Source organism: Serratia sp. BIGb0163 (genome assembly GCF_024809935.1).
GTDB classification, from domain to species: Bacteria; Pseudomonadota; Gammaproteobacteria; order Enterobacterales; family Enterobacteriaceae; genus Serratia; species Serratia quinivorans.
Genome location: NZ_JANUDZ010000005.1, coordinates 113,361 through 171,031 on the forward strand (window position 1 = coordinate 113,361; position 57,671 = coordinate 171,031).

Below are 57,671 nucleotides of genomic sequence, written 5' to 3' on the forward strand. Positions count from 1 at the left end.
TTCAACCATTTCCATCTTGACGTTGAACAGCAATATATCGGCGATGCCAACGCACTGCGCAAGGTGATCTCACTGCTGGTGCATTACGCCATTATCACTACTGCCTGTGGCAAGATTTCGCTGGTTGTCGATCATGAACCGGATCACCCCGATCGCCTGGTATTCCATATTAATGACACCGGTTCGGGCATTTCCAACGAAGAAATCAGCAACCTGAATTACCCGTTCCTCAGCCAAACGCTGGTGGACCGCTTTGATCATGGCTCCGGCCTCACCTTCTTCCTGTGTAATCGACTGTGCAAAAAGCTTAACGGCCAGTTGGATATCCGCAGCAAGATAGACATCGGTACTCGCTACACCATCCGCGTGCCTATGGAGATGGAGAAAAAAGAGGCGGAAGCGCAAGAAAAACTGCTCGACGGTGTGACCGCCTTACTGGACATTACTTCTGAGGAAATACGGAGCATTGTCACCCGCCTGCTGCATGCCTATGGCGCGAGCTGCATCGTTGCTGACGAACGTCAGATTAATCGCGACTACGACGTATTGTTGACCGATAACCCGCAAAGAGCTGATGATTATACCCTGCTGCTGACCAGCGATGAGGCCGGATGGCAACAGCTTGAAAAACGGTATATTCGGGTAAACTATAACCTGAGTGGTGCCATGATCGACGCCGTATTGATGCTGATTGAGCAGCAAATGGCCGCGTTGGAACAGCAGGAAAGTGCATTATCACTGACCGCAGATGACATCCAACTCTATGAAAAACAATTGAAATCAAGTGATTACTATGGCCTATTTATTGATACAGTACCCGACGATGTCAAAAAACTGTATACTGAGGCGGGCAGCAGTGATTTCAATGCTCTGTCACAGACAGCACACCGCCTGAAAGGCGTGTTTGCCATGTTAAATCTGCTTCCCGGCAAGCAACTGTGTGAATCGTTAGAACAGCACATCGCAGACGGTGATGCGCTCAAGATCGAGAATAACATCAGTCAGATTGATTTTTTCGTCAGTAGACTGCTGCAGCAAGGTAGCCAACAACATGAATAACCTGAACGTAATTATTGCTGATGACCATCCTATCGTACTGTTTGGCATCCGGAAGTCACTTGAGCAAATTGAATGGGTGAATGTCGTTGGGGAGTTTGAAGACTCAACAGCACTGATCAACAATCTGTCCAAACTGGATGCAAACGTCCTGATCACCGACCTTTCGATGCCGGGTGATAAGTATGGCGACGGCATTACGCTGATCAAATACATCAAACGCCATTATCCGCAGTTGTCGATCATCGTTCTGACCATGAACAACAACCCGGCCATTCTCAGCGCCGTGTTGGATCTGGATATCGAAGGCATAGTACTGAAACAGGGTGCGCCGACCGACCTGCCGAAAGCGCTGGCCGCATTGCAAAAAGGCAAGAAATTCACGCCGGAAAGCGTTTCCAAACTGTTGGAGAGGATCAGCGCCAGTGGTTACGGTGACAAGCGTCTGTCACCAAAAGAGAGCGAAGTACTGCGCCTGTTCGCCGAAGGTTTCCTGGTGACCGAGATCGCCAAGAAGCTCAATCGCAGCATCAAAACCATCAGTAGCCAGAAGAAATCGGCGATGATGAAGTTGGGTGTTGAGAACGATATTGCGCTGCTCAACTACCTCTCTTCCGTCAGCATGGCACCGCTGGACAAAGAATAAAATCCCCGGTAGTTAACAGAGGGCGCGGCATAATGCCGCGCCCTTTTGCTTTCAGGCATCTTCAGACTCGGCGCGCATGCGACGAACCTGTTGGCTGTAATACCCTAATGTCTGTTCCAGCGTTTCCAGGGTCACCGGCTTAGACAGGCAGTTATCCATCCCGGCCTCAATACAGCGCTGTTTCTCTTCCGCCAGGGCATTCGCCGTCACGCCGATTACCGGAGCAGTAAAGTGCAACTGGCGCAGGCGCTGGGTCAAACGGTAGCCATCCATATTAGGCATGTTGACGTCGGTCAGCACGATGTCGACGGTATTGCGATTCAACACGTCGAGCGCATCAACCCCATCATTGGCAGTCACTACCTGATAGCCCAGTGAGCCAAGCTGGTCGGACAGCAACCGGCGGTTAATCGGGTGGTCATCCACCACCAGCAAATGAATATCCCCGTTGTCTACCCTGTTGGCCTTGGCCGGCAACGGCAATTGCATCAAAGTATTGCCGCTTTCATCACGGGTACCAAACAAGCGGTTGAGCAGCGCCAGGGTTTCACGCGGCGTCGAAGTGCTGTGCATCCAATAGCCCGGCCGGGTTTCCTGCGACGGGCCGATATGCTCAATAGAGAACTGGATCTGCGCCAGCAGCGGTGTATTGATCATCAGCGGGTGATCGCTGAGCATCACATCCCCTGCCGCAGTCTCTTGCCCCTGATGACGCAGTACCGTCGCGCCATAGCCGCCAAGAACCTCCATCAGATAACTTTCCAACCGCTGGTTGCGGATAGCCAGCCACAGAGTTTTACCTTGCCAGGTATCGCTGGGCTGCGGGATCGGGAACTGAGCGTTAAACAGCGGAATGCGGATGGTGAACAGGCTGCCTAATCCCGGCTCAGACTCAACGGCAATGTCGCCATCCATCATGTTGATCAGTTTTTCGCATATCGCCAACCCCAGCCCGGTGCCCTGGAAATGGCGTTGCACGCCGCTACCCACCTGGAAGAACGGATCAAACAGGCGGGTAATTTCTTTCTCCGGGATGCCGACCCCGGTATCACGAACGCTAAACTCCAAATAGCTGCCGCGCGTACACACCTGCAGAATGATGCAGCCGGTATCGGTAAACTTAATCGCGTTGTTCAACAAGTTGGACAGCACCTGCTGCAGCCGTACCGGATCGCCGGAAATGCGCTCCGGGACGTTCTGTTCGATAAAGCAGTACAACCCCAACCGCTTCTTCACCACCAGCGGCAAATAGTTGCCGGCGATGTGGGTGATCACCTCCAGGCAGGAGAACTCGCGCGGTTCAATCTTCAGTTGCTCGGATTCGATTTTGGAGAAATCCAGTATGTCGCTGATGATCTTCAGCAATAGCCCGGACGAGTTGTTCATCGCATTGACCAGTCGGTCAACGCCCTGCGGTAACGCCTTGGTTTGCAACAAATCGAGGTTACCGATGATGCCGTACAGCGGCGTACGCAATTCGTGACTGACGGTCGCCAGGAACATCGACTTGGATTGGCTGGCCTGCTCTGCCGCCGCAGCCATCTCCTGCAGCGACTCTTCCATTTTCACGCGGGCGCTGACGTCCACCAGCACACAGATCGCCACATCCTCGTTACGGTAACGGGAATGAACAAAGCTGATTTGCAGGTTGTTGTTATTACTGGTCATCACATCCACAAAGTTCACCTGCTGTTCGCAGATGATGCGCGTAATGCGGTCACGGTCTTCGTGGGTCAGCAGGTTGATGTAGTTATGCGCCAATTCATTACTCAGAATGTTGGTGCCGTCACTGATACGCAAAATACAAATACCCACCGGTGCCGAGGCGACAATCTTGCGGTTGAACTGTTCATGCTCCTCCAGCCGGAAGGCGTTGTCTTCTGCCGGCAGGAACATTTTGCGCTCAAACAGCCAGGCCAGGCTGAACAACACAATGGCAGACAACATATTCAACAGCACCGCATTGAGGATTAGCATCCTGAAGCGTTCAACCACCGTCTTCACCGGCACAGAATAAACAATACTGAGCGATGACGGCGGCAGCGCTTTTTTCATGATCAGGTCGCGGTAATTATCTACATAGCCGAAGTAAGCCGGTTCATCCGGATAGCTGCTGGGAGCGTTCGCATCTCGCCCATCATCGGCCAGCCGCAGTATCGGTTGGTTATTCTCATCCAACAGGGTTACGCCGGTCGGCAAGCTGCCGGCGGAAACAAAGTCCTCCAGGCGAATGGTTTGCTCAATACCCAGCAACGCCTCCAGCTTGTTACCAATATAAATTGGCGTCAGTACATACAGATAACCGACATCCGGCCGTTGCTGGCTTGGGCTGATCCAGTACAGATTATTGTCTTTGTCCTGATTCTTGGCATTACGGTATTTAAGGATACGCTCATGCAGAGTTTTCAGCGCGTCGGCTCGATTGGCTACGCCGCTGCCGCTGCCGCCAAACTCCGCCATGCACAGCGTATCGCCGTCGATGAAAAACACCCGGTTGAGATCGTAGGCCGCAACGAAGTTCTCTTTCCAATACTGGATCAACCCACTCAGAGAATTGAGTGAGCTGCGGTAGGTGGTGTTAAGTGAACAACTGGACTCTGGATACAGCGGTACAAACTCCAGCGGACTGTTTTTGCCGGGAAAGATGCCGCTAAACATGTCCATGCTACTGACTGAACCGTTGAGACGGTTTTCCGCCATGTACTTGATATCACGCATGATATCGGCCGAATGGCGGATATAACCCTGAGCCTGATCGAAGTTCAGATTGTAGTCCTGCCGAATATCAGACTCTTTCTGATGCAGGATATTCAGGATATAGAAGGTGGTGAGCAACGCCCCCAACGACCACAACATGATCGCCAGCACCCGGAACAAATAGCGGGATATCTTTAACGTGGTGCGAAAAGAAGCTAAATATTTCAATCGGATACCATACGAATATCAGTGGCGACCAGCGCGTTCATATCAAAGCCGGGAGCTCAGGCTTGGGTCCGGCAATTAAACCATAGAACTGAAAAAGGGCCTAGCATCGCTGCCAGGCCCTTGTTACCTCAGTGCGATAGGGGCATGTGCCGGCCCCTATGGCTTAGGCGTTGTCTTCTTCCGCGTCGTCTGGCGCTTCAGAATCATCGCCTTCGTCCAGCGGTGCAGCATCTTCTTCTGCAACTTCCGCACCCGGTTCGAGGCTGTCCAGCTCTTCGTCTTCCACCGGCTCGGCTACACGCTGCAGACCGACGACGTTCTCGTCTTCCGCAGTACGGATCAGCGTAACACCCTGGGTATTACGACCCACCACGCTAACTTCCGATACGCGGGTACGCACCAGCGTGCCTGCATCGGTAATCATCATGATCTGATCGGTGGTATCCACCTGAACCGCACCCACTACCTGACCATTACGCTCGCTCACCTTAATGGAGATAACCCCTTGGGTAGCGCGTGACTTGGTCGGATATTCGGTGACTGCGGTACGTTTACCGTAGCCATTCTGGGTAACGGTCAGAATGTCGCCTTCACCGCGTGGCACAATCAGGGAAATAACGCTGTCGCCTTCGCCCAGATTGATACCGCGTACGCCGGTGGCAGTACGACCCATAGAACGCACCTGCGTTTCCGGGAAGCGCACCACTTTACCATTGGCGGAGAACAGCATGACTTCATTGCTGCCGTCAGTCAGGTCAACACCAATCAGCTCGTCACCCTCGTTGAGGTTAACGGCGATGATGCCGGCGCTGCGTGGGCGGCTGAAATCGGTCAATGCGGTTTTCTTCACGGTGCCGCTGGCGGTAGCCATAAACACGTGACGCCCTTCTTCATACTCGCGTACCGGCAGAATGGCGGTAATACGCTCATTGGCTTCCAGCGGCAGCAGGTTGACGATTGGACGACCGCGCGCGCCACGGCTGGCTTCAGGCAGTTGGTACACCTTCATCCAGTACAGACGGCCACGGCTGGAGAAGCACAGGATCGTGTCGTGGGTGTTGGCCACCAACAGACGATCGATAAAGTCTTCTTCTTTAATACGTGCCGCTGACTTGCCTTTACCACCGCGGCGTTGCGCTTCATAGTCGGTCAGAGGCTGATACTTCACATAGCCCTGGTGCGACAGCGTAACGACCACGTCTTCCTGGTTGATCAGGTCTTCGATATTGATATCTGAAGTATTGGCGGTGATCTCGGTGCGGCGGCCATCGTTGTACTGCTCTTTGATTGCCACCAGCTCTTCGCGGATCACTTCCATCAGACGGTCTGGGTTTTCCAGAATAAAGATCAGCGCGGCAATCGCCGTCAGCAGCTCTTTATACTCGTCCAGCAGCTTTTCATGCTCCAGGCCGGTCAGTTTCTGCAGGCGCAGATCCAGGATCGCCTGAGCCTGCTGCTCGGTCAGATGGTATTTACCGTCACGGATGCCGAACTCCGGCTCCAGCCACTCAGGGCGAGCGGCGTCGTCACCGGCGCGCTCCAGCATGGCTGCCACATTACCCAGATCCCACGCTTGAGCAACCAACGCGGCTTTCGCTTCCGCAGGGGTTGGCGCACGGCGGATCATCTCGATAATCGGATCGATGTTCGCCAGTGCGATGGCCAGCGCTTCCAGGATATGGGCGCGATCGCGGGCTTTACGCAGTTCGAAGATGGTACGGCGGGTCACCACTTCACGGCGGTGACGAACAAACGCCTGCAGAATGTCTTTCAGGTTCAGCAGTTTCGGCTGGCCCTGATGCAATGCCACCATGTTGATGCCGAAGGTGACCTGCAGTTGCGTCAGCGAATACAGGTTGTTCAGCACCACTTCGCCGACCGCGTCGCGTTTGATTTCAATTACGATGCGCATGCCGTCTTTGTCGGATTCGTCACGCAGCGCGCTGATGCCTTCCACGCGTTTTTCTTTGACCAGCTCGGCGATCTTCTCGATCAGACGCGCCTTGTTCACCTGATACGGGATCTCGTGAACAATGATGGTTTCGCGACCGGTTTTGGCATCGGCTTCTACTTCGGCGCGCGCGCGCAGGTAGATTTTGCCGCGCCCGGTGCGGTAAGCCTCTTCAATGCCGCGACGGCCATTGATGATCGCCGCAGTCGGGAAGTCCGGCCCCGGGATGTATTCCATCAGGCCTTCGATGCTGATGTTTTCATCATCGATATAGGCCAGGCAGCCGTTGATAACCTCTGACAGGTTATGCGGCGGAATGTTGGTGGCCATACCCACGGCGATGCCCGACGCGCCGTTTACCAGCAGGTTCGGGATCTTGGTTGGCATGACGGCCGGGATCTGCTCGGTGCCATCGTAGTTAGGCACGAAGTCGACGGTTTCTTTTTCCAGATCCGCCAGCAGTTCGTGAGCAATTTTGGACATGCGCACTTCGGTATAACGCATCGCCGCGGCGGAGTCGCCATCGACAGAACCGAAGTTACCCTGACCGTCCACCAGCATATAGCGCAGTGAAAACGGTTGGGCCATACGCACGATGGTGTCGTAAACCGCGCTGTCACCGTGTGGGTGATATTTACCGATTACGTCCCCAACGACACGGGCCGATTTCTTGTATGGTTTATTCCAGTCGTTACCCAATACACTCATCGCGAACAAAACGCGACGGTGCACCGGCTTCAGTCCATCACGAACATCTGGCAGCGCACGTCCGACAATTACGGACATCGCGTAGTCCAGATACGAGTTTTTCAACTCGTCTTCGATGTTTACCGGTGTGATTTCTCTGGCAAGGTCGCTCATGGAGCTGCTATCCCTCTACTAATGATTCATCTGCCCGCTGCCATAGTGGCAAAGGTGTAAAACTATATCACAAAGCACGCTTTACGGGAAAATAACCGCCGCTGTTTAACTTAAATTGTGCATATATGTGCAGTAAAAATGCATCGGCACAGACGGTGCTGCGCCGGAACATGTATAATCCGCGCAACGAGAACCAGGAGCCAAATACGCCCATGAATGCAGAATCATCCAGCCAAGCGCAAAACGTAGACCATCATGAAATCGCCAAGTTCGAGGCCGTGGCCTCACGCTGGTGGGATTTGGAAGGTGAATTCAAGCCGCTGCACCGTATCAACCCGCTGCGTCTGAACTACATCCTGCAGCGTGCCGGCGGCATTTTTGACAAAACCGTCCTCGACGTGGGCTGCGGCGGCGGCATTTTGGCGGAAAGCATGGCGCGCGAAGGCGCACAGGTCACCGGGCTGGACATGGGCGCCGAGCCGCTGCAGGTTGCCCGGTTGCACGCGCTGGAAAGCGGCGTGAATGTGGCTTACATCCAGGAAACGGTAGAAAGCCATGCACAGGCCAACCCACAGCGCTATGACGTAGTGACCTGCATGGAAATGCTGGAGCACGTTCCCGACCCGGCCTCGGTGGTACGCGCCTGCGCTCACCTGGTCAAACCGGGTGGCCACGTGTTTTTCTCCACCATTAACCGCAATACCAAAGCCTGGCTGATGGCAGTGGTCGGTGCGGAATATATTCTGAAGATGGTGCCACAGGGCACCCATGACCATAAGAAGTTCATCCGCCCTTCTGAATTGATTGGCTGGGTTGATGGCACGCCACTTCGCGAAAAGCATATGATTGGCCTGCATTACAACCCAATCACCGACCATTTCAAGCTTGGCCGCAACGTTGATGTGAACTATATGGTACATACTCAGCACGAAGGCTGAGGCTCTCCGAGTGCGCCGGGACTGGCCTGTCAGGCCCGGTGCGCCGATAACATTAAGATAAATACCTAATTCTTCCGCTTTCGATCAAAATCGTCGTTGTAAACAGTTTTTAAGAATATTAAATCAGATCAATATGCCGTTTTTTTCTAACGTTTAATAAAGCGGCAAACGATCACGTTTTTCTGATTCTAGGGAAATTCTTATCCCGCTTATTGACAAGCTTGTCGCGCCAGTCACAGCGCGCACTGCGAAAGACAAGTCACATTTCACCCCCAAGTTATCCACAAATTAGGCCACTTTTGTTCACTTGCAAACGCCCTGTTTTCTCACTATCTTGTTACCTCACCGACATACAACCCCTATATATAGTGTTTACATACTGAGCAGAGCTACTACACTTCTGCTTAGGGGCACCATACGGACAGGTAAAACACCACATGAACCAAAGTCTGCTTGTAACTAAACGCGATGGCCGTAAAGAGCGCATCAACCTCGACAAAATCCACCGTGTCATCGACTGGGCCGCGGAAGGGTTAAACAACGTCTCGGTTTCTCAAGTAGAGTTGCGTTCTCATATTCAGTTTTATGACGGCATCAAAACTGCTGATATTCATGAAACCATTATCAAAGCTGCAGCCGATCTGATCTCCCGCGACGCGCCGGACTACCAGTATCTGGCAGCACGCCTGGCCATCTTCCATCTGCGCAAAAAAGCTTACGGTCAATTCGAACCGCCGAAGCTGCTCGCTCACGTAACGCGCATGGTAGAAATGGGCAAGTACGATAAGCATCTGCTGGAAGACTACACCACTGAAGAGTTCGAGCAGATGGACTCCTTTATCGATCACTGGCGTGATATGAACTTCTCCTACGCAGCCGTTAAACAGCTGGAAGGGAAGTATCTGGTGCAGAACCGCGTGAGCGGCGAGATCTACGAGAGCGCTCAGTTCCTGTATATCCTGGTTGCCGCGTGCCTGTTCTCCAACTATCCGCGTGATACCCGTCTGGACTACGTTAAACGTTTCTACGACGCGATCTCCACCTTCAAGATTTCACTGCCTACGCCAATCATGTCCGGCGTGCGCACCCCAACCCGCCAGTTCAGCTCTTGCGTGCTGATCGAGTGCGGCGACAGCCTGGATTCAATTAACGCCACCTCCAGCGCCATTGTGAAATACGTTTCGCAACGTGCCGGTATCGGTATCAACGCCGGCCGCATCCGTGCGCTGGGCAGCCCGATCCGTGGCGGTGAAGCCTTCCATACCGGTTGTATCCCGTTCTACAAACATTTCCAGACCGCGGTGAAGTCCTGTTCCCAGGGCGGCGTGCGTGGCGGTGCGGCCACTCTGTTCTACCCAATGTGGCATCTGGAAGTTGAAAGCCTGCTGGTGCTGAAAAACAACCGCGGCGTTGAAGGCAACCGCGTACGTCACATGGACTACGGCGTGCAATTGAACCGCCTGATGTACCAGCGCCTGATCAAGGGCCAGGACATCACCCTGTTCAGCCCGTCTGACGTCCCAGGCCTGTATGACGCGTTCTTCGCCGATCAGGACGAATTCGAACGTCTGTACACCCAGTACGAACAAGACGACAGCATTCGCCAGAAACGCGTGAAAGCGGTTGAGCTGTTCTCGCTGATGATGCAGGAACGCGCCTCTACCGGCCGTATCTACATCCAGAACGTTGACCACTGCAACACTCACAGTCCGTTTGATCCGCAGATCGCGCCGGTACGTCAATCCAACCTGTGCCTGGAAATCGCCCTGCCGACCAAGCCACTCGATGACGTCAACGACGAAAACGGCGAAATCGCCCTGTGTACGCTGTCCGCCTTTAACCTGGGTGCCATCGAAAGCCTGGACGATCTGGAAGAGTTGGCTACCCTGGCGGTACGTGCATTGGATGCCCTGCTGGATTACCAGGACTACCCAATCAAAGCCGCTCATCGCGGCGCCATGGGCCGTCGCACCCTGGGTATCGGCGTGATCAACTACGCTTATTACCTGGCGAAGAACGGCGTACGCTACTCCGACGGCAGCGCTAATGCCCTGACCCACAAGACTTTCGAAGCCATTCAGTATTACCTGCTGAAAGCCTCGAACCGTCTGGCTCAGGAACAGGGTGCCTGCCCGTGGTTCAATGAAACCACTTATTCACAGGGCATTCTGCCGATCGACACCTACAAGAAAGATCTGGATGTCATCTGCCAGGAGCCTCTGCACTACGACTGGGAAACCCTGCGTAAAGAGATCAAGGAAACCGGTCTGCGCAACTCTACCCTGTCGGCGCTGATGCCTTCGGAAACCTCTTCGCAGATTTCCAATGCTACCAACGGCATTGAGCCACCACGTGGCCACATCAGTATCAAAGCGTCGAAAGACGGCATTCTGCGCCAGGTGGTGCCAGAGTATGAGCGTCTGAAAAACGACTACGAACTGCTGTGGGAAATGCCGAACAACGACGGCTACCTGCAACTGGTCGGTCTGATGCAGAAGTTTATCGACCAGTCGATCTCTGCCAACACCAACTATGACCCAACCCGTTTCCCGGGCGGCAAGGTGCCAATGAAGCAGCTGTTGAAAGACCTGCTGACTACCTACAAGTTTGGTGTCAAGACGCTGTACTATCAGAACACCCGCGACGGTGCCGATGATATTCAGGAAGATTTGCTGCCGGCAAAGGGCGGCGATGATGACTGCGAAAGCGGCGCCTGCAAGATCTAAAGTTTGACACAGCGGGCCGGAACTCTTCCGGCCCCTTCTAATTCAGCACGGCACTAATGGATTCAGGCTTATGGCTTACACCACATTTTCTCAGAATAAAAACAACCAGTTGCTGGAGCCGATGTTCTTCGGTCAGTCGGTTAACGTTGCGCGTTTCGATCAGCAAAAACATGAAATTTTCGAAAAGCTGATTGAGAAGCAACTGTCCTTTTTCTGGCGTCCGGAAGAAGTTGACGTTTCCCGCGACCGTATCGACTACCAGGCGCTGCCGGAACATGAAAAACACATTTTCATCAGCAACCTGAAATATCAGACGCTGCTCGATTCGATCCAGGGCCGTAGCCCGAACGTCGCGCTGCTGCCGCTGATCTCGATCCCGGAGCTGGAAACCTGGATAGAAACCTGGTCCTTCTCTGAGACCATCCACTCCCGTTCTTACACCCATATTATCCGTAACATCGTCAACGATCCGGCGATCGTGTTTGACGACATCGTCACTAACGAAGAGATCCTCAAGCGCGCGAAAGACATCTCCGGCTACTACGACGATCTGATCGAGATGACCGGCTACTATCATCTGTTGGGTGAAGGCACCCATCAGGTCAACGGCAAGACAGTAACCGTTACCCTGCGCGCCCTGAAGAAACAGCTCTATCTGTGCCTGATGAGCGTTAACGCACTGGAAGCCATCCGCTTCTACGTCAGCTTTGCCTGTTCATTTGCCTTCGCGGAACGTGAACTGATGGAAGGCAATGCCAAAATCATCAAGCTGATTGCCCGTGACGAAGCGCTGCACCTGACCGGTACCCAGCACATGCTGAACCTGATGCGTTCCGGCGCAGATGACCCGGAGATGGCGGAAATCGCCGTTGAGTGTCAGCAGCAGTGCTATGACCTGTTTGTACTGGCTGCCGAGCAGGAAAAAGAGTGGGCGGAATACCTGTTCCGTGACGGCTCAATGATCGGCCTGAACAAAGACATTCTGTGCCAGTATGTGGAATACATCACCAATATCCGCATGCAGGCGGTGGGTCTCGGCCTGCCGTTCGCCACCCGCTCTAACCCGATCCCGTGGATCAACGCCTGGTTAGTGTCAGACAACGTGCAGGTTGCACCGCAGGAAGTGGAAGTCAGCTCCTACCTGGTCGGCCAGATCGACTCGGAAGTGCATGCCGACGACCTGAGCGACTTCGAACTCTAAGCGATGGCATCATCAATCGTCACGCTGCGTGCCAGTGGTACGCAGCTATCCTGCCCCAAAAGTGAAAACTGTCTGCTCGACGTGCTGGAATTGCACGACGTTGAGGTGGAATACCAGTGCCGTTCCGGCTATTGCGGCGCCTGCCGCCTGAAGTTGGTGAAAGGTGATGTGGTTTACCGACAGCCGCCATTGGCATTTATCAACGACGGTGAAATCCTGCCCTGCTGCTGTATGCCACTGACCGATATCGAGCTGGAAATTTGAAGAGTTGGGTGCCTGAACCACGCCTGAAGACCAGAAGGCGGGGTTTCCCCCGCCCTATGATTACCGCTTCACATCACAAGCTAACCTGATCAATATAGTGATATTTTCCTGATAGATTGTCAGCTCACACAGTGAGTCTCTTATCATCCAAATGAATATCAAAATAGTAATACATACAACAGTTAACGAGTGAAACACATGCTTTAACCGCATGCTTGCCTCCTTGCTGTGAAGGGGCTACCATAACGGTGTCTAGGCGTTAGGGCAGCCCCATTCTGATTGATAGTCAGTTTGGGGCTTTCATCTATCCGCCTTTCCACACAATGCCCAAGACGAATAGTCTCAAGCACCCGCAGCGATTGTAACAGCCTATCTTCAACGCGATAACCCCTTATAATGTTATGATTAATAAGGGATATATCACTACCATCAAGCATTCTCTACTCGATAATCTCGACGATCTCCAGCCAGCCGTTTTTCCCACACACTGGCCCACCGTTCAGCCAGCGCCGCAGCATGTCCAATGCCAGCATTGCTACCGACTCTTGCCGTAGCCGTAAACCATGACGCGCTGCCCGGTAACGAACCGTCTGCCCGATACCGCCTTTCGGCGTGTGCAGCACCACGCTCACCTGGTCACCGCTCATGGCACTGACCGCCAGCGCCAGCTGTGCCCCGGTCAGTTCCGCCAGAGAACGAGCGCGGGCCAGCGTGGTTTCCAGTGTTTCCACACAGTGCGACGGTAGCAGCTCGCCACCGGCCAGCGGTGCGCCTTCGGTCTGCAACTGCAGATTGATCAATCCGGCGCTGAACTGTTCGCTCAGCGCCAGCTTCAACCCTTGCTGGTTCAAGCGTTGCGTCAGTGCTGCCGGCAGGCCAATAGTGCCCTCAAACAGAGTGTTGTCACCTGCCACCTGGCGTACCCGTTCCCAGGCCTGCTCCATCGCCGCACGCTGGCTGACCGGGCCGGTCAGCTTCAGCTCAATGATCGGGCTGGAAGAGCGGTAACCGAGCACCACTTCCGGCGGTAGCGGCATGCCATCGAGTTCGGCGGCCAGATCGCTCTCGGAGGTACCAAAGGTGGTTAAACGCAAACACAGCGGCGCTGCCGGCAAGGTAAAACGCTCGCGCAGGCGCGGGACGATTTGCTGCTCGACCATCACTTTAAATTCAGAAGGGACACCGGGGGTGAAAAACATCGTGCACCGGTTCAGCTTCAACGCAAAGCCACAGGCAGTACCCACCGGGTTATCGAGCATCTCGGCGTTTGCCGGGATCTGCGCCTGTTTACGGTTTGAAGCCGCCATCGGCCGACCACGTTCGGCAAAATAAGCCTCCATACGCGCCAACCATTCAGCATGTTCCACCAGCTCAACACCACAAGCGCTAGCCGCCGCCAGCGCGCTGAGATCGTCACTGGTCGGCCCCAGACCGCCGTTCACGATCAGCACATCGGCAATGTGGCTACGCTCCAGTAATGTTTCAATCAAAGAAGAGAGGCTGTCCCCCACCGTTTCACGGCCGCTCATCGGCATACCCTGCTGGAACAGATAATCAGCCAGCCAGGCGGCGTTGGTATCTATAATTTGCCCGTGCAGCACCTCATCACCGGTGCTGAGCATCTCCACCCTTAACATTGATCTCTCCCACATTTTCTGATCATTCCACTATAGAAGCCTGTAAATAAGTTTTCACTACGCATTGCCGGTTAATTTCTGTCGAAGGCACTTTTTTGCGACATCACGCGGCCCACCAATGCGTAAACTTAAGTTAACACAACCCGTAACGCCTGTTTGACACAAAATAATCCATCAACTATCCTGCCGCACTTAGAATGAGTTACCTATAATTTTCCAAAATCTTTGGCTGGTAGAGAAAAACGTGAAGAATCGCACGCTTGGCAGTGTTTTTATCGTGGCAGGAACCACCATTGGCGCAGGGATGTTGGCGATGCCACTGGCGGCGGCCGGTGTCGGCTTTGGCGTCACGCTGGGTCTGTTGGTCGGACTGTGGCTGTTGATGTGTTATACCGCGCTGCTGCTGGTCGAGGTTTATCAGCATGAACAGGCGGATACCGGCCTCGGGACTCTGGCAAAACGCTATCTTGGCGGCGGCGGCCAATGGCTGACCAGTTTCAGCATGATGTTCCTGATGTATGCCCTGACTGCGGCCTATATTAGCGGTGCCGGCGAATTACTGGCGGCCAGCATCAGCCAATGGACCTCGCAGGATTTCCCCACCACGCTCGGCGTGCTGCTGTTTACTCTGGTGGCCGGCGGCGTCGTCTGCATCGGCACCCATTCGGTCGATCTGTTTAACCGTATCCTGTTCAGCGCCAAAGTGGTGTTCCTGATTGTCATGCTGGGTCTGATGTTGCCAAATATCCATCAAACCAACCTGATGACCCTACCGCTGGAGCAAGGGCTGGCGCTATCGGCCATTCCGGTGATTTTCACTTCGTTCGGCTTCCACGGCAGTGTGCCCAGCATTGTTAACTACATGGGCGGCAATATCCGTAAACTGCGCTGGGTGTTCATTATCGGCAGCGCCATTCCACTGGTGGCCTATATTTTCTGGCAGTTGGCGACGCTAGGCAGCATCAGCTCCACCACTTTCGTCGGCATTCTGGCACAGCAAGCCGGTCTGAACGGCCTGTTGCAGGCGGTACGAGACGTCGTGGCGTCTCCCCATGTCGAACTGGCGGTACATCTGTTTGCCGATCTGGCGCTGGCTACCTCGTTCCTTGGTGTCGCGCTCGGGCTGTTTGATTTCCTGGCCGATCTGTTTAAACGCCAGGACAACGTGCGGGGTCGTCTGCAGACCGGTGCCATCACTTTCTTGCCGCCGTTGGCTTTCGCTCTGTTCTACCCACGTGGCTTTGTGTTAGCTCTGGGTTTTGCCGCCATTGCGCTGGCGGTGCTGGCGCTGTTGCTGCCATCATTATTGGTGTGGAAAACACGTCAGCAGCATCAGGCAAAATACCGCGTTTGGGGCGGCACACCGGCACTGGCACTGGTGTTTGTTTGCGGAATAACGGTGATTGCCATTCAGTTGGGCATTGCCAGCGGCATTCTGCCGGCAGTTGGGTAATAGATTGAACGATAAAACAAAGGGGCCGCTTGGCCCCTTTGTTATTTGCATCAGAAACTCAGACCGACACCAATATACGGGCCATCGGCCAGGGTGTTGTCACGACGTCCGTCCTTCCCTTCCATCTTCATGTAGCGATAACCCACATCCACGCTGAGCGGGCGGAAAATATTCCAACGCAGGCCGCCGCTGGCCTCGTTATACGCCTTCACGCCGCTGGTCAGCGAATCCGGGGCAAAATAACCTTCGCCATGCAGGCTGAAGTAACGGGAGATAGCCCAGTCCAGGCCGCCGCCCAACGCCAATGCTCCGCCGTCACTGCCGTCTTTCGGGCTTAGATACAACGCCTTGCCACCCACAGTGGCGGTCAACGGCCCCAGCGGCACACCGAAACTCAGCCCCAGGCTACCGACGTTGCCGTCATGATCGCTGCGCGCCCAGTTGCCGGTTATTCCCAAGCCGGAATTGCCGGTATCCTGGCCGAAACCAAGATTGGTGTAATGCTGCCCGGCCTCGCCCGACAGGCTGAGTGCGCTCGCCGCACCGGTCACAAACAGCATACTTGCTGCGCAGGCGACCAAAGTCTTTTTCATCATCTATCCCTCTTGCTGCTTCATCCATTACGAATGATATGAATTAACCCGTAATAATACCGTCACAAGTCTATACCAAAGCGCAATCGGTCTTTAAGGGATAAATCCCTAATTAATCAAAGAAATGTAAAGTTCTGCAAGCAAAGGTCTCATTCACTGAGGTAATGGCAACGATAACTCAGACCTATTTGCCGCAGCCGTTCAATAGGTCTACAACTAGTAGTGGCATTGACCCAAGTCAGGGTAACCACGCCCTGCCAGATTATGATGATGAACGCTTACGCCGCCAGAATCTTAACTCGATTGCACTACAATAAGGAGCAAGTGATGAGCAAGAAAGGACTGACCACCGCAGCCGGCGCCCCGGTTGTCGATAATAATAACGTGATCACCGCCGGCAAACGCGGCCCGATGTTGTTACAGGACGTGTGGTTTCTGGAAAAACTGGCCCATTTCGACCGTGAAGTGATCCCCGAGCGCCGCATGCACGCCAAAGGTTCCGGCGCCTACGGCACTTTCACCGTCACCCACGACATTAGCCAGTACACCCGCGCAAAAATCTTCTCTGAAATCGGCAAGCAAACTGACATGTTCATCCGCTTCTCCACCGTAGCCGGTGAGCGCGGGGCCGCCGACGCCGAGCGTGACATTCGTGGTTTCGCCATGAAGTTTTATACCGAGGAAGGCAATTGGGATTTGGTGGGTAACGATACGCCAATCTTCTATTTGCGCGATCCGCTGAAGTTCCCCGATCTAAACCACGTGGTCAAACGCGATCCGCGCACCAATCTGCGTAACCCAACTTACAAGTGGGATTTCTTCTCGCTGTCACCGGAAACTCTGCATCAGCTGACCATCGACTTCAGTGACCGCGGTATTCCTAAATCCTATCGCCATATGCATGGTTTCGGCAGCCATACCTTCAGTTTTATCAATGCCAACAATGAACGCTTCTGGGTGAAGTTCCACTTCCGTTGCGAACAGGGCATTGAAAACCTGATGGATGATGAAGCAGAAGCCATCATCGCCAAGGACCGTGAAAGCTCACAACGCGATCTGTATGAGGCCATCGAACGGGGTGATTTCCCACGCTGGAAGCTGCAAATCCAGATCATGCCGGAACACGAAGCCTCTCAGACGCCATACAACCCGTTCGATCTGACCAAGGTATGGCCGCATGGCGACTACCCGCTGATCGACGTGGGTTTCTTCGAGCTGCACCGCAACCCGGAAAACTACTTCTCAGAAGTGGAGCAGGTGGCGATGAACCCGGCCAACGTGGTACCCGGCGTCAGTTTCTCGCCGGACAAGATGCTGCAGGGGCGTCTGTTCTCCTACGGGGATACGCACCGTTATCGTCTGGGCGTAAATCACCATCAAATCCCGGTGAACAGCCCAAAATGCCCGTTCCACAACTATCATCGTGACGGTGCGATGCGCGTGGACGGTAACAGCGGCAACGGAGCCACCTACGAGCCAAACAGTTTCGGCCTGTTCCAGGAGCAACCGGACTTCAGCGAACCGCCGTTGAGCATTGAAGGTGCCGCTGACCACTGGAATCACCGTGAAGACGATGATTACTACAGCCAGCCGCGCGCGCTGTTCAACCTGCTGAGTGCCGAAGAACACCAACGCATGTTCACCCGCATCGCCGGAGAGCTGTCGCAGGTGCCGGAACAGATCCAGCGTCGTCAGGTTGAATTGTTTACCAAAGTGCACCCGAATTACGGTGCCGGCGTAGCCAAGGCGTTAGGTCTGAAATAACCCGCGTTACCCTCAAGGCCGCCTTCAGGCGGCCATTTTTATTGAGCCGAGATCTGCTCCGCCGCCCATTGCTGCAACTGACGGCGCGAAATCTTGATACCGCTGGCCTTCAGCTCATTCGGCATCGCCAACAGCGCCATTGGCCGCTGGAAGTTCACCAGCCGGTCTTGCGACCAGGCCAGCAGCTCGTCCAGCGACAGAGACTCCTCACTGTCGATCACCGCGACCGGCCGTTGACCAAACTCGGCGTCATCGACCGGCACCACCACCACCTGTGAAATTTGCGGATGGGCCGCCAATACGCGCTCAATATCCTCTGGCTGAACGCCTTCTCCGCCGCTGAAAAACAGGTTGTCCAACCGGCCGATAATTCGCAGCTCACCCTGCTCCATGACGCCACGATCGCGGGTATGGAACCAGCCCTGATCATCGACAATCGGCAGCAAGCGGCCCTGTAGCCAGTATCCCAGCGCCAGACTCCGCCCGCGGATCCACACTTCTTCATTCACCAGCTTAATTTCCCGACCGGCCAACGGCAGCCCAACGCCCGGCCGTGCATCGGCACGCTTGGCACACACCGTGGAAGCCAGTTCGGTCAGCCCATAGCCGCACCAGCAGCGGATACCCGCAGCCTCTGCCTGTTTGGTCAGTTCTACCGGGATCATCGCGCCCCCCAGCAGCACTTTTTTCAGCGTCATGGCTGCCAGCGGCTGTGCCAGCAGGCGCCAGAGCTGCGTAGGCACCAGGGATGCATGAGTACAGCCCGCCAGAGCATCGGCCAACGGATGCATATCACGGACCACCAGCGTGGCCCCTGCCAGCAACCAGCGCCAGACAATGCCTTGTCCGGAAACGTGAAATAAGGGTAACGACAGCAACCAGCGATCCTGCGCCTGGAAATCCATCAACTGCAGTACGCCTTCGGCACTGGCCAAATGGCCGGCGTAACTGTGTGCGGCCGCTTTCGGTCTGCCGCTGGAGCCGGAAGTCAGGGTCAGGGTCGCCAACCGCTGAGGATCCCAGCGCGGCGGATTCAGCCAGCGGGATTCGGTAGACGGGGGATTTAAACGGATGATCCTGGTCGGCAAGGCTGGCAGTTGATCCGGGCTGAAGGCAAAATCGATATCCAGCTCGGGCAACAGCGTCGCCAACAGAGAAACGGGTAACGTCGGATTCAGCGGCAGCAGCCGCGCACCGCACTGCAACAGCGCCAGATAGGCCAGCAACAAGGGATAACTGTTCTTGCCGAACAACGCCACGCCACAGCCTGGCTCCACCCCCTGGTGCTGAAAATCCGCCGCCAGCTTATCCACCTGACGGCGTAACACCAGCCAACTCACCGGCTGATGGCCGACAACCAGCGCCGCCGCCTGCGGACGCCGCTGCGCCCAATGTCGCCACGGCCAGTCATTCAACTGCGCCATAAACACTCCAACTCTTGCGTCTCCAATAACGGCAGCCGGCTATCCGGCCAGCGTCGCAGTAATTGCGCCTGCATCAAATCCAGCGTGTCTAGCCCAGGGACGGTCGTCGGCGTCAGCCAGTGCGCGATGCGCGCCAACTGCGTCAATCCCAGGCTGGACTCAATGCTGGAACTGATCACCGCCGTTAATCCCACCGCATGGGCCTGCTCCACCAACGAACGGCAACGGGCCAGGCTGCCGACCAGCGTCGGCTTAATCACTATCGCTGCCACGCCCGGCTCCGCCTGCACCACAAAATCCGCCTCGCGCACGCTTTCGTCCCAGGCAATGGCAATGCCGGTCGCCTGAGCGAAATCCCGTGATTCATCGCGGGTTTTGCAAGGCTCTTCAAGGAAAGCAATGCGATCGCGCACAGCCGGATTGACGTATTTGGCAAACCCATCCGCTTTGGCGCGTGTCCAACTGCGGTTAGCGTCCAGCCGCAGCCTGAGATCCGGCAGTGCCTCCAGCAGCACGTTGACAACCATGCCATCACGCACCGCTTCATACAGCCCAACCTTCACCTTGGCGACCTTCTCACCCGGCAAAGCAGTCAATACCTCGAACAGCTCATCAGGGTCGCCGGTGCACAACGGCGCTTTACGGTAATCAGCCTGCTGCGGCAGCCGCTGTTCCAGCTCCGCCACTGCGCAACTGGTACCGAATGCCACCGAGGGTAACGGGCTTTCGGGTGGCAATACCCTACTTTGCCAGCTCTGCAGCCAGTTCAGCGCGGCCTGTTCAGCCTGCGCCAACGTTTCCTGGCTGAATTCAGGCAACGGCGCAATCTCGCCCCAGCCTTCTTGCTCACCCTGCTGCAGATGGATCAGCAAACCATCTCGGGTTTTTAGCCGCTGATTGCGCAACACAACGCCCGCGTCCATTGGCAGGCTGTAACGGTAAAGGGCCGCGTTACGGGGGGTTGTGTTCATTACGGGTTACGCTTGAATTTGCTGAAGTCCGGCTGGCGCTTTTCGTTAAACGCGTTGCGCCCTTCCTGGCCTTCGTCAGTCATGTAGAACAGCATGGTGGCGTTACCCGCCAGCTCCTGCAGACCGGCTTGACCGTCACAGTCGGCATTCAGGGCCGCTTTCAGACAGCGTAGCGCCATCGGGCTGTTCTGCAGCATTTCGCGGCACCAGCGCACGGTTTCTTTCTCCAGATCGGCCAAAGGCACCACGGTATTGACCAGGCCCATGTCCAAAGCCGCAGCGGCGTCATACTGACGACACAGGAACCAGATTTCGCGAGCCTTCTTCTGACCCACGATGCGCGCCATGTAGGAAGCGCCCCAGCCGCCGTCGAAAGAGCCCACTTTCGGGCCAGTCTGGCCGAAAATAGCGTTGTCCGCCGCAATGGTCAGGTCACACATCATGTGCAGTACGTGGCCGCCACCGATTGAATAGCCTGCCACCATCGCCACTATCGGCTTTGGACAGGTACGGATCTGGCGCTGGAAGTCGAGCACGTTCAGGTGATGTACACCGCTGTCATCCTGATAGCCGCCGTAGTCGCCGCGGACTTTCTGATCGCCGCCGGAGCAGAAGGCTTTGTCACCGGCACCGGTGAGGATAATGGTGCCAATGCCGTCGTCGTAACGGGCATTGGACAGCGCTTCAATCATCTCCTTTACCGTGTGCGGGCGGAAGGCATTACGTACCTGTGGACGGTTGATAGTGATTTTAGCGATGCCGTCGCTGGACTTGTGATACAGAATATCTTCGAAATCGCCGGAGCAATCCTGCCATTCGATAGCGGCATACAGCTGTTCTTCATTTGGATAGAGCATGTTCGGTTCCTTTAACCAGGGTTAACGAGAAAATTGCGCAGCTCGGCGGCGAACGCCTGCGGATTGGCCAGGTGCGAGTTATGCCCGGCCTGCGGCACGATGCGCAACGGCAACCCGGCGTCGCGCGTCAGCTGCTGAAATTTGTGATCGTCGGCGCCGCATAACACCACCAGCGGCACCGCCAGTTGTTGCAGCTGCGGCGCCAGACAGGGCTGCCTGCCCAGCGAAGTGGCTTCGAGCATGTCCGCCACGGCCGCGCCAGCGTTGTCAGAGCGGGCATCGATCAGCGCATCACGGTGCACCGCACTGAGATTGGCGAACACCGGCTGTTGATACCAGTCCGCCAGCACCTGAGCGAGGGGTTCTCGGCGGAAACGCTCAGCCCAGGCCGTATCATGCGCCAAGCGCTGTTCGCGCTGTGCGGCATCGGCCAGCCCTGGATTGCCACCTTCGATAATCACGCCCTGCAGGCCCCGGGGTTCACCGTGACAGGCGTGATACATGGCAATACGTCCGCCCAGCGAATACCCCACCAGCCAATAGCGTTCGATGCCATGCATCTGCAAAGTAGCGCTGATCTGCGCGCTGATATCGTCAAAACTCGTGCAGACGACCGCAACGGAATCGCCGTGGCCGGGCAGATCTATGGCCAACGACGGCCATTCAGGACAACGCGAAGCGATCACTCGCCATTCATTATTATTGCCCAACAGGCCGTGTAACCAGATTAGCCATGGGCGATCGGCTTCGCCCTGTTGCAATACTTTTGTCGCCAGCATCATTGCTCCGTCATCTGTTGCACCAGATGCTGCAGCGTCTGCGCACCATCGCTCGGCGGCACCTGCAGCTCAATCAGCGTAGCGCCACCGTGACGCCAGCCCTGTTCCACCGCCTGCAGCAATTGCCCCCAGTTTTCCGGGCGGGCATAAGCCAGGTTGAACATCGCTGCCGCATGGCTGAACTCTACGTTCTGCGGCATGCAGTAGAACCGTTGCCGGTCTTCTTCCGGCGTTGGCAACAGTGAGAAAATCTGGCCGCCGTTATTATTAACCACAATCAGCACCGTCGGCGCAGAACATTGGCGCAGCAGCGCCAGCGCGTTCAGGTCATACAGTGCCGATAAATCTCCCACCACCGCCAGCGTCGGTTTGGCGGTGGCCCGCTGTACGCCTGCGGCAGTGGAGATCAGACCGTCGATGCCGCTGGCACCGCGGTTGCTGAATACCGGGTAACCGGCCGGCAAGCGGGTCAGCGCATCAATCAGACGAACGATCAGGCTGTTGCCGAGGAACAGTTGGCCGTTTTCCGGCAGCAGTTCCGGCAGGCGATGCGCCAACTGCGCCTCGCCAAAGCGGTTAACTAAATGGCCGGAGACGGCATCCAGCGCGTTGTCCGCCAACATCGTCAGCTCATCCGCCCACGGGGTTCGCGGCTGAGCCGGATGCAGTTCGAGCCACTGCGCCACGCTGGAACGGATCCTGCGCCCGCGATGGTGCGCCGGATCGAGACGCCCCGGTAAATCGTCGATCAGCCAATACTCTTGCGGCTGACACTGCTCTTGCCACTGCAGCAGGCGCTTGCCGGTCAGGCTGCTGCCGAACTGCACCACCAATTGTGCCTCGGCCAGCCGTTTTTGCGCCTGCGGCTGGGCCAGCCATAAATCGGCACAGGGCAGCGGCTGCCCGGTCTGGGACAGCACGTCGCCAATCAGCGGCCAGCCAAGCATCTCGGCCCACTGCGCCAGATGTTCGCCCTCTTCCGCGCTCATCCGCCCCGCCACTATCACGCCGCGCTTTTGCCGCCAGAAGAACCAGTCCGATTGCTTGAGCACCTGGTGCGGATCCATTTCACGCAGCCAGGGGTGGCTGCCTTGCCACCAGTCGCCGAGCGTCGCCGACCAGTCGGCATACTGTTGCTCATCACCGCCGTACAAGGGTTCGGCAAACGGGCAATTAATGTGTAAAGCGCCGTGCTGCAGGCGTGCCATCGCGCTGTCGACGGTGGACACCAACCAGCGAGCAGGGATGTCCGTCGTCGGCCGCGGCAGATCAATACTCAGCGCCGGATGGCTGGCATACAGGCCGTTTTGGCGGATCGCCTGATTGGCACCGCAGTTGATCAGTTCAGGCGGCCGGTCGGCGGTGAGAAACACCAGCCGTTCACCGGTCAGCCCGGCTTCGATCAAAGAGGGATAAAGGTTAGCGGCGGCGGTGCCGGAAGTGACGATCACCGCCACAGGTTCGCTCGACGCCTTCGCCAGGCCGAGCGCCAAATGGCCCAGCCCGCGCTCATCAAAATGGGTATGGCAGATAAAAGACTTGTTGGCCGCCGCGGCCAGCGTCAACGGCGTAGAGCGCGATCCCGGAGCGATACAGACATGTCGCACTCCATGGCGGGCCAGCGCTTCCAACAGCAACGCCGCCCACCGGCGATTAAAAACACTTGTCGACATAATTCGCTCACAAGTCGGTTAACAGAATCGTCCCCTGGCGCCCGCCAATCGACGGCATGCCAAAAATGATGTTCTGCATTATATGAGTAGTTATCTTTACGACTTTTGCGCCAGCGCAAAAACGCCGTATATCCCGGTGACTTTATGGTAGACAATTAATTGATTTAGAACAAAAAATAAACATAAAAATCACAAGCAGTTTACACTCACCGCGCCATTCGCTCAATAAATCCGGAGCATAAGCAGGGAAATTCAACGCAATGGCTCTGGCAGCAGTAAAGTCAGCAGCCCGGCGGCCTTGTTTTCGATTTCCTGCCACTCTGCCTCGGCGTCAGAACCGGCCACAATGCCGGCACCGGCATAGAGTCGTAATTCCTGGTCGTCAATTTGCGCGCAGCGCAGCGCTACGCAAAACTCACTGCGGGAGGAGGAAAGATAGCCGGCAGATCCGGCATACCAACCACGGGGGAAAGGCTCATGTTGCAAAATAAACTCGCGCGCAGCCTGACGCGGCAACCCGGCCACCGCCGCCGTGGGCTGTAACCGCTGCAGGCAATCGGCATCGTCGTTATCGTTGAGCCGGCCTTCAATACGCCGCCGCAAATGCTGCACCTTACGCAAGCGCACCACTTCGGGCGGCAACACATCCACCGCGTCGGCGCCGCCTTGCAGACGCTGGCAGATATCATCCACCACCAGCAGATTCTCATGCTGGTTCTTGCCGTCCCGCAGCAACCACTGCGCCAGCGCCTGGGCCTGCGGCCGATCGGGGTGATTGGCGACGGTGCCCGCCAGCGCTTCGGTCAGCAGATGGCGGCCGTTTCGCAGATACAGTCTTTCCGGGCTGGAGCCGAGAAATGCGGAATGTGCATCAAAGCGCAGCATAAAGTGGTAGCATCGGTGGTTCACGCTGCGGCTGGCATCCATCATCGCCGGTGCAGACAGCGGACAATCCAGCGTCAGTAACGTACTGCGCGCCAACACCACCTTCTCCATCTGTTGCCGGCCTATCGCTTTCAGCGCGTCTTGCAGCATGATTTCCCATCCAGCCCGTTCCGGTCGATGCTGCACCTTTGCCACCTGCGCCTTTAATGGCGTGATGGGCCTTGCAGCCGATACCTGCTCCAGCCAGCGGCCGGCAAACGCCGCATCTTCACGCAGCGAGCTTTCAGAAAACAGATTCAGCGTTAATTGTGTTTCACCGTCACGGCTCAGAATTTCCAGACGGGGCAAAAATAAATGCGCCACGCCGTCAAAAGCATTCAGTCCCCAGACTCGCGCTCCCTCATGCGTCCTGAGAAACGCCTGTGCCTGTCGTGGCTGGGTAAACTGACGCACAGAGCCGCAGACCGCCGCTTCCTCATGCCCGTCGCGATGACGCCAGTAAAACTGCGGGAATGCCGGTTGCACCGCCAGCCATTCCAGCAACCGGGTGGCCAACGGCGCCGGTACGGGCAGTGCAAGCTGCAGGAAACCGCCATCAGAAGGCAAATGTTGCTCAAGCTGCTGGCGTAACCGCCTCAGCAATCCCGAAAGTTGTTCCACGACCACCTCAATAACCAAGCTTAATGTAGGGAATTATACGGCAAATCAAGCCAGAACGGCGGAAAAATAGCGTTGGGAGTCAACGTCAGTAGCGGCCAATTGTTTATTAAAATTAAACAATTAGTTCAAAAAACGGCCAGCATGGGATTATGCAGCTATACTGAGAAAGCATGTTCCTGCCTGCTGTGAACCCAAGCCAGATCTACCCGGCGCAAAAAACAGGATATTCACGATCTCCCAGCGGTTTCACCGGCTGTCCTTTGGGTCAGATGTAAGGAGCTTTTGTGTGAAAGAAATACTAATCAATTGGTTAAAAAAGAAACGCAAAACAACCAAAGTAAATTCGTTGCCTGTCCGGCGTGCCAAAGGTGAGCCGGAACCGACAGGTGGCACCATCAAGGCCGAGCTGTTTTCTGTCGACCAAATGGAGCGTTATGGCCAGCGTCTGGCGCGCTCCCACAAGCTGGCGACACGCAAAACCCCCTACTATTTGCTGAAGCGGCTGGACGATAACGAACGCGTTCTGGCTGAAAGCTGTCACCAACTCAGCAACGGCAAGAAAGCCAGCATGACCCCGGCCGGCGAATGGCTGCTGGACAACTACTATCTGATCGAAGAACAAATCCGCGTTGTACGCCACCATCTGCCGAAAACCTTCGGCCGTGGCCTGCCCCAACTGGGCGCGCCGCATAACTGCCCGCGCATCTATGACATTGCTGCCGAAGCCATCGCACACGGAGATGGCCGCTGGGACGCCGAAAGCCTTACGCGCTATATCGCCGCCTATCAAAAAGAAGTTAATTTGACGCTGGGCGAGCTTTGGGCGCTGCCCGGCATGCTACGCCTGGCGTTGATCGAAAACCTGCGGCGCGTCAGCATTGAGGTGGCCCAGGCCCAGCAAGAACGTAACCTGGCCGACAGCTGGGTGACTAAAATGCTGGAGTCAGCGGAAAACGATCCGGCCAACCTGATCGTGGTGATTGCCGATATGGCGCGCTCCAATCCCCCACGCACCAGCGCCTTTGTCGCCGAGCTGGTTCGTCGCCTGCAAGGGCACGGCACCATGCTGGCGCTGCCGCTCACCTGGGTCGAGCAACGTCTGGCCGAGGTCAGCCTGACATCGGATGAATTAATCCACCGTTTTAACCAGCAGCTCGCCGTCAGCCAACTGTCGGTCAGCAACAGCATTTCCGGCCTGCGCCAGCTCAGCGAAATGGACTGGGCCGAATTTGTCGAAACCATGAGCCAGGTCGAGCAAACCCTGCGAGAGGATCCGGCCGGCGTTTACCCTTTGATGCACTTCAACACCCGCGACAATTATCGCCACGTGATTGAGATGCTGGCGCGGCACTGCCCGCACAATGAGGTGCAGGTCGCCCAACAGGTACTGAATATGGCGCGCGTGGCGTCAGAAATTCCGTCCAGCGATCCCCGTTGCAATCACATCGGTTACTACCTGATTGACGATGGCCGCCCGGAACTGGAGCAGCAGCTTGACGTACGCCTGGGCCGTATTACCCGGCTGCGCCATGCGTTAAATCAGGCACCCTTACTTTCCTGGCTCGGTAGCCTGAGCCTGATTACCACCGCTTGCTGCGCCGAACTGCTGCGCCACGCTTACAGTACCGGCATCAGTTGGGGGCTGGCGCTGTTGTTTTTCCCCATGGCGATCGTCATCAGTCAATTCGTACTCAACCTGCTCAGCGAGGTCACCACCCGCAGCCGCACGCCGCAGCCGTTGCCCAGGCTCGACTTCTCCTGCGGTATTCCCGCCGAATTCCGGACTCTGGTGGCCATACCGACGTTAATCGACAGCAAAAGCGGCATTGATAAGTTGATCAATGCCCTTGAGGTTTGTTACCTGGGCAACGCGATGAAACACCTGCACTTTGCCCTGCTTACCGACTTTATCGATGCGCCCCAGCAGCAGCATGCGGACGATGCCGAACTGCTGGCCTATGCCAGCCGACAGATGGAGGCGCTGAACGGGCGCTATCCTTGCGAAGGCCCCAGCCACTTTTTCCTGTTTCATCGCAACCGCGAATGGAACGAAAAACAGGGCGTGTGGATGGGGCTGGAGCGTAAACGCGGCAAACTGAACGCGCTGAACGACTGGCTGCGCAACCGCGGTAACGCCTTCTGTACCCAGATTGGCGACGGGCTGGAGGTGCTGAAAAACGTCAAATACGTCATCACCCTGGACAGCGATACCGTCCTGCCGCGTGAAAGCGCTCACCAGTTAATCGCCGCCATGGCGCATCCGCTCAACCAGCCGCAGTATGACGCCCGTCAGCAGCGGGTGGTGGAAGGTTACGCCATCCTGCAACCGCGCATGGCCGAAGAGATCCCGAGCTATGGGCAAGGCCGCTATGCCGCACTGTGCAGCAGCACGCCGGGCAATGACCCCTATACGCTAATGGCCTCGGATATCTATCAGGATCTGTTTGGCGAAGGCTCGTTTATTGGCAAGGGCATCTACGACGTGGATGTGTTCTCGCACAGTCTGAAGGGAACCTGCCCGCCGAACCTGGTACTGAGTCACGATCTGCTCGAAGGCTGTTATGCCCGTTCCGGCCTGTTGAGCGACGTGCTGCTGTACGAGCAGTATCCCAGCAACTATCTGGTGGACGTCGCGCGCCGTACCCGCTGGATCCGTGGCGACTGGCAACTACTCAACTGGCTGCTGCCACGGGTGAAAACAGAAGGCGGCACCCGCACCGCCAACCCACTGAGCACCCTGTCGCGCTGGAAACTGTTCGATAACCTGCGCCGCAGCCTGACGGCGTCCAGCCTGCTACTGTTGCTGTTTTGCGGTTTCGTCTGGCTACCGAATACCCGTTATTGGCTGGCAGTGTTCGCCATTATTCTGCTGCTCCCTACCCTGCTGGCGCTGGCTCAGGATATTGTGCATAAACCACCGCGCAGACCTTTCCTGCAGCACCTGCGGCTGGCGCTGAACGGCTCGCTGCACCGCCTGGCACAGGTTGGGCTGCGGTTGGCGACGCTACCGCATGAAACGCTTTACAGCCTGAAAGCGATTGCCGTCACCCTCTGGCGGCTGCTGATCACTCATCGCAATCTGCAGGAGTGGACCAGTTACGATCAATCCAAAAACCGCCAACAGGTCACGCTGGAAAACTTCTACCGCGCTATGTGGATTAACCCGGTGACGGGCCTGACGTTACTGTTTTTCACCGTACTGCATAACCCGATGGCGCTGCTTATCACACTGCCCTTCGCCGCCCTGTGGATCCTGGCCCCCTGGCTGCTGTGCTATCTCAGCCACGAACCGCAGCGCAGCAAGACTGCCATTAACGAAGAACAGCGGCGCTTCCTGCGCCATACCAGCCGCCAGACCTGGGATTTCTTCAATACCTTCGTCAACCAGCAGGAAAACTGGCTGCCGCCGGATAACTACCAGGAAATACCGGAGCCGGTCGTCGCGCACCGCACTTCACCGACCAATATCGGACTGTCGCTGCTGGCGAATCTCACTGCCTATGACTTCGGCTATCTGACGCTCAGTGAAGCACTGCGGCGTATCGAGTTGACGCTCAATACTCTGGACCGCATGGAACACTACCGCGGCCACCTGTACAACTGGTACAACACTCGCACGCTGGAGCCGCTGAACCCGCGTTATATCTCCAGCGTCGACAGCGGCAACCTGGCCGGTCATCTGCTGACGCTCAGCGCCGGCCTGCCGGCTCTGGCCCACCAGCCGGTCATTGATCCGCTACGGATACTGACCGGGCTGGGCGACAGCCTGCAACTGCTGGAGCAACACTGGGGTGACGCCGCACCGAAGAACCTGCCAAAACTACGCAACCATTTTGAGCAGGCGCACCACTGCCATCCCGCCGCCCTGCTGGCGGAGCTGAATGCCATGCGAAATTACAGCAATGGGCTGCAGGAACCGGCGCTGAATCACGATGAAGAAACCAAGCGCTGGGCCGGTGCGCTGCATCAACAGCTCAACGAGCTTTGTGCCGAATGGGCGCTGTGGTTCGGTTGGTTGAACGACGGCCTGTCCGAACTGGAACAGGTGCCCAGCCTGCACTGGCTGGCAAACCCACCGGAAACATTGAGGCTGTCGCCAGAGCAACAAAGCCCGTTCGACGAGGCTTGCGCCCTGGCACAGGAGCGACTGACCCAGTTGTACAGCCTGCAGCAGCGGCTGGAAAAAATGGCGCAGATGGACTTCAACTTCCTGTATGACGAATCGACCCATTTACTGACCGTCGGCTTTAACTGCGATCAAAACCGCATGGACGGCAGTAAGTACGATTTGCTGGCCTCGGAAATCCGTCTGACCAACTATGTCGCCATCGCCACTAACCAGGTACCCCAACGCAGTTGGTTTGCGCTTGGCCGCCTGTTCACCCTGATCGACCATAAAGCGGCATTGATGTCGTGGAGTGGGTCGATGTTTGAATACCTGATGCCCCAGTTGGTGATGCCCGCCTATCCTGACTCGCTGCTGGTGCAAATGTGCCGGGCGGCGGTGGAGCGACAGATTGCCTGGGGCAAGGAGCGCGGCGTGCCCTGGGGCATTTCCGAATCCGGCTATTTTGGCTTCGATGCCGATCAAAACTATCAATACCACGCCTTTGGCGTGCCAGGGCTGGGCCTGAGGCGCGGGCTGGGTGACGATATGGTGGTTGCGCCTTACGCTACGGTGATGGCGCTGATTGTTGACCCGGACGCCGCCTGCAATAACCTGGTCACGCTGGAACAAAATGGCGCCAAAGGCCGTTACGGTTTCTACGAAGCGCTGGATTACACCACCGCTCGCCTCAGCCGTGGCCAACTGTACGTGATTATCCGTTCTTATATGGCGCACCATCAGGGCATGAGCTTCCTGGCCCTGTCGCACCTGCTGCTGGATGCACCGATGGTGGCGCGCTTCGCCAACTATCCGGCATTCCAGTCGACGCGGCTGCTGTTGCAGGAACGGGTGCCGGATGCCGTTGAGCTTTACAGCACCCGCCGCCACTTCGAAACGCACGAAGGCACCATTACCCCGGCCAGCTTCGCCGCACGCGAATTTAACCGGGTGGACACGCCGATCCCGGAAGTGCAGTTGCTATCCAACGTCAATTATCACCTGATGCTGACCCAGGCAGGCGGCAGCTACAGCCGCTGGCAAAACCTGGCGCTGACCCGCTGGCGCGAAGATGCCACCTGCGATAACTGGGGCGCCTTCTGCTACCTGCGCGATCCGCAAACCGGCGAGGTATGGAGTAATACCTGGCAACCGATCGGCGGGGCTGCCAAGGGCTACAGCGCCGTGTTCAACGATGCCGGTGCCGAGTTCCAGCGCCAGCAGGGGTCGCTGTCGGTCAAAACGCAGATCGTGGTCTCGCCGGAAGACGATATCGAGCTACGCCGTGTGACGCTGGTAAACCGCGGGAAACAGCCGCGCACTATCGAAATCACCAGCTATGCGGAAGTGGTGCTGGCACCCGCCGGTAACGATCTGGCTCACCCGGCCTTCAGCAATCTGTTCGTACAGACCGAACTGCTGCCGGATCAGGAGGCTATTTTGTGCCACCGTCGCCCGCGCGAACCCCAGGAGAAATGCCCGTGGCTACTACACATGATGACGGTACAGGGCCGCACCAGCCAAACGTCGTTTGAAACCGACCGTGCCAAGTTTATCGGCCGTGGCCGTACCCCGGCCAACCCGCAGGCGCTGTATCAAAATGCGCCGCTGAGCAACAGCGCCGGTCCGGTCATTGACCCGATCATCGCTATTCGCCAGCGCGTGGTATTGGAACCGAACGTACCGCTAACGCTGGATATTTTCTATGGCGTCTGTGAAGACCGCGTCAGCAGCCTGGCAATGCTGGAGAAATACCGCGACCGTCATCTGGCGGATCGCGTGTTTGAACTGGCCTGGTCGCACAGCCAGGTAGTGCTGCGCCAACTGAACGCCAATGAGGAGGACGCCAATCTGTTCAACCGCCTGGCCAGCGCGGTGGTGTTCCCGGCGCAGGAAATGCGTGCCGCCAGCAACGAAATCATCCAGAACCGCCGCGGCCAGTCAGGGCTGTGGGGACATTCGATCTCCGGCGATCTGCCTATTGTCCTGCTGACCGTCACCGACGGTGAGAACATCGAACTGGTGCAGCAACTGATCCAGGCGCACAACTACTGGCGTCTGAAAGGCCTGCAGGTGGATCTGGTGATCCTCAACGAAGACGTCGGCGGCTACCGCCAGGAGCTGCAAAATCAGATCATGAGCCTGATCGCCGCCGGTATGGAGTCCACCCAGACCGATAAGCCCGGCGGTATCTTCGTACGCACCAGCGAGCATATGTCACCGGAAGATCACCGCCTGCTGCTCAGCGTGGCACGAATTTATCTCGACGATCGGCGCGGTGGCCTGACCGAACAGCTCAACCAGCGCCTGCAACTGCCGCAGGTCCTGCAGCAACCGCTGTCGCCGGTCACCGCCTCGTCGAAACTGGCAACGGTGGATAATCTGCCGCGCAACCTGCATTCACCGCAGCTGCCCGCCATCGACGCGCTGCAGTTCTATAACGGCCTCGGCGGTTTCTCGGAGGATGGTCGCGAATATGTCATTGCGATGAATGAAAGCAAGATCACCCCTGCGCCCTGGTCAAACGTGATCGCCAACCCGATGTTCGGCTCGGTGATCTCGGAAAGCGGCCAGGCCTACACCTGGTACGAAAACGCCCATGAATACCGCCTGACGCCGTGGGATAACGATCCTGTCTGTGACCGCAGCGGGGAAGCCTTCTATCTGCGTGACGAAGAGAACGGGCATTTCTGGTCACCGACACCGCTGCCTGCCCGCGGCCGCGGCCACTATCTGACCCGTCACGGTTTCGGCTATAGCGTGTTCGATCACCGCGAGAGCGGCATCGACAGCCAGCTCACCGTGCTGGTGGCCAAAGAGGCACCGGTAAAACTGTTCCTGCTGACGCTGACCAATACCTCCGGGCGTACCCGCAAGCTGTCGGCCACCGGCTACGTGGAATTTATCCTCGGCGATCTGCGGCAAAAATCGGCTATGCACATCGTTACCCAGGAGGCTACGCTCGATAGCGGCTGCGGCATCCTGGCCACCAACCATTACGGCGGCAGTGGTTCGGAACGAACGGCTTTCTTCGGCGTGACCGGTGCGCACTGTTCTGTCAGTGGCGATCGGCGTGAATTCGTTGGCCGCAACGGATCGCTGACCAGCCCGGCGGTGCTGAAGCTGCGGCGGCTGTCCGGCAAGACCGGCGCGGGCATGGATCCCTGCGGTGCGGTCCAGTCGGCCATCAGTCTGATCGATGGCGATCAGCGCAGCTTTGTCTTCGCTCTGGGCCTTGGACAAAACGCCGATGAGGCCGAAGCGCTGTTGCAAAAATACCTGCGGGAAGACAGCCTGCAGGATGAACTGCAGCAGGTCGCGGCACATTGGGACACTATTCTCAACAAGGTGCAAATAACCACGCCACAGCCGGCCGTCAACCTGCTGGCCAACGGCTGGTTGCTGTACCAGACCCTCTCGTGCCGCATTCAGGCACGCAGCGGTTACTATCAATCCGGCGGTGCCTTTGGCTTCCGCGATCAATTGCAGGATACGCTGGCGCTGACCCATGCCGCGCCTGAGCGCCTGCGGGAACAGATCCTGCTGTGCGCCTCACGCCAGTTTGTCGAAGGCGACGTACAGCACTGGTGGCATCCACCGCAGGGCAATGGCGTACGCACGCGCTGTTCGGATGACTATCTGTGGTTGCCGCTGGCGATTTGCCACTACCTGGACGCCACCGACGATCAAGCCATTCTGGAAGAACAAGTGGGCTATCTGGAGGCGCGCAAACTGGCGCCGGGCGAGGAATCCTCTTACGAACAACCGGCGCCTAGTGCGATACAAGAGACGCTGTACCAACATGGCGTGCGGGCGTTGAAGCACGGGCTGACCTTTGGTGAGCATGGCCTGCCGCTGATGGGGGCCGGTGACTGGAACGACGGTATGAATATGGTGGGTCTGGAGGGCCGCGGCGAGAGCGTGTGGCTCGGCTTCTTCCTGTTCCATATTTTGCAGCGCTACGGCGCACTGGCGCAGCGTCGTAACGACGCCGAACTGGCCGCGCAGTGCCGTCAACAAGCCGCCACTCTGCGCGATAACCTGCGCGATCACGCCTGGGATGGCGAATGGTATCGCCGGGGCTATTTTGACAGCGGGGAACCGCTGGGTTCCCATGAATCGACAGAGTGCCGTATCGATGCCATCGCCCAGAGTTGGTCGGTGCTGTCCGGAGCCGGTGATGAGCCACGCAGCCTGCAGGCGATGCAATCGCTGGATAAACATCTGGTCGACGACCAGGCCGGGCTGATCAAACTGCTGACGCCGCCGTTTGACGGCAACGGCCCGAATCCGGGCTATATCCGCGGCTATCTGCCCGGCGTGCGCGAGAACGGCGGCCAGTATACCCACGGCGCGGTATGGGCCGTGATGGCCTTTGCCGAAATGGGCAATATTGAACGCGCCTGGGAGTTGATGGCGCTGATCAACCCGATCAACCACAGCCTGGACAGCACCGCAGCCGAACGCTACAAGGTCGAGCCTTACGTGGTTACCGCCGATATTTATGCGGTAGCACCCCATGTTGGCCGCGGCGGCTGGAGTTGGTATACCGGATCCGCCGGCTGGATGTACCGGCTGATCGTCGAGTCACTGCTGGGGCTGAAACGCCATGGGGATCGGCTGACCGTCAACACCCGTCTGCCAGCGGACTGGCCGCAGGTGACGCTTAACTATCGGGAAGGCGGCAGCGAGTATCAATTGACCGTCCGTCAGGGTCAGGGGGCGGCACAGGTAACTGTCGACGGTGAAATACAGCCGGAGGCGGTGATAACGCTGGTAGACGATGGCAAAACCCATCAGGTAGAGGTGACGCTGGGGCAATAAACATCGGGGCGCGGCGGTGGCCGCGCCCAACTTCCAGGGAGCTTATTTACGTGACAGCAGCAAGCCCAGTACCAGACCGACCGTCGCACCAATACCCACGCTGTGCCATGGGTTTTCACGCACGTAACCGTCGGTGCGGCAAACCGCGTCCTTGGCTCGCGCATAGTAGGACTCGGTCGTATCAGCCAGTCGCGACTTAACCTCGCTCAATGCCTCTTCGGCATGTGACTTGATGTCGATATAGGCCTGATCGGCGCGATCGCCAGAGTATCTCAACACTTCTTCCAGCGTGTCGCTCAGCATTCTAAGATCGTCATCGAGCGTGGTTTGATCCCTATCCGTATTTCTCGCCATGTTAAGTTCTCCGTGATTAAAAATGATACGGTCCTTAACTATAGACAAGGATCGCCGCTCTTCGCCATCAGACTATTGGCTAAAATCAGAACACCAACTGTACTTTGGCCGCCTGACTCTTGTCACCGGCAAAGGCCAACGCCTGCGCCAGTTGCTGGTTATCAAACTCGGCAGACAGCAGCGGCAATGGATTGACTGTCCCCTCGGCCAACCAGGCCACCGCCAAATCAAACTCTTCAACAAAACGGAACGAACCCAGCAGGTTCAACTCTTTGGCGATCAGCAACATCAGCGGGAAATCCGGGAAGCTGCCCCCCATGCCCACCTGTACTACCGTGCCTTTGGCCCGGGTGACTTCCAGGCAGCGCTGCAATGACGACGGATGGCCAGAGACTTCAAAAGCGATATCAAAGTACCCCTTTTCCTGCTGGTAGAGGCTAAAGTCGTCATTGCCGGCATGCAGACAACGGGTTGCCCCCATTTTCTGGGCAATATCCAGGCAACGTGGGCTGAGATCGGCACAGACAATTTCGCTGGCGCCCAGCGCCTTCAATGCCGCCACCAGCAGGCAGCCAATTGGGCCAACGCCGGAAACAAACACCTTTTTCCCTGTCACTTCGCCGGGCTGCTTCGCCGCGTGTATCGCCACCGCCAGCGGTTCGGCAAATACCATCACCTTTTCATCACGATCGGCGTCAAAGGCAATACACTGCGCGCTATCGACCACCTTGTACTGGGTGAAGGCACCGTCAACATGCGGGAAATACATCGCGCTGCCGAAGAAACGCATCTGAGTACACTGGTTTTGCTGACTTGCCAGACAATACTTGCACTGGCCACAGGGTTTGCTGGGGTTTAACGCCACCTTCTGACCCACCGGCAGGCGGGCAGTATCACTGGCCACCACTTCACCGATCACCTCATGGCCGAGCACCATCGGCTGACGCACCTGGAAACTGCCGACTTTGCCTTCCTGGTAATAATGCAGGTCGGAACCGCAGATGCCGCCACGGGTGATTTTCACCAGCGTACCGATCCCCTGATAATCCACTTCCTGCTCCACCACCGCCACGTCATATTTGCCGTTTACCACGCAGGATTGGGTTTGAATTCTCATCATGATTTCTCCTGGGCAAGCGGCTATACCGCCGCGGACATGCCGCCATCGACAAACAGCAACTGGCCATTAACAAAATCGGAAGCCTGGGACGACAGGAACACCGCCGCACCAATCAGCTCTTGCGGGTCACCCCAGCGGGCGGCCGGGGTGCGCTTGGTCAGCCAGGCGGTAAACTCCGGGTTGTCCACCAGCACCTGAGTCATTTCGGTTTTGAAGTAGCCCGGCGCGATGCCATTAACCTGAATGTTGTAACGCGCCAGTTCAACACACATGCCCCGCGTCAGCATTTTTACCGCGCCCTTGGAGGCGGCATACGGGGTGATAGTGTCGCGGCCCAGTTCGCTCTGCATCGAGCCAATATTGATAATTTTGCCGCTTTGGCGTTGTACCATATGGCGAGCTACGGTTTGCGACACTATAAATACCGCCTTCTGGTTGACGGCGATAATGTCATCCCAGTCTTTTTCCGGGAACTCGGTAAAGGGATGACGCCGCTGGATCCCGGCGTTATTGATCAGCACGTCAATGCCGCCGCTTTCCGCTTCGATCTGCTCAATGGCGGCATGGATAGCCTGCGAGTCGGTGACGTCAAAAGCCGCAGCATCGGCGCGAAAACCTTCGCGTCGCAGTGTTTCAACGGCGCGCTGGGCGTTTTCCTGCGTGGTGGCATTAACCAGAATATGGGCGCCATACTGCGCCAGCCCACGAGCCAGCAAAAAACCAATGCCGCGAGAAGCGCCGGTAATCAGTATTTTTTTGTTATCCAGTGAAAATAAATTGTTCATAACGTTCCCCGGCGATGTCATTTGGATAGGATTGACGCCTATCTCAGCGGATCATCGCCGGTAAAAACGTGATAAAGATCACTTAAAATCGTGTTACTAAAAGCTGTTACCTTTAACGTGAAGCCACGCATTCCAGCGTGCCCGATAATTAATTCATTTCATTGAAAAATAGGGGTTTTATACTTTATAACGTCGATTGTTATCGCCAGATCGATTTGTTAACATGGCAGAATTCGCGATCTCTACGCCCCACGCTGTTAAGGCCCCTAAATGAAGAACCAACGCGTCACGCTGCAGGATATTGCACTGCTCGCCGGTGTGACCAAAATGACCGTCAGCCGCTATCTGCGCACGCCGGACAAGGTGGCTGCCGAAACGGCTGCGAAAATTGCCCAGGTGATGAAAGAAGTTAACTTCACCGACAGCGATGAGGCGCGATCGTCCCAAAAGCCGCGCATCGGCGTGCTGATCCCCTCCTTCAACAACCAGATCTTTGCCGATCTGTTGGCCGGCATCGAATCCATCACCCTCGAACACGGCTATCAAACTCTGGTGGTTAACTATGACTACAGCCGGCAGCGGGAAGAGGAACAGATTATCCAACTGCTGGCCTACCCCATCGCCGGGTTGATCCTCACCGATTCGGAGCACACTCTGCGGGCGGAAAAATATCTGGCGGCAACCAAAATCCCGGTGGCGCAGGTGATGAGTCTTGAAGGGCCAGAGGGGCGGATCGCCGTGGGGTTTGATAACTATCAGGCGGGTTTTGACATGACCGAAGCGCTGCTCGCCAGCGGGAAACGCCAGGTGGTTTACTTTGGCGCCATGTCCGACGCACGCGACACCAAGCGTTTCCAGGGCTATTGTCGGGCGATGGAAAATCAGGGACTGACGCCACGGCAAATCACGCCGCATCGGGTCTCGTCGGTCTCGGTCGGTTCTGACATGCTGGCCATGGCCCGCCAGCTCTACCCCAGTCTGGACGGCATTTTGTGCACCAATGACGATCTGGCGGTTGGCGTGTTGCAGGCGTGTCTGCGGCTCGGACTAAAGGTGCCACAGGACATTGCGCTGTCAGGTTTTCACGGTCTGGATATTGGCAAGGCCACCACGCCGGGCATCGCCAGCGTGATCACCCCAAGGTTTGATATGGGCAAAGTCGCCACAGAGATTTTACTCAAACGCATCAAAGGGGTGCCGTGCATCGAGCGCGTTGACCTGCACTACCGCATTTCACTCGGCGGCACCATTTAAATCAGCGGTTAACATGCTCGGTAACAGCGCCAGCTTGTTTGGGTTTCTCATTGCGTGCCGCCAGCCAAAGACCGCTGTTTTTCATCGCGTAGCCGAACACCAATCCCACCAGTAGGGAGAGGGTCACCAGCGACCAGTCGCCGCCACCGGCGAAGGTGGCACAGGCGCCAATAAAGGTGCCGGGCACAAACCCCAACCACTGCTGTTTTGCCTGGATACACATCAGGAAAGCCACGGCGCCGGTCAGCAGGTAGCCGAGGATGCTCAAGCCTGGGGCCAATTCGCTGCCGTGAATAATCACCATTGCCCAAAATACCCCGCTGCCACAGGTTAGCAAGCTTATCAACAACCCTTTCAGCCCACCCTGCGGGCAAGCAAAGTAGGCCGTGCAGCCGAGGAAACCGGCCCAGCTAATCAACCCCAGGCTGACGGCCACCCAGCCCCAAACGCCGGAGAGGATCCCGGTTGTCACAGCAATGGCAAAAATAACGTTCATAAACCGACCCGCAGCAGAGAAAGCGCGCAGTTTACTCGAAAATCGGCATTTTTATGTGATGTATTCCACATAAAATATGTAATAAGAAACAAGAGAATTACAGGCATGTGGAATTTGTCACAAAAAAAAACCAGCGTGGCAAGCACGCTGGAAATGACACACAACAACACCAGGGAAATCGGCTCGCCACATTGCGCAGCGAGAACATATTTATTTCAAGTTTCAGTCAGCAAGACTTCCGCTTAAAAGAACAAGAATGTTTCAACGCGGGAAGCCCGCACGGGTCACCATGAAGCTCAGAATCAAGCACACCACGGCACTGACCATAAATAACAGGTTGACCGCCAGATGCAGGCTGGCATGGTCAATCACTACCCCCAACAGAATCGGTACCCAGTTGGCGATATAAGCAATAACATAAAACAGCGAAATCAGTCTTGCATGGCTGGCCTTCGGCGAAATCAGGTTCACCAACGTGGCGCTGCCGACAAAAATTGCCCCGTAGGCGTAACCCGCAATCACCATACCGACACTGGCCAGGGCCAACGAGTGAATTTGAATCGCTTCGGCGAACACCACCACCGACAACGCCTGCGCCAGACAGCCAAACATCAGCGAGTGACGTGCATTAACACGACGGCTCAGGATCTGGCTGATACCGGCAATCACCAGGTAAACCGCGATCACGTAACCATAAATACCGCGGCTGTGCATGCCAAGCAGCTTTTCCGACACGCTCGGGCCAATCGCCAAAATGCTGGCAGCCACCGCCCAACAGATAAACAGTGCACCGGCACACAGGTAGAACTTGCCACCGGTCGCACGCAGGCCGTCAGCCAATGAGCTTTTTTCCGCTGCGCCATCAACCGCCGCCGCCCCGCTTAACGGCGCGACCACCACTTCAACCGGCCATTTCAGCATCACGCCCAGCGCGGCCACTGCCGCCACCGCCATAATGATAATGAATGGCAGCGAAGTGGTATGGAACCCGGTTTGCAGCGCCACACCGCTGAAAATCGGCCCCAACGCCAGGCCAGTGGTAAACGACAGTGTGGCAATCAGCGCCGCATTTTTACCGCCGTCTTTCGGCCCAAAACGCACCAGCGCAATATTGGCCGCACCGGTTAATGCCCCGGTGCCGATCCCGGCCAGCAAACGCGCCATAAACATCATCAAAAACGAATCGGCCATCGAGAACAGCAAAGCCCCGGCCAGCACCACCAGCAACGCCGGCACAATCATGCTGCGCAAGTCTTTGACCTTGCCGGCCATGTTGCCCACGCCGAACAGTGAGATCAGTACGCCAGCGGCATAGGCGCCATAAATGACCGTCAGGCTGACCGAGCTTAGCGCCAACTCATGTTGATAAAGCGGATAAAGCGGCGTCGGCGCACTGCTGTTGAGCAATGCAGACATTAATGCCAGCGCTAAAAACAGCAGAATGGCAAAATGCGACGTGCCCGAATTCGCTTTAGCCGCTTCATCAACAGCCACACCTTCAGACATTTTTCTCTCCCGAAACAATCTGGATAAACACCAAGCCCTGAAACCAAATTCATCAGGAAACGCGTTTATCATACCTTTCGGGTATAACCGTCAAAATAGCCAAGAATGCATCATAGTGATTCATTAATGCATTCTGTTGAATGCAAAATTACACGGCTTCAGCCTTGGTGACCTTCGCCGGGGCGCGTTTCAAAATAGCCAGCGCACCGGAAAGAATAATCAACGCCATGCCGCCCGCGGCAATATAAGACAGTTTCTCGCCAAACAGCAGATAACCGAGCAGCGTGGAGAAAATGATGGTGCTGTAGGACAGAATGCTGACTATCACCGCATTACCGCTGCCATAGGCACGGGTCATGGTGATTTGCCCCAGGCTGCCGAACACGCCGATAGCGCAGACGCACAGTATCATGCCGCTATCCAGCGTACTGAACCCCACCACCGTGGTCATCACGGCGCCCACTATCGTGCCCACCAGTGAGAAGTAAAACACCACCCGCAGCTCCGGCTCGCCCGTGCGCACCAGCTTGCCGACGTTAAAATAGGCCAGCGCCGTCAGCAGGCCGGAAAGCAGGCCAATCAGCGTGGCGGCATACTCACCATTCGGCGTATCGGGCCGCAGCAGCACCAGAATGCCAATAAACCCCAGCAGCACCGAGAACAGCAGTTTGCCGGTCAGCTGGCCTTTGGAGGTGACAAAGGCGATCGCCGACTGAAAGATCGGGTTGGTGTAGCCCAGCGTAGTGGCGGTGGCGATCGGCAAATGGATCAGCGAGTAGAAGCCACAGTACATTGCCGCATTGCCGATGGCGGCGCGTTTCATATGCAGACCCAGATGCCGGGTGCGAAAACCGAGGTTTTTAACCTGAATTAACGCGGCAACGATCAGCACGTTAATCACAGAGCGATAAAAAATGATGTCGAAAAAGCCGACTTTGGCCGAAGCCAGTTTGATGCTGGCCCCCATCAGCGCAAAGAACCCGCTGGCGACAACCATCCACAAAGCAACCATGATTTCCTCGGAGTGCCGCCCCAATGGGCGACAAAAATAAAACGGGGCGAACCTATTCGCCCCTACGGCAACAGCATCGCGGTGTGAAAGACGACGGCTATTATTCGGCGGCTTTCACCGTCAACGGCTTGTTATCGGCACAGGCGAAGAACACCAGCATTTCGGCCCCTTTATCGCCGGAAACGCCCTGATGCACGATATCTACCGTATCGGTAAAGGAGTCGCCCTGCTTAAAGGTGTGCTTCACACCGGTTTTCTTTACCGTCAGCGAAACGCTGCCGCCGGTCATATACACCGCGCTGATGCACGGATGGGTATGCCAGGCCAGCACCTTGTTCGGTTCCACGGTGACTTTCAGCATGGTGATCTGCGGAGCACCGGCCGGATAGTGCTGGTACGGCGAACCTTCCCACGAGGTCTCGGTTTTCAGCAGGGTTTCTTTGGTAATGCCTTCGCCGTGGTCGTCAGCGGCCTGTGCATAGCCCTGAAAGGCCATCATTAATGCCAGAAGTGTCAGTTTATACATCGTTATCGCTCCATGACTACTGTAAGTAAAATAGAATGGCGTGATACAAAGGACAATAATGACGACTCCCGCAATAACAGGGCTACGTCGTTACAAGCCTTTGATACGCTGCTCGTATTCTACGATGCTCTCGGCATAGTAGCGATTAGGTGCCACATGATTTCCAACCAACACTTCTATCAGGAACGGACCTTCGTGCTCAGCCGCCGCGACCAGTGCCTCATCCAGCTCTTCCAGCGTTGACGCCCTGGCAGAAGAAACCCCCAGACTGTTGGCGAAGGCCTTCCAGTCGTGGTTTGGCAACGCCGTGTAGTCCGCCGAGACGCCGCGGTTCTGCAAGGTGTCGATATGCATCGCCCCGTGGGCGCAGTTGTTCATCACCACAAAGGTCATTTTGACCTGATAACGGGCCGCGGTCTGGATCTCCATACCGTGCATCAACATGCATCCGTCGCCGGTGACCACCACGCAGTCGCGGTGCGGTGCCGCCAGCTTGATACCAATGCCGGCACAAATCGCCCAGCCCATCGGTGCCAGGGAACTTGAGGTATGGTAATCACCACGCCCGCTGGCCAGCCAATGGTGCGCCATAAAGATGCGGTGTGCGCCGGAGTCGACCACTACGTTGGTGTCCGGGCCCATCCGGCTGCGAATGCGTTTGATGGCGTCGCCGGGGTACATATTGGCTTCACCCAAGGCCAGGCGCGCCTGTAAATCGGGCTGCTGTTGCTCCAACGGCAGTTGGCGCACCTGTTCAAGCCAGCCATTGCGCAGGCTCTTGATGGCGACCAGATGCTGATCTTCATCGCTGACCGCATCCAGCAGGTGCCGCAGCGTATCGGTCAGGCTGGAGAAAATCTGCATGTCCGGCTGATAATGCGAGCTGACCTTGTCGAAATCTTCATCGATCACCACCAGCGTTTTGGTGCCATGCAGCCGTGAATTCCAGTTCAGGCTGTCGCGCTGGTTGAGATCGCAGCCCAGCACCAGCAGCACGTCGACCTCGTCGCCATTGATGGTTTCCACCGCCCGGGTATGACCGGCGAAACCATACAGCCCCAGCGCCAGCTCGTGCCCTTCGGGAAAAGCGCCCTTGCCGGACAGCGTAGTGGCAACCGGCAAGCGGTATTTCTCCGCCAGGCGCAGCAGCAGTGCGGCATCCAACGGATTATTCATGCGGTTACCCACCAGGCAGGCAACGTTCAGCCCGCGCAGCAGATAATCATCCAACACCTGCTCCAGCGCCTGTTGGTCGATCGCCGCTTCACGGCACTGTGGCGTACGCTGTGGGCTGGCTTCATAATTGCCGGCCACCGTTTTCTTTTGCATATCGACCGGCACGCTTAAATAAGCGCGGCCTTTACGCTGGGTGTTCAGGCAGGACAAACTGCGCCGCAGCTCGTGCTGCAACGTAAGATTATTTTTCACTTCTATCGCGGCGGAAAGCAGCGGTTTGACGATAGTCAGCTCATCAATGCCGCTATTGCTGCCGTCCTGGAAAGCGCCCTGCGCTTCATGATAAGTGGCGATACCGCCGGCCAGATACAGCACCGGGATTTTATCGGCCTGGGCCGCGGCCATCGCCGGCAGGAAATTCATGGTGCCGGGGCCGGAGATGCCCAAACAAACGCCAAACTTGCGGCTGGCGCGGGCGTAGCCGTCGGCCATAAAGCCGCAGGCGGTTTCATGAGCGCCGACGATGCCGCTAATGGCTGAATGTTCAATGGATTTAATCAGTGGGTACACCAGCTTGCCGGGTACCAGGAATATGTGCTGAATGCCGCGTGCTTCAAGACCCTGGATAATCACATCAGCGTTTGTTTGCTCCGCCGCTTTCGTGCCGGGCGTGGCAATAACCCTGACACCATCCGCAGTTGCCAGTGCTACGGGGGTGTATAACTTCTCTGCGTGAGACTCCATTTTTAATGTCCAGTCGTGGTTGGCCAACCTGATTCAGAGTCGATCCCACCAGGCTGTTAGCCAACAGAGACAGGCTCTCATGCGCATCTGCTTTCGCGTTTAGGGTAACATTGGCACAAAACGTGCGCCAGATCACAGCATAAACGTTGATAAGGATAAAGATTGTCGGGTAAAAATAAAGATGCAAAATCGCTTCACGTTAATGCATTTATTCATATCCTGAAACATAATAAATAATTATGATACCAGCCCTGACTTGTCGCCTAAACCCGTGCCCGTAAGGTTGCGCAAGAATGAACACCAACAAGGCCGATAAGCCAGTATAAAGGAAATGGCATGATGAATTGGGATGACGCACGCTTCTTCCTGGCAGTAGCCCGCTGCGGCACTTTACGAAAGGCCGCCAATGAACTACACGTCGACCAGGCCACCGTCGGACGGCGTATTACCGCTTTTGAAGAGAGCCTGGGATCCAAGCTGTTTATCCGCACGCCGAAATCATTCTCCCTCAGCCCTTTGGGTGAGGAAATGCTGGCAGACGTGATGAATATGGAAAATGCCGTGCAGGCGATTGGCCGCAAGGCCACCAGCGGCGACGACAGCCTGTGCGGTAACGTGCGCATCGCCACCACCGACACCATGGCCGAGGCCTTTGTCATTCCGGCCTTGAAAGCGCTGCGGGAGCAACATCCGTTAATCACCGTCACCCTGCTGACGGCGGTGAATATCTCTGATATTTCTTACCGAGGAGCGGATTTGGCGATCCGTGGCGCCCGGCCAGAGTCCGATGAACTGATTATCAAACGTATGGCAACCATCGAAATGGGGCTGTATGCCACTCAGGACTATCTCGACAAACACGGACTGCCGACCAAGGGCGACCACCTGAGTGGCCATGATCTGCTGATGTTTCCACGCGAGCTGGTGCCGCGCCACTGGAACGACTTTTGTGGCGAAGCGCTGATCGACCCCAATGTAGTTTTGCAGTGCAATTCACAGTTGCTGTTGCGCTCGGCAACGCGTAACGGATTGGGCATCGGCCTGCTGTCCTCCTTCCTGGCGGACAAGGATCCGGATCTGGTACGTATCTTCCCGGAGAATAAAGACTGGGTAGATATCTGGCTGGTACTGCACCCCGACCTGCAGCGTGCCGCGCGGGTACGTGCCGTAGTGCAGGCGTTGGAAGCCTCGTTTCAAAACAATCCCGGTTGATCGTTCCAGTACTGCATCACTTCCCCGTCCCCATAAAAAAAGGTCGCCGAAGCGACCTTTTTTACTGCCTTGATGCCAATCAGAACATCGGCTGTGCCATCTGCACCAGCGTAATCAGCGGCTGCGGATAAACCCCCAGCAGCAACACCAACGCGGCGGAGATCAACACCACCACACCGCCTGCGGTCAACGCCCAGTTGTTCGGGGTATCGCGCTGCAGCGCTTCCGGCGCGCTGAGGAACAGGCTGACGGTTACACGCAGGTAGTAGTACAAACCGATGGCACTACCCAGCACCACTGCACCGGTCAACCACCACAGGTGAGCACTGACACCCATCGCGATAACGAAGAACTTACCGATAAAGCCCAGAGTCATCGGGATACCGGCCAGTGACAGCATCATCACCGTCATTACCGCAGACAGAATTGGCTTATGCCAGAACAGACCACGGTAGGAGAACAGTGAATCGGCATCCGGGCCACGGTACGGGCTGGACATCAGGCTGACGACGCCAAACGCGCCCAGGCTGCTGAACAGGTAACCGGCCAGGTAAACCCCGGCGGTTTCCAACGACAGCTGATGGGTTTGCACCGCAATCAACGCCACCAGCAGATAACCCAGGTGGGCGATCGACGAGTAACCCAGCAGACGCTTGATATTGGTCTGGCTGATAGCCATCAGGTTGCCGAACAAAATGGAGCAGACGGCAATGATCGACAGCACCATGCGCAGCGCTTCGTTGTCGGCGGCCGGCGCATACAGGAACAAACGCATCACCACGGCGAAGATTGCAATCTTGCTGGCGGTCGCCAGGAAGGTTGAAACCGGCGCAGGCGCACCCTGATACACATCCGGCGTCCACAGTTGGAACGGCACCAGCGACAGCTTGAAGCCCAGACCGACAATCATCATGCCCATACCCGCCAGGACCAGCGGCTGGTGCATCATGTTTTCTTGCAGGCTTTTGCCCAGGCCGGCCAGTGACAGGTCGCCGGACTCGGCATACAGCAGCGCCATACCAAACAGCAGGAATGACGACGCGGCAGCGGACAGCAACATGTACTTGATGGCCGCTTCCAGCGGACGCTTCTGGCGGTAGGCATAACCCACCAGACCGAACAGCGGCAGCGAGATCAGTTCAATACCGAGGAACAGTGACGCCAGGTGGTTGGCACTCGCCAGCAGAATGCCACCCAGGGTAGCAATCAGCACCAGCAGGTAGAACTCTTCGCGGTTGTCCGGGTAACCGACCAGCCAAGGATAGGCAAAGGTACAGGTCGCCAGACTCGCCAGAATCACCAGCCCGGTATAGAACATCGAGTAGCCGTCAACCCGCAGCAGCGGGGTGACGTCCATTGGGCCTGCCTGGCCGACAAAGTACAGCGAAAGCAGCGCCAGGTTTAGGCCGATCACGGTCAGGGTGGCGTTGATAAAGTGGTCGCGTCGCCACGCAATGCCTAGCATCACAACCACCACCGTCAATCCGACGATCAACAGTGGTAGCAATGCGATCAGTTGTTGAGGAGTTATTGTCATGGCGAATTACGGCCTTGTTGTTGAAATTGCTGAAACTGACGAACCAAACCAGTGTTGCACGTTGCTCATCGCCGCATTGGAAGTATCCAGAATCGGCTGCGGGTAAACCCCCAGCAGAACCAGCAACACCACCAACAGCAGAATGATGAACAGCTCACGCGCGGTCATGCCCGGTAACGGTTGGTCAGACTTGGCTTTGCCGTAATAGGCACGCTGCATCATGATCAACGAGTAAACCGAAGCAAACACCAGACCGAAGGTAGAAATCACGGTGATCACCGGCACAACCTGATAGCTGCCGAACAGGATCATGAATTCACCGACGAAGTTACCGGTACCCGGCATCCCCAGGGTCGCCACTGCGAAGAACAGCGACAGCGCCGGGATGTATTTGATACGTCCCCACAGGCCGCCCATTTCACGCATGTCGCGGGTATGCAGACGTTCGTACAGCTGGCCACAGATGATGAACATACCGGCCGCAGACAGACCGTGCGCAATCATCTGGATCACCGCACCCTGGTAAGCCAGTTGGCTGCCGGTGTAGATGGCAATCAGCACGAAGCCCATATGGGAAACCGAGGTGTAAGCGATCAGACGCTTGATATCGGTCTGCGCAAATGCCATCCAGGCACCGTAGAAGATACCGACCACGCCCAGCCACATGGCGATTGGCGCAAACTCGTGCGACGCTTCCGGGAACAGCGGCAGGCTGAAACGCAACATGCCGTAGGCCGCCGTTTTCAGCAAGATCCCCGCCAGGTCAACAGAACCTGCGGTTGGTGCCTGGCTATGCGCATCAGGCAACCAGCCATGCAATGGCACCACCGGCATTTTCACCGCAAAGGCGATGAAGAAGCCCAGCATCAACAGGTATTGCACGTTATGGGACATTGGCGTCTGCAGCAGGTCTTCGTAATCGAAGGTCCACACGCCGGTCGCGTTATAGTGCACGAACACCAGGCCCATGATGGCAATCAACATCACCAGACCACTGGCCTGGGTATAGATGAAGAACTTGGTAGCCGCAGTGATACGGGTCTTCCCGTCCGACGCCTTGTGACCCCAGAGTGCAATCAGGAAGTACATCGGCACCAACATCATTTCCCAGAAGAAGAAGAACAGGAACATGTCGATGGCGAGGAACACGCCAATTACCCCACCCAGGATCCACAGCAGGTTCAGGTGGAAGAAGCCCTGGTATTTCTGGATTTCACGCCAGGAACAGAGAATGGCCAGCACGCCCAGCAGGCCGGTCAGCACCACCATCAGCAGTGACAGGCCGTCCAGCGCCAGGTGGATGGAAATACCAAAGCGTGGGATCCACGGCAGCAGGAATTCAGACTGCCACTGCGGAATGCCTTTCGGCGTAGTCAATGTGTAGCCACCCTGCATCCACAGATACAGAGAAAGCGCCAATGTCAGCCCCATTGCGATCAACGCAATCCAGCGCGGCACCTTAGTACCGAAGCGCTCAAACTGCCAGCACAGCAGACCGCCAATAAAGGGGATAAGAATTAGCCAAGGTAATAGCATGGCGTTTTGTGTCCCTTATACGAATAATTTCAAACTTTGTACGTAGCGCCTGCCCTGCAGGGCGCTACGCCCGAAAAATGCGTCTGTTTAAATTATTCAATTAAACCAGAATCAACAGAGCCAATACGACCACTGCACCCACACCCATAGACGCTATATACCAACGCACCTGACCGTTCTCGCTCACTGTCAGACCACGGTTCCCCCAACGGGAGAAGATGGCCGGCAGGTTCATCATCGAGTTCAGCGGATCACGCTGCAGCAACTTCGCAATACCCAGGTACGGCTTGACGAACACTTTGTCGTATAGCCAGTCGAAGCCCCAGGCATGGAACCACCAGGTCGAGAAGAAACGCCCCGGTGCGCTATTGGCAATGCGGGTAACCAGGCTACGTTTGCCCAGCCACAGCGCCGCCGCCAGCAGGATGCCGACAATAGCCACTACGCCGGAGGTAATCTCCAGTTGCAGCACGCTACCGTGCGCCAGCTCGGTGGTGTCTGGCAGTACGCCCTGCAATGGCGGAACGATCATCGCGCCAACGAAGGTGGACAGCACCAGCAGAACCAACAGCGGCAGGTGGTGAGTGATGCCTTTACCGGCATGCGCTTTGATTTTCTCTTCGCCATGGAACACGATGAAAATCATACGGAAGGTGTACAGCGAGGTCATGAACGCACCGACCAGACCGGCAATCATCAGGTTGATGTGACCGTTAGCCATCGCACCGGCCAGGATCTCATCCTTACTGAAGAAGCCTGCGGTGATCAGCGGCAGTGCCGACAGCGCAGCGCCACCCACCAGGAAGCAGACGTAAACCAGCGGAATGCTCTTGCGCAGGCCGCCCATCTTGAAGATGTTCTGCTCGTGGTGGCAGGCCAGGATCACCGAACCGGAGGAGAGGAACAGCAGCGCCTTGAAGAACGCATGGGTCATCAGGTGGAAGATAGCCGCATCCCACGCCTGCACGCCCAACGCCAGGAACATGTAGCCAATCTGGCTCATGGTGGAGTAGGCAAGCACGCGCTTGATATCGGTCTGCACCAGCGCGGCAAAGCCGGCCAGCACCAGGGTCACCGCCCCGATAATGCCCACCAGATGCAGCACTTCCGGCGCCATCAGGAACAGGCCGTGAGTACGGGCAATCAGGTAAACGCCCGCGGTCACCATGGTTGCTGCGTGGATCAGTGCAGAAACCGGGGTTGGACCCGCCATCGCGTCTGCCAGCCAGGTCTGCAACGGCAACTGCGCCGATTTACCGACCGCACCACCCAGCAACATCAACGTAGCCCAGGTGATCGCCGTATCGCCGACCGCCAGTTTTTGCGGTGCCAGGATCATCAGTTCGCGGATGTTCAGCGTGCCCAGCTCGTTGTAGAGGATGAACAGCGCAAATGCCAGGAACACGTCACCGACGCGGGTCACGATGAAGGCTTTCATTGCCGCCGCACCGTTGGCCGGATCCTTGTAATAGAAACCGATCAACAGGTAGCTGCACAGGCCCACGCCTTCCCAACCCAGGTACAGCAGCAACAGGTTGTCTGCCAGTACCAATACCACCATGCTGGCGATAAACAGGTTAGTGTACGCGAAGAAGCGTGAGTAGCCCTCTTCACCGCGCATGTACCAGGAAGCGAACATGTGGATGAAGAAGCCCACGCCGGTCACCACTGACAGCATGGTCAGCGACAGGCCGTCCAGCGTCAGGGTCACGCCGATATTGAAATTACCGACGCTCATCCAGTTCCACAGGTTTTGCTCAAACAGCTGCACACCCGTGGCTTTCTGGGCGAAGAAGTCCATACCCACGTGGACCGTGACCAGAGCAGCCAGGCCGATAGAGCCTACGCCGACGATTGCCGAGGTGTTCTCAGACCAGCGGCCTCGGGAGAAGGCCAACAGCAGGAACCCGATCAGCGGTAGCAGAATAGTTAAATATAATAGGTTCATCCGCGCATCTCACTGACAGTATCAATATTCAGGGTATGACGACGACGGTAAAGCTGCAGCAGCAATGCCAGACCAATACTGGCCTCGGCGGCTGCCAGGCTGATCGCCAGGATATACATCACCTGCCCGTCCGGTTGGCCCCAGTAGCTGCCCGCCACGATAAACGCCAGTGCCGCGGCGTTGATCATCACTTCCAGGCTGATCAGCATAAACAGCAGATTGCGACGCACCAGCAACCCGGTCAGACCCAGGACGAACAGAATTGCCGCCAGGATCAGGCCATGTTGAAGAGGGATCATGCTTGCTCCTCCGATTTTCTTCTCGCCATTTCGCTACCGGCCGGGGCGTTGCTCAACACCTCACCCGGTTTGTGCTCACGGCCAATGTGGAAGGCAACAACCAGACCTGCCAACAGCAGCATTGAAGCCAGCTCAACCGCCAGAACGTAAGGACCAAACAGGCTGATCCCCACCGCTTTAGCGTCAACCATCTCACCGCTGATGCCCTGATCGGACACGCTGCGGATAGCGACAATCAGCACCACCAACAGCGCCAGCGACAAGATGCCAGGGCCGATCCACACCGACGGTTTGAGCCAATCGCGCTCTTGTTGCTGCACCGCGTTGCCGAGGTTCAACATCATCACCACGAACACGAACAGCACCATGATGGCACCGGCGTAGACAATGATTTCCAGTGCCGCGGCGAAGTAAGCGCCGAGTGAGAAAAAGACTGCAGAGATCGCCAGTAACGAGACGATCAGATACAGCAACGCATGCACAGGATTGGTATGCGAGATCACGCGAATTGTCGCGATCACCGCAATAAAACCTGCCAGATAAAAGGCAATTTCCATGCTTGCTGGCTCCTTAAGGCAACAGACCTTTGACGTCGATCGGTTTGGCTTCGTTTTCGGCTTCGCCCTTGGCTTTGCCGTCAATCGCCATACCGGCCATCCGGTAGAAGTTATATTCCGGATATTTACCCGGCCCCGAGATCAACAGATCTTCTTTTTCGTACACCAGATCCTGGCGCTTGAACTCACCCATTTCGAAATCCGGCGTCAGCTGGATCGCGGTCGTTGGGCAAGCTTCTTCGCACAGGCCGCAGAAAATGCAGCGCGAGAAGTTGATGCGGAAGAACTCCGGGTACCAACGGCCATCTTTCTGTTCTGCTTTTTGCAGCGAGATACAGCCCACCGGGCAGGCAACCGCACACAGGTTACAAGCCACGCAGCGCTCTTCGCCGTCCGGATCGCGCGTCAGCACGATGCGGCCACGGTAGCGCGGCGGCAGGTAAACCGGTTCTTCCGGATACATCTGGGTTTCGCGCTTGGCGAAGGCGTGCAGGCCTATCATCCAAATGCTGCGCACCTGGGTGCCGAAACCAACCAATAACTCTTTCAATGTCATGGTTTATTCACCCCTTATTGAGCGTTGTACAAAATGACGGCGGCAGTCGCCAGCAGGTTCAGCAGCGTCAACGGCAGACACACTTTCCAGCCGAAGGACATCACCTGGTCATAGCGCGGACGTGGCAGAGCAGCACGAATCAGAATGAACATCATCATGAAGAAAGCCGTTTTCAGCGCGAACCAGACGAATGGCGGCAGGAATGGACCCTGCCAGCCACCGAAGAACAACGTCACAATCAGGGCAGAAACGGTGACGATACCTATGTATTCACCCACAAAGAACAGCCCGAACTTCATGCCGGAATATTCAATGTGGTAACCGTCAGCCAGTTCCTGCTCGGCTTCCGGTTGGTCAAACGGGTGACGGTGACACACCGCCACACCGGCAATCGCAAAGGTAATGAAACCAAAGAATTGCGGGATGACGTTCCACATATGCGCCTGAGATTCAACGATCGCCTGCATGTTGAAGGAGTCCGCCTGTGCCACCACGCCCATCAGCGACAGGCCGATGAACACTTCGTAGCTCAGGGTTTGCGCAGAAGCACGCATTGCCCCCAACAGCGAGTATTTGTTGTTGCTCGACCAGCCGGCGAACAGCACGGCGTATACCGCCAGGCCGGCCATCATCAGGAAGAACAAAATACCGATGTTGAGGTCGGACACCGCCCAGGTCGGGCTGACCGGGACGATGGCAAATGCCAGCAACAGGGAAGTAAAGGCGATCATCGGCGCCAGGGTAAAGATCACCCGGTCGGAGAATTTCGGTACCCAGTCTTCCTTGAAGAACATTTTGATCATGTCGGCGACCAGCTGCAGCGAGCCACCCCAGCCGACACGGTTTGGTCCATAACGGTTCTGGAACAGACCGAGCAAACGGCGTTCGCCGAAGCTCATGAATGCCCCACAGGTGACTACGACCAGCAGGATCACTACCGCTTTAACAATGGAGATCAGAATGTCGATCACCTCAGGGGTAAACCAGCTCATCGTGTCGCCTCCCGCAGATTTTCAACCGTTGCACCCACCAGTACCGGCGGGATCCCTGGCAAGCCGAGCGGTAAGCCCAGTTGGCCCTGGGTCAGAGTTTCACTCAGACGCACCGGCAGACGCAGGGTCTGGCCCGCACAGCTGAACTCCACCAGCGCACCGGCATTGACGCCCAGCGCAGCCGCATCGGTCGGATTGACCATCACATAGGCATCCGGCATGCGCTGCTGAATCACCCCGGAACGCTGTGACATTTCATCACTGCCGAACAGGTGGTAATAAGGCGCAACACGCCAGCCTTGCTGTTGACCAAACGCGGCAGGCACGCGGTCGAAGTAACCCAGTTTGCCCTCCCCCGCTTCGATCAAACGCACGCCCGGATCGCCATGACGCAGCTTGCCGCCCACTTCGGCCTGGAATTTGTTCCATGCTTGCGGTGAGTTCCAACCTGGTGCCCAGGCAAATGGGATCTGCTGGCGGTCGGCGAACGGACTGTTGTTCCCTTCCATTGAGAAGGCGAACATGGTGTCTTTATCCTGCGGCTGACGCGGTTCGTGCACGCTGATATTGGCGCGCATCGCCGTACGGCCACTGGAGCGAATCGGAGAACGTGCCAGTTTCTGACCGCGGATACGGAAACTCGCGTCCGGTGCAGCCTCGACAATGCCCTGCAACTGCGGCAACGCGGTAACACAGGCTTCGATCACATGATCAAGCTGCGTCCAATCCACGTGGCGGCTGGTATAGGTGGAATGCAGCGAGTGCATCCAACGCCAGCTTTCCAGCATCACGGTGTAAACGTCTTTCTTCGCGTCGTCGTAGTACGCCGGATCGTAAACCTGGAAGAAACGCTGAGCGCGGCCTTCCTGATTGACCAGAGTACCGTCGCTTTCCGCGAAGCTGGCCGCCGACAGGATCAGATTAGCTTTATCCATGATGGCGGTACGCTGATGATCGACCACGATCAGGTTACTGACCTTGGCCAGTGCAGCGTCCACTTTCGCCGCCGGCGCATGCCGGTAGAGATCGTTTTCCATCACGATGGCCGTGTCGGCTTCGCCGCTTTCCAACTGGATCAGCGCCTGATCGAGCGAACCGCCGCCGATCATCGACAAACCGATGCTGTTGGCGGCGCTGGCTACGAAGGTGATGCCGACGTCAGAACCGCGATCCTTCAGCGCCTTGGCGATGTTGGCCGCCGCTTCGATGATGGCTTCGCTACCAGCGTTGCTGCCGGTGACGATCAGCGGTTTACGCGCGTCGGTCAGCGCCTGCACGATGATATCGACTTTCTTGTTCAGGCCGTCAGCCAAATCGTTGACTGCCGGAGCCGCGTTGTCCAGCGCATGGGCGATGGCGAAGCCGAAGCGCGCCTGCTCATCCACCGGTGCACGGTAGTTCCATGCCGCGATATCGTCCAGACGGGTGTTATCCACGTTGGTAACGAACAGCGGGTGTTTGGCGTGCTGGCCAATGTTCTGCACCGCAGCAATCTGCCAGTCGGCAACGCGTTGGGCCGCAGCCATGGCGCGAGCCTTGCCCTTCACCGCCTGACGTACCGACAGGGCAATACGTGCGCCGGTCTGGGTCAAGTCTTCACCCAACACCAGCACTGCGTCATAGCCTTCGATTTCGCGCAGCGCAGGCGTGTGAACGCCGCTGTTTTGCAGCACGTTCAGCATCAGGTCCAGACGGCCCTGTTCGGCCTGCGAGATACCGGTATAGAAGTTCTCGGCACCCACCAAATCACGCAGTGCGAAGTTACTTTCCAGGCTGGCGCGTGGTGAGCCAATGCCGATGGTTTTCTTCGCCTGACGCAGAATATCCGCCGCGCCCTGCATCGCCTGCTCGGCGTTCAGGGTGATCCAGTCGTCGCCACGCAGTTGCTGTGGCTGACGTGGACGATCTTTCTGGTTCACGTAGCCATAACCGAAGCGGCCGCGGTCACACAGGAAGTAGTGGTTCACGCTGCCGTTATAACGGTTTTCGATACGGCGCAGTTCGCCATAGCGCTCGCCCGGGCTGGTGTTACAGCCGATGCTGCACTGCTGGCAGATGCTCGGTGCAAACTGCATGTCCCACTTACGGTTATAGCGCTCGGAGTGGGTTTTGTCGGTGAACACGCCGGTCGGGCACACTTCCACCAGGTTACCGGAGAACTCACTTTCCAGCGTGCCGCTCTCGACGCGTCCGAAGTAGACGTTGTCGTGCGCGCCGTACACACCGAAGTCGGTGCCGTCCGCATAATCCTTGTAGTAGCGCACGCAACGGTAACAGGCGATACAGCGGTTCATCTCATGCGAGATAAACGGCCCCAGCTCCTGGTTGTTGTGAGTACGCTTACTGAAACGGTATTTACGGAAGCTGTGGCCGGTCATTACTGTCATATCCTGCAGGTGACAGTTACCGCCTTCTTCACATACCGGACAGTCGTGCGGGTGGTTGGTCATCAACCACTCAACCACGCTTTCGCGGAACTGTTTGGCTTCGCCATCGTCGATGGAAATAAAGGTTCCATCGGATGCCGGTGTCATACAAGACATCACCAAACGGCCACGCGTATCTTCCGCGTTTTGGTATTGCTTTACCGCACATTGGCGGCAAGCGCCGACGCTTCCCAGCGCCGGATGCCAGCAAAAGTAAGGAATATCGAGCCCGAGGGAGAGACAAGCCTGCAGCAGGTTGTCGGCCCCATCTACGTCGTATTCTTTGCCGTCTACATGAATCGTAGCCATAGTCAGCATGCTTCCAAGTGGCCTGCCTTGCGGCAGGCGTTAATCAAAAATTCTGGCCGTGTCGTCGGGGCGAGTCGGCTTACCAGCGTTGCTTCAGCAGATTATTGGCCTGAATACCGCCAATCGCATGCGCGTTGCTGAAGTGCTTCACTTTGATGCCCGCTTCGAACTCTTCACGGAAATATTTAATTGCGCTTTGCAGTGGCTCTACGGCACCTGGCGCGTGGGCGCAGAAGGTTTTGCCCGGGCCGAGAGAACGGCACAGTTGCTCAAGGGTTTCGATATCCCCCGGCTGCCCTTCGCCGTTTTCCAGCGCACGCAGGATCTTCACGCTCCACGGCAGACCGTCACGGCATGGCGTACACCAGCCGCAGGACTCGCGAGAGAAAAACTCTTCCAGGTTGCGCACCAGCGGAACCATGCCAATCTCGTGGTCTACTGCCATCGCCAGTGCAGTACCGAGACGGCTGCCGGCTTTACCGATGCTCTCGAAGTCCATCGGCAGATCGAGGTGATCGGCGGTCAGGAAGTCGGTGCCCGCGCCGCCTGGCTGCCAGGCTTTGAAACGCAGACCGTCACGCATACCACCGGCGTAATCTTCCAGAATTTCACGTGCGGTGGTACCAAACGGCAGCTCCCAAACGCCTGGGTTTTTCACCCGGCCGGAGAAGCCCATCAGTTTGGTACCGGCATCGTTACTCTTGCCGGCGGAGATCCCCTTGTACCACTCAACGCCGTTCGCCAGGATCGCCGGAACGTTACACAGGGTTTCTACGTTATTGACGCAGGTCGGTTTGCCCCAAACGCCGGAGGAAGCCGGGAAAGGTGGCTTGGAACGCGGGTTGGCACGGCGGCCTTCCAGCGAGTTGATCAGGGCGGTTTCTTCGCCACAGATGTAACGACCGGCACCGGTATGAACAATCAGCTCGAAGTCGAAGCCGCTGCCCATGATGTTCTTGCCCAAATAACCGGCTTCGGTGGCTTCGGCGATCGCACGGCGCAAATGCACCGCAGCTTCGATGTACTCACCGCGCAGGAAGATGTAGCCGCGATAAGCCTTCAGCGCGAACGCCGAGATCAGCATGCCTTCCACCAACAGGTGCGGCAGTTGCTCCATCAGCAAGCGGTCTTTATAGGTGCCCGGCTCCATTTCATCGGCGTTACACAGCAGGTAACGGATGTTCATGGATTCGTCTTTCGGCATCAGGCTCCACTTCAGACCGGTGGAGAAACCTGCACCGCCGCGACCTTTCAGCCCGGCGTCTTTCACCAGGGTGACGATCTCGTCCGGAGCCAGGCCTTTAATCGCCTTTTCAGCACCGGCATAGCCGTTCTTGCTGCGATATTCATCCAGCCAAACCGGCTGTTTGTCATCGCGCAGCCGCCAGGTCAGCGGGTGCATTTCGGGAGTGCGTACAATGTCTTTAATCATTGATACTGCTCCAGTAGCGTCTCGATATCTTCAGGCTTCAGCTGACTGTGAGTGTCCTCATCAATCATCATGGTTGGCCCTTTATCGCAGTTGCCCAGGCAGCAGGTTGGCAGCAGAGTGAAACGGCCATCAAAGGTGGTTTGACCCGGTTTGATGCTCAGCTTCTTCTCAATGGCGGCCTGAATGCCCTGATAACCGGTGATGTGACAAACAACGCTGTCACAATAACGGATCACGTGGCGCCCTACTGGCTGACGGAAAATCTGGCTGTAGAACGTGGCCACGCCTTCTACGTCGCTGGCAGGAATGCCCAGCAGCTCCGCGATGGCATGAATCGCCCCATCCGGAACCCAGCCACGCTGCTTCTGCACAATTTTCAGTGCTTCAATGGAGGCAGCGCGTGGATCCTCGTAATGGTGCTTTTCGTGCTCGATCGCATCACGTTCTTCCGCACTCAGCTCAAATGCATCAACGCCGCTCTGGGGAGCGGCCGCATTGATAGGTTCAAGCGCTTGGTTATTCGCGTGATTGTCTTTTTGATCATGCATAGTTAGCGGTCCACATCTGACATTACAAAATCGATACTACCCAGATAGACGATCAGGTCGGAGACCAGGCTGCCACGGATTACCGCTGGGATTTGCTGCAGGTGCGCAAAGCTTGGCGTACGTACCCGGGTGCGGTAGCTCATAGTGCTGCCGTCGCTGGTCAGGTAGTAGCTGTTGATCCCTTTTGTGGCTTCAATCATCTGGAATGATTCGTTGGCTGGCATCACCGGGCCCCAGGAAACCTGCAGGAAGTGGGTGATCAGCGTTTCAATGTGCTGCAGCGTGCGCTCTTTCGGCGGCGGCGTGGTCAGCGGGTGATCGGCCTTGAACGGGCCTTCCGGCATGTTGTTCAGGCACTGTTCGAGAATGCGCAGGCTCTGACGCAGCTCTTCCACCTTCAGCATTACGCGGGTGTAGCAGTCGCTGTTGCCGTCACCGACCGGAACTTCGAAGTCGAAATTCTCATAGCCGGAATACGGACGCCATTTACGCACATCGAACTCGATACCGGTGGCGCGCAGTCCTGCGCCAGTGACGCCCCATTCCAACGCTTCTTTAGCATTGTAGGATGCCACGCCGACGGAACGGCCCTTCAGGATGCTGTTCTTCAACGCAGCCTTGACGTAGGAATCCAGACGTTTTGGCATCCACTCAAGGAACTCGCGCAACAGACGGTCCCAACCGCGCGGCAGGTCGTGTGCGACACCGCCAATACGGAACCAGGCCGGGTGCATACGGAAACCGGTAATCGCTTCAACCAGATCGTAGATTTTCTGACGGTCGGTAAAGGCGAAGAACACCGGGGTCATGGCGCCGACGTCCTGAATGAACGTACTGATGTACAGCAGGTGGCTGTTGATACGGAACAGTTCGGACAGCATCACGCGGATGGTATCAACGCGATCCGGCACCTTGATACCGGCCAGTTTCTCAACCGCCAGCACGTAAGGCATTTCGTTCACGCAGCCGCCGAGGTACTCGATACGGTCGGTGTACGGAATGTAGCTGTGCCAGGACTGACGCTCGCCCATCTTCTCAGCGCCACGGTGGTGGTAACCGATATCCGGTACGCAGTCGACAATCTCTTCGCCATCCAACTGCAGAATGATACGGAATGCACCGTGCGCAGACGGGTGGTTCGGGCCGAGGTTAA

Annotated in this window: 41 protein-coding genes (2 of these 41 cut by a window edge); 11 read left to right on the top strand and 30 right to left on the bottom strand. The window is 56.7% G+C overall.

Annotated elements, in window-relative coordinates:
- Positions 1 to 1,059, top strand: partial view of a phosphotransferase RcsD gene (gene rcsD, locus M2406_RS17780; protein ID WP_259190891.1) — the 3' end only. The gene continues 1,644 nt to the left of window position 1, outside the view; only the last 1,059 of its 2,703 coding nucleotides appear in the window; the start codon falls outside the window, past its left edge; the stop codon is at positions 1,057 to 1,059.
- Complete coding sequence (gene rcsB / locus M2406_RS17785; protein ID WP_004947156.1) at positions 1,052 to 1,702, top strand: response regulator transcription factor RcsB; 651 nt, start codon at positions 1,052 to 1,054, stop codon at positions 1,700 to 1,702. Before rcsD ends, rcsB begins: the two co-directional genes overlap by 8 nt.
- 51 nt (positions 1,703 to 1,753) lie before the next feature.
- Here the strand turns inward: rcsB and rcsC are convergent, their stop codons facing one another.
- Together rcsC and gyrA are read right to left on the bottom strand one after the other, a co-directional pair.
- Positions 1,754 to 4,627: a two-component system sensor histidine kinase RcsC gene (gene rcsC, locus M2406_RS17790; RefSeq protein WP_012145983.1), complete on the bottom strand. Its 2,874-nt coding sequence runs from the start codon at positions 4,625 to 4,627 to the stop codon at positions 1,754 to 1,756.
- 163 nt (positions 4,628 to 4,790) lie between these two features.
- The gene (gyrA, locus tag M2406_RS17795; RefSeq protein WP_012145984.1) at positions 4,791 to 7,439 is read right to left on the bottom strand and encodes a DNA topoisomerase (ATP-hydrolyzing) subunit A; all 2,649 of its coding nucleotides are present in this window, start codon (positions 7,437 to 7,439) and stop codon (positions 4,791 to 4,793) included.
- Positions 7,440 to 7,651: 212 nt separating this feature from the next.
- On the opposite strand from gyrA, the gene ubiG reads away from it, so the two are divergent.
- The 4 genes from ubiG to yfaE all read left to right on the top strand — a co-directional run bounded on the left by ubiG (position 7,652) and on the right by yfaE (position 12,568).
- Positions 7,652 to 8,377, top strand: a complete 726-nt coding sequence (gene ubiG, locus M2406_RS17800) for a bifunctional 2-polyprenyl-6-hydroxyphenol methylase/3-demethylubiquinol 3-O-methyltransferase UbiG (RefSeq protein ID WP_012145985.1) — start codon at positions 7,652 to 7,654, stop codon at positions 8,375 to 8,377.
- Positions 8,378 to 8,814: 437 nt separating this feature from the next.
- Positions 8,815 to 11,103, top strand: a complete 2,289-nt coding sequence (nrdA, locus tag M2406_RS17805) for a class 1a ribonucleoside-diphosphate reductase subunit alpha (RefSeq protein ID WP_012145986.1) — start codon at positions 8,815 to 8,817, stop codon at positions 11,101 to 11,103.
- 70 nt (positions 11,104 to 11,173) lie between these two features.
- Positions 11,174 to 12,304 (top strand): class Ia ribonucleoside-diphosphate reductase subunit beta, encoded by a 1,131-nt coding sequence (gene nrdB, locus M2406_RS17810; RefSeq protein WP_012145987.1) that lies wholly within the window; start codon positions 11,174 to 11,176, stop codon positions 12,302 to 12,304.
- 3 nt (positions 12,305 to 12,307) lie between these two features.
- The gene (yfaE, locus tag M2406_RS17815) at positions 12,308 to 12,568 is read left to right on the top strand and encodes a class I ribonucleotide reductase maintenance protein YfaE (protein WP_012145988.1); all 261 of its coding nucleotides are present in this window, start codon (positions 12,308 to 12,310) and stop codon (positions 12,566 to 12,568) included.
- A gap of 60 nt (positions 12,569 to 12,628) precedes the next feature.
- Here the strand turns inward: yfaE and M2406_RS17820 are convergent, their stop codons facing one another.
- Positions 12,629 to 12,781 carry a Hok/Gef family protein gene (locus M2406_RS17820; protein ID WP_012145989.1) on the bottom strand — a complete coding sequence of 51 codons (153 nt, stop codon included), beginning with the start codon at positions 12,779 to 12,781 and terminating at the stop codon, positions 12,629 to 12,631.
- A gap of 227 nt (positions 12,782 to 13,008) precedes the next feature.
- The gene (locus M2406_RS17825; RefSeq protein ID WP_218216827.1) at positions 13,009 to 14,205 is read right to left on the bottom strand and encodes a nicotinamide mononucleotide deamidase-related protein YfaY; all 1,197 of its coding nucleotides are present in this window, start codon (positions 14,203 to 14,205) and stop codon (positions 13,009 to 13,011) included.
- A gap of 244 nt (positions 14,206 to 14,449) precedes the next feature.
- Between M2406_RS17825 and tyrP the strand changes: the two genes are divergently transcribed.
- Positions 14,450 to 15,658, top strand: a complete 1,209-nt coding sequence (tyrP, locus tag M2406_RS17830) for a tyrosine transporter TyrP (protein ID WP_012145991.1) — start codon at positions 14,450 to 14,452, stop codon at positions 15,656 to 15,658.
- 50 nt (positions 15,659 to 15,708) lie between these two features.
- Here the strand turns inward: tyrP and M2406_RS17835 are convergent, their stop codons facing one another.
- Entirely contained in the window at positions 15,709 to 16,251 is a 543-nt protein-coding gene (locus M2406_RS17835) for a YfaZ family outer membrane protein (protein ID WP_012145992.1), read from the bottom strand.
- A gap of 327 nt (positions 16,252 to 16,578) precedes the next feature.
- Between M2406_RS17835 and katA the strand changes: the two genes are divergently transcribed.
- Positions 16,579 to 18,015: a catalase KatA gene (katA, locus tag M2406_RS17840; protein WP_259190911.1), complete on the top strand. Its 1,437-nt coding sequence runs from the start codon at positions 16,579 to 16,581 to the stop codon at positions 18,013 to 18,015.
- Positions 18,016 to 18,053: 38 nt separating this feature from the next.
- On the opposite strand, the gene menE is transcribed toward katA, so the two are convergent.
- The 6 genes from menE to menF all read right to left on the bottom strand — a co-directional run bounded on the left by menE (position 18,054) and on the right by menF (position 25,264).
- Positions 18,054 to 19,439, bottom strand: coding sequence for an o-succinylbenzoate--CoA ligase (gene menE / locus M2406_RS17845; protein WP_259190913.1), 1,386 nt, complete (start codon positions 19,437 to 19,439; stop codon positions 18,054 to 18,056).
- Positions 19,427 to 20,410 (bottom strand): o-succinylbenzoate synthase, encoded by a 984-nt coding sequence (menC, locus tag M2406_RS17850; RefSeq protein WP_135345128.1) that lies wholly within the window; start codon positions 20,408 to 20,410, stop codon positions 19,427 to 19,429. The genes menE and menC overlap by 13 nt, the downstream gene beginning before the upstream one ends.
- Positions 20,410 to 21,267, bottom strand: a complete 858-nt coding sequence (gene menB / locus M2406_RS17855) for a 1,4-dihydroxy-2-naphthoyl-CoA synthase (RefSeq protein ID WP_012145996.1) — start codon at positions 21,265 to 21,267, stop codon at positions 20,410 to 20,412. The genes menC and menB overlap by 1 nt, the downstream gene beginning before the upstream one ends.
- 11 nt (positions 21,268 to 21,278) lie before the next feature.
- Complete coding sequence (gene menH / locus M2406_RS17860; RefSeq protein WP_126501786.1) at positions 21,279 to 22,049, bottom strand: 2-succinyl-6-hydroxy-2,4-cyclohexadiene-1-carboxylate synthase; 771 nt, start codon at positions 22,047 to 22,049, stop codon at positions 21,279 to 21,281.
- The gene (menD, locus tag M2406_RS17865) at positions 22,046 to 23,719 is read right to left on the bottom strand and encodes a 2-succinyl-5-enolpyruvyl-6-hydroxy-3-cyclohexene-1-carboxylic-acid synthase (RefSeq protein WP_259190917.1); all 1,674 of its coding nucleotides are present in this window, start codon (positions 23,717 to 23,719) and stop codon (positions 22,046 to 22,048) included. The genes menH and menD overlap by 4 nt, the downstream gene beginning before the upstream one ends.
- A gap of 252 nt (positions 23,720 to 23,971) precedes the next feature.
- The gene (menF, locus tag M2406_RS17870) at positions 23,972 to 25,264 is read right to left on the bottom strand and encodes an isochorismate synthase MenF (RefSeq protein ID WP_259190919.1); all 1,293 of its coding nucleotides are present in this window, start codon (positions 25,262 to 25,264) and stop codon (positions 23,972 to 23,974) included.
- 286 nt (positions 25,265 to 25,550) lie between these two features.
- Between menF and M2406_RS17875 the strand changes: the two genes are divergently transcribed.
- A complete protein-coding gene (locus M2406_RS17875) occupies positions 25,551 to 34,193 on the top strand; it encodes a GH36-type glycosyl hydrolase domain-containing protein (protein WP_259190921.1) in 8,643 nt (2,880 codons plus the stop codon).
- A gap of 42 nt (positions 34,194 to 34,235) precedes the next feature.
- Here the strand turns inward: M2406_RS17875 and elaB are convergent, their stop codons facing one another.
- The 3 genes from elaB to idnO form a co-directional block, all read right to left on the bottom strand.
- Entirely contained in the window at positions 34,236 to 34,547 is a 312-nt protein-coding gene (elaB, locus tag M2406_RS17880) for a stress response protein ElaB (RefSeq protein WP_012146001.1), read from the bottom strand.
- An 85-nt stretch (positions 34,548 to 34,632) separates the two neighbouring features.
- Complete coding sequence (idnD, locus tag M2406_RS17885; RefSeq protein WP_189636465.1) at positions 34,633 to 35,664, bottom strand: L-idonate 5-dehydrogenase; 1,032 nt, start codon at positions 35,662 to 35,664, stop codon at positions 34,633 to 34,635.
- 23 nt (positions 35,665 to 35,687) lie between these two features.
- Complete coding sequence (gene idnO / locus M2406_RS17890; protein ID WP_017893482.1) at positions 35,688 to 36,452, bottom strand: gluconate 5-dehydrogenase; 765 nt, start codon at positions 36,450 to 36,452, stop codon at positions 35,688 to 35,690.
- Between the two features lie 270 nt (positions 36,453 to 36,722).
- Between idnO and M2406_RS17895 the strand changes: the two genes are divergently transcribed.
- Positions 36,723 to 37,706 carry a substrate-binding domain-containing protein gene (locus tag M2406_RS17895; RefSeq protein ID WP_012146004.1) on the top strand — a complete coding sequence of 328 codons (984 nt, stop codon included), beginning with the start codon at positions 36,723 to 36,725 and terminating at the stop codon, positions 37,704 to 37,706.
- A 1-nt stretch (position 37,707) separates the two neighbouring features.
- On the opposite strand, the gene M2406_RS17900 is transcribed toward M2406_RS17895, so the two are convergent.
- The 5 genes from M2406_RS17900 to M2406_RS17920 all read right to left on the bottom strand — a co-directional run bounded on the left by M2406_RS17900 (position 37,708) and on the right by M2406_RS17920 (position 43,166).
- The gene (locus tag M2406_RS17900; protein WP_259190927.1) at positions 37,708 to 38,202 is read right to left on the bottom strand and encodes a DUF1097 domain-containing protein; all 495 of its coding nucleotides are present in this window, start codon (positions 38,200 to 38,202) and stop codon (positions 37,708 to 37,710) included.
- A gap of 261 nt (positions 38,203 to 38,463) precedes the next feature.
- Positions 38,464 to 39,708, bottom strand: a complete 1,245-nt coding sequence (locus tag M2406_RS17905) for an MFS transporter (RefSeq protein WP_017893485.1) — start codon at positions 39,706 to 39,708, stop codon at positions 38,464 to 38,466.
- 148 nt (positions 39,709 to 39,856) lie between these two features.
- Positions 39,857 to 40,720 (bottom strand): DMT family transporter, encoded by an 864-nt coding sequence (locus tag M2406_RS17910; protein ID WP_115184162.1) that lies wholly within the window; start codon positions 40,718 to 40,720, stop codon positions 39,857 to 39,859.
- 100 nt (positions 40,721 to 40,820) lie between these two features.
- Positions 40,821 to 41,246, bottom strand: coding sequence for a cupin domain-containing protein (locus tag M2406_RS17915; protein ID WP_017893486.1), 426 nt, complete (start codon positions 41,244 to 41,246; stop codon positions 40,821 to 40,823).
- Positions 41,247 to 41,336: 90 nt separating this feature from the next.
- Entirely contained in the window at positions 41,337 to 43,166 is a 1,830-nt protein-coding gene (locus M2406_RS17920; RefSeq protein ID WP_259190931.1) for a thiamine pyrophosphate-binding protein, read from the bottom strand.
- A gap of 336 nt (positions 43,167 to 43,502) precedes the next feature.
- On the opposite strand from M2406_RS17920, the gene M2406_RS17925 reads away from it, so the two are divergent.
- Positions 43,503 to 44,378, top strand: coding sequence for a LysR family transcriptional regulator (locus M2406_RS17925; RefSeq protein WP_259190932.1), 876 nt, complete (start codon positions 43,503 to 43,505; stop codon positions 44,376 to 44,378).
- Positions 44,379 to 44,457: 79 nt separating this feature from the next.
- Here the strand turns inward: M2406_RS17925 and nuoN are convergent, their stop codons facing one another.
- From nuoN to nuoC, 11 genes are all read right to left on the bottom strand, one after another.
- The gene (gene nuoN, locus M2406_RS17930; RefSeq protein ID WP_012146011.1) at positions 44,458 to 45,915 is read right to left on the bottom strand and encodes an NADH-quinone oxidoreductase subunit NuoN; all 1,458 of its coding nucleotides are present in this window, start codon (positions 45,913 to 45,915) and stop codon (positions 44,458 to 44,460) included.
- Positions 45,916 to 45,921: 6 nt separating this feature from the next.
- Positions 45,922 to 47,451 carry an NADH-quinone oxidoreductase subunit M gene (gene nuoM / locus M2406_RS17935; protein WP_012146012.1) on the bottom strand — a complete coding sequence of 510 codons (1,530 nt, stop codon included), beginning with the start codon at positions 47,449 to 47,451 and terminating at the stop codon, positions 45,922 to 45,924.
- 100 nt (positions 47,452 to 47,551) lie between these two features.
- Positions 47,552 to 49,399, bottom strand: coding sequence for an NADH-quinone oxidoreductase subunit L (gene nuoL / locus M2406_RS17940; protein WP_012146013.1), 1,848 nt, complete (start codon positions 49,397 to 49,399; stop codon positions 47,552 to 47,554).
- Positions 49,396 to 49,698, bottom strand: a complete 303-nt coding sequence (gene nuoK, locus M2406_RS17945) for an NADH-quinone oxidoreductase subunit NuoK (protein ID WP_012146014.1) — start codon at positions 49,696 to 49,698, stop codon at positions 49,396 to 49,398. Before nuoK ends, nuoL begins: the two co-directional genes overlap by 4 nt.
- Positions 49,695 to 50,255: an NADH-quinone oxidoreductase subunit J gene (gene nuoJ, locus M2406_RS17950; protein ID WP_012146015.1), complete on the bottom strand. Its 561-nt coding sequence runs from the start codon at positions 50,253 to 50,255 to the stop codon at positions 49,695 to 49,697. The genes nuoK and nuoJ overlap by 4 nt, the downstream gene beginning before the upstream one ends.
- Before the next feature lie 13 nt (positions 50,256 to 50,268).
- On the bottom strand, positions 50,269 to 50,811 hold the full coding sequence (gene nuoI / locus M2406_RS17955) for an NADH-quinone oxidoreductase subunit NuoI (RefSeq protein ID WP_004947256.1): 543 nt from the start codon (positions 50,809 to 50,811) through the stop codon (positions 50,269 to 50,271).
- Between the two features lie 14 nt (positions 50,812 to 50,825).
- Positions 50,826 to 51,803, bottom strand: a complete 978-nt coding sequence (gene nuoH, locus M2406_RS17960; protein ID WP_012146016.1) for an NADH-quinone oxidoreductase subunit NuoH — start codon at positions 51,801 to 51,803, stop codon at positions 50,826 to 50,828.
- Positions 51,800 to 54,538: an NADH-quinone oxidoreductase subunit NuoG gene (gene nuoG / locus M2406_RS17965; RefSeq protein ID WP_218216838.1), complete on the bottom strand. Its 2,739-nt coding sequence runs from the start codon at positions 54,536 to 54,538 to the stop codon at positions 51,800 to 51,802. The genes nuoH and nuoG overlap by 4 nt, the downstream gene beginning before the upstream one ends.
- Positions 54,539 to 54,617: 79 nt before the next feature.
- Positions 54,618 to 55,970 (bottom strand): NADH-quinone oxidoreductase subunit NuoF, encoded by a 1,353-nt coding sequence (gene nuoF / locus M2406_RS17970; protein WP_012146018.1) that lies wholly within the window; start codon positions 55,968 to 55,970, stop codon positions 54,618 to 54,620.
- Positions 55,967 to 56,518: an NADH-quinone oxidoreductase subunit NuoE gene (gene nuoE, locus M2406_RS17975; protein ID WP_012146019.1), complete on the bottom strand. Its 552-nt coding sequence runs from the start codon at positions 56,516 to 56,518 to the stop codon at positions 55,967 to 55,969. Before nuoE ends, nuoF begins: the two co-directional genes overlap by 4 nt.
- 2 nt (positions 56,519 to 56,520) lie before the next feature.
- Positions 56,521 to 57,671, bottom strand: partial view of an NADH-quinone oxidoreductase subunit C/D gene (gene nuoC / locus M2406_RS17980; RefSeq protein WP_012146020.1) — the 3' portion only. The gene runs 646 nt beyond the window's last position; 1,151 of the gene's 1,797 nt are visible here — the last part of the coding sequence; its start codon lies off the right edge, out of view; the stop codon is at positions 56,521 to 56,523.

Bases quoted from the DNA above. Each gene is read 5' to 3' on its own strand.
- M2406_RS17835 (WP_012145992.1), bottom strand. From the start codon at position 16,251: ATGAAAAAGACTTTGGTCGCCTGCGCAGCAAGTATGCTGTTTGTGACC.
- nuoJ (WP_012146015.1), bottom strand. From the start codon at position 50,255: ATGGAAATTGCCTTTTATCTGGCAGGTTTTATTGCGGTGATCGCGACA.
- menC (WP_135345128.1), bottom strand. From the start codon at position 20,410: ATGAACACAACCCCCCGTAACGCGGCCCTTTACCGTTACAGCCTGCCA.
- nuoH (WP_012146016.1), bottom strand. From the start codon at position 51,803: ATGAGCTGGTTTACCCCTGAGGTGATCGACATTCTGATCTCCATTGTT.
- nuoF (WP_012146018.1), bottom strand. From the start codon at position 55,970: ATGATTAAAGACATTGTACGCACTCCCGAAATGCACCCGCTGACCTGG.
- M2406_RS17925 (WP_259190932.1), top strand. From the start codon at position 43,503: ATGATGAATTGGGATGACGCACGCTTCTTCCTGGCAGTAGCCCGCTGC.
- idnD (WP_189636465.1), bottom strand. From the start codon at position 35,664: ATGAGAATTCAAACCCAATCCTGCGTGGTAAACGGCAAATATGACGTG.
- gyrA (WP_012145984.1), bottom strand. From the start codon at position 7,439: ATGAGCGACCTTGCCAGAGAAATCACACCGGTAAACATCGAAGACGAG.
- elaB (WP_012146001.1), bottom strand. From the start codon at position 34,547: ATGGCGAGAAATACGGATAGGGATCAAACCACGCTCGATGACGATCTT.
- idnO (WP_017893482.1), bottom strand. From the start codon at position 36,452: ATGAACAATTTATTTTCACTGGATAACAAAAAAATACTGATTACCGGC.
- nuoK (WP_012146014.1), bottom strand. From the start codon at position 49,698: ATGATCCCTCTTCAACATGGCCTGATCCTGGCGGCAATTCTGTTCGTC.
- nrdB (WP_012145987.1), top strand. From the start codon at position 11,174: ATGGCTTACACCACATTTTCTCAGAATAAAAACAACCAGTTGCTGGAG.
- menH (WP_126501786.1), bottom strand. From the start codon at position 22,049: ATGATGCTGGCGACAAAAGTATTGCAACAGGGCGAAGCCGATCGCCCA.
- menD (WP_259190917.1), bottom strand. From the start codon at position 23,719: ATGTCGACAAGTGTTTTTAATCGCCGGTGGGCGGCGTTGCTGTTGGAA.
- M2406_RS17910 (WP_115184162.1), bottom strand. From the start codon at position 40,720: ATGGTTGCTTTGTGGATGGTTGTCGCCAGCGGGTTCTTTGCGCTGATG.
- menE (WP_259190913.1), bottom strand. From the start codon at position 19,439: ATGGCGCAGTTGAATGACTGGCCGTGGCGACATTGGGCGCAGCGGCGT.
- ubiG (WP_012145985.1), top strand. From the start codon at position 7,652: ATGAATGCAGAATCATCCAGCCAAGCGCAAAACGTAGACCATCATGAA.
- nuoL (WP_012146013.1), bottom strand. From the start codon at position 49,399: ATGAACCTATTATATTTAACTATTCTGCTACCGCTGATCGGGTTCCTG.
- M2406_RS17820 (WP_012145989.1), bottom strand. From the start codon at position 12,781: ATGCGGTTAAAGCATGTGTTTCACTCGTTAACTGTTGTATGTATTACT.
- nuoE (WP_012146019.1), bottom strand. From the start codon at position 56,518: ATGCATGATCAAAAAGACAATCACGCGAATAACCAAGCGCTTGAACCT.
- nrdA (WP_012145986.1), top strand. From the start codon at position 8,815: ATGAACCAAAGTCTGCTTGTAACTAAACGCGATGGCCGTAAAGAGCGC.
- rcsB (WP_004947156.1), top strand. From the start codon at position 1,052: ATGAATAACCTGAACGTAATTATTGCTGATGACCATCCTATCGTACTG.
- M2406_RS17825 (WP_218216827.1), bottom strand. From the start codon at position 14,205: ATGTTAAGGGTGGAGATGCTCAGCACCGGTGATGAGGTGCTGCACGGG.
- nuoN (WP_012146011.1), bottom strand. From the start codon at position 45,915: ATGACAATAACTCCTCAACAACTGATCGCATTGCTACCACTGTTGATC.
- M2406_RS17900 (WP_259190927.1), bottom strand. From the start codon at position 38,202: ATGAACGTTATTTTTGCCATTGCTGTGACAACCGGGATCCTCTCCGGC.
- nuoI (WP_004947256.1), bottom strand. From the start codon at position 50,811: ATGACATTGAAAGAGTTATTGGTTGGTTTCGGCACCCAGGTGCGCAGC.
- yfaE (WP_012145988.1), top strand. From the start codon at position 12,308: ATGGCATCATCAATCGTCACGCTGCGTGCCAGTGGTACGCAGCTATCC.
- M2406_RS17895 (WP_012146004.1), top strand. From the start codon at position 36,723: ATGAAGAACCAACGCGTCACGCTGCAGGATATTGCACTGCTCGCCGGT.
- M2406_RS17915 (WP_017893486.1), bottom strand. From the start codon at position 41,246: ATGTATAAACTGACACTTCTGGCATTAATGATGGCCTTTCAGGGCTAT.
- katA (WP_259190911.1), top strand. From the start codon at position 16,579: ATGAGCAAGAAAGGACTGACCACCGCAGCCGGCGCCCCGGTTGTCGAT.
- menB (WP_012145996.1), bottom strand. From the start codon at position 21,267: ATGCTCTATCCAAATGAAGAACAGCTGTATGCCGCTATCGAATGGCAG.
- M2406_RS17920 (WP_259190931.1), bottom strand. From the start codon at position 43,166: ATGGAGTCTCACGCAGAGAAGTTATACACCCCCGTAGCACTGGCAACT.
- nuoG (WP_218216838.1), bottom strand. From the start codon at position 54,538: ATGGCTACGATTCATGTAGACGGCAAAGAATACGACGTAGATGGGGCC.
- M2406_RS17905 (WP_017893485.1), bottom strand. From the start codon at position 39,708: ATGTCTGAAGGTGTGGCTGTTGATGAAGCGGCTAAAGCGAATTCGGGC.
- nuoM (WP_012146012.1), bottom strand. From the start codon at position 47,451: ATGCTATTACCTTGGCTAATTCTTATCCCCTTTATTGGCGGTCTGCTG.